Origin of the sequence: Bacillus changyiensis (assembly GCF_027706145.1) — a bacterium.
Lineage (GTDB): Bacteria > Bacillota > Bacilli > Bacillales > Bacillaceae > Bacillus > Bacillus changyiensis.
Genome location: NZ_JAQFWW010000001.1, coordinates 172,298 through 229,968, shown reverse-complemented (window position 1 = coordinate 229,968; position 57,671 = coordinate 172,298). Strand labels below are relative to the sequence as shown.

Below are 57,671 nucleotides of genomic sequence, written 5' to 3'. Positions count from 1 at the left end.
CCATTGATTGAGAGATACAGCGTCCGCCAATTTGTCGGGCAGCATATTCAATGGCTTTTGCAGCATAAATGTCCCCATCCGTAACTAAAATAACCTTTCGTTTTACTGTCATTACGTTTTTATCCTTTCGGTTTAAAGATTAAGGCGATAAGAAAGGCAAACAAAATAGCTGCTGAAATACCGGCAGACGTCAGTTCAAAAATTCCCATACTAATTCCGATTAAACCGTGTTCCTCAGACCTCTGCATTGCTCCGTGTAAAAGAGAATGCCCAAAGCTGACAATCGGTACGGTTGCACCCGCTCCTGCGAAATCAATGAAACGATCGTAAATGTTAAAGCCATCTAAGATTGCCCCTGTCACGACAAAAGTTGACATGACATGGGCCGGCGTTAATTTCAAGACATCCAAGAGGAGTTGTCCAATCACACAAATCAAACCGCCTACAATGAACGCGATCACATATTCCATTTTACGAGTTCACCCCTTCGGCTCGTTCAAATACGACACCATGTGCAATACTAGGAATCGATTCCTTTTGTTGAATTACGGTCGGGTTTAACAGTGCTCCTGTAGCAACAACCAATACCCTATTTAATCTTCCGGCTTTTATTTCTTGAAAAATATGGCCAAATGTAACGACAGCTGCACATGCACAGCCACTTCCACCTGCAAACACTTGCTGATCTGGCGTATAGATGAGCAGCCCACAATCATTGTGCTTTGTTCCGACATTGATTCCGTCTTCTTTTAAAAGGTCTTTGACAATCGGACTTCCGACTCCTGAAAGGTCTCCAGTTAGAATCAAATCATAATCATCAGGAGTACGTCCGAGATCTTGGAGATGTTGCTTAATGGTATCAGCGGCTGCAGGTGCCATTGCTGACCCCATGTCCTGTGAATCTGTAAGCCCCAAGTCGATAACCTTGCCAACTGTCGCACTTGTGATTTTTATTTCACTTGCCTGCTGACTGAGCACCACTGCACCACTTCCTGTAACAGTTGATGTCATGGTGCCTGGTTTTTGCCCGCCATATTCTGTCGGAAAACGAAATTGTCTTTCAGCTGTTGCATTATGGCTGCTTGTTGCTGCAAGCACTCGTTTAGCAAATCCGCCATCTATCAGAGCAGACCCGATAGCTATCGACTCCATTGATGTTGAGCAGGCTCCAAACAAACAAAGAAAAGGAATTTTCAAGTGTCTTGCAACATAGTTGGCCGTGACATTTTGGTTGAGTAAATCACCTGCCAAAAAGATATCAATATCTTCTTTTGTGACATGTTGTTTTGACAAAGCAACCTGGATCGCATCTTCCATTAGCTTACGCTCTGCCATTTCCCAATTGTTCTGTTCACAATGCATGTCATCATAGGTTTTGTCAAACAAGTGCCCCAAAGGTCCTTTTTTTTCCTTAGGTCCAACTGCTGTACCGCTAGAATTGACAAACAGCGGGTTTTGGAACAACCATGTTTGTTTACCTTCTAATTTCATCATGCCTTCCTCCTAAAAAAGCTTATCAAACGCATAGCGGATCATTCCGACAATGTAAGCCGAAACAACACCAAAGACGATCACACTGCCAGCTAGTTTAAACATACTTGATCCAACCCCAAGGACAAACCCTTCACTTTTATGCTCAAGAGCAGCGCTCGCCATACTATTTGCAAATCCTGTAACTGGCACAGCTGAACCAGCACCAGCAAACTGTCCGATCCGATCGTAAACACCAAAACCTGTTAAAAGAGCTGAAATTAAGATCAATGTTGCAACCGTTGGATTTCCAGCTGTTTGTTTATCAAAGTCAAACACGTTCATATAAAAATTTTGAAAGGCTTGGCCAATCGTACAAATAAGCCCTCCCACAAGAAAAGCTTTTAAACAATTCATAAAATACGGCGGTGTAGGTTGATATGTTTTCACCTTTGCTTGATAATTATCTTTTAAGCTTGACATGAGCGTCCTCCTCTAAGAAATATGAACAAAAATGAACCATTGAAATAAAGATCCAATGATTTTTCCAAGTACAATGGCCATTAAAAGAATTAAAACTCTATCTGCCAGACCGATTCGTTTTGCTAAAATCGGCAGGACATTTAACACTTCTGTCAATGCAGCAGCAAGCATGCCAATAAAAACACCTGAAAAAAGACCAATGGGAATAAGCAACCATTTTGAGAGGAAAAATCGGTCTGTGTTTAATGTTTCCCATCCTCCAAAAACGGCTCCTAAAATAACAGCCCATTCATATGCCCGGATATAGGTTTTTGTTTTTGTCAACTGAATCAACCTAGGGATCACTCCTAGTACGGTCAGGAAAGCGACAAAACCAGACCCGACTGCTACCCCTCCTGCTAGACCGAGAAAGCTGATAAAAAGCAACTTAATGGTCATGCAGATCCTTTGTGGTTTCTTTATTTTCATTCATTGCCACGTACTGGTCTAGGTCGAGCTGATATTTAAACAATTCCACTTCCAGCGGGCTTGGTTCTTCATTAAACCGCTTTTTAAATAAGTGGTTAAAAAATAAAATCATTCCCAGACCTAAACCAATGCTATAGGGAACTTGCAAAAGATATGGGTAGTGATCCACTTCACCCGTAATCATTTCATAGAGCCGAATATGTACTTCTCTCATACTGACATCTTCATGAAAATTCATAACCGCTAGGCCAGCACCAATAAACAATAACAGCCAGACCGCGATGAAAAAAACAGGTGATAATCCTTTTTTCGAATAATGAACTTCTACAATCGTTTCTGAACTACCAACCGTTTGAACATCAAGATCTGGAAATGATTGATGAATGATTTCGATGACCTTTATGACATCTAACACCACCATGTTTTGATCTGATGGACTGACTTGGTAGACAAACAACTGTTCAAGCTTTTCTTTGTACTTGCGGTCACCTGCCACCTGTGCAATATTCCCTAGCGTAATATATTCATTTGGATCAGCCTGAAGACGGTGGCGGAGTCTAATAAAAACTTGGCGTTCCATCTCTAGTCACTTCCTATACGATGGTTATAGTTGTAGTATGTAGTTCAGTTCATTTATCATTCCACCAGATGGAAATAACCGTAATTTACCATATGTTTTTTATATAAAAAAAGAAAGCTACCGGACACAATACCGGCAGCTTCTATTGTTCATGATGATCCATTTTACTTTTGATTTGCTGTAAGATTTTTTTCTCAAGCCTTGATACTTGTACCTGTGATATGCTAAGACGTTCGGCTACTTCTGATTGCGTCTTGTCTTTGTAATACCTTAAGTAAACAATCAGTTTTTCCCTTTCATCCAAATCTTTGATCGCTTCTTTTAAAGCAATTTTATCAAACCATTTTTCTTCTGATTGATCTGCAATCTGGTCAAGTAGTGTAATTGGATCTCCATCGTTTTCATAGACTGTTTCATGAATAGATGATGGCGAACGAACGGCTTCTTGAGCCATTACAACTTCTTCTGAACTGATTTCTAAATAGTCAGCGATTTCCTGAACAGTTGGTATTCGACCATTTGACTTTGAAAGCTCATCTTTTGCCTTTCTGATTTTATTGCCTAACTCTTTGAGTGATCGGCTAACTTTGACTGTCCCATCATCTCTAATAAACCGTTGAATTTCACCGATGATCATCGGCACAGCATAAGTCGAAAACCGCACATCATAAGACAAGTCAAATTTATCAACCGATTTCAGTAAACCGATACAACCGATTTGAAAGAGATCATCAGGTTCATAGCCTCTATTCAAAAAGCGCTGAACGACAGACCAAACAAGACGCATGTTTTTTTCTATGAGGAGGTCTCTTGCTCTTTGGTCGCCATTCTGACTATTTTTAATCAATTCTTTGACTTCATGGTCTTTAAGCTGAGTGTTCTGATTTTCCTTTTTAACCTCCACATCCATAACAAATCTCCCTTAATTGCAAAGCGCTTTGCTTTTTGATAAGTGCTTTGTTAAGTGTATTGTGGTCCCCATTTCAGGTGACGAGGTAATCGAGATGCTATCCATAAAATTTTCCATAATGGTAAAGCCCATTCCTGATCTTTCAAGCTCAGGCTTTGTCGTGAATAAAGGTTGACGGGCTTCTTCCAAATCAGTAATACCGATTCCTTCATCACGAATGGTTAAATGGACAAGATGGTCCTCTAATGTAACAGAAATATAGACGTTTCCTCTGCCTGTGTTTTCATATCCGTGTATAATTGCATTGGTAACCGCTTCTGACACAACCGTTTTAATTTCCGTTAACTCATCCATCGTCGGGTCAAGCTGGGCGATAAAAGCAGCAACTGTCACCCTCGCAAATGATTCATTTTGACTGAGTGCTGAAAACTGAATACTCATCTCATTTTTCATGAGGCCACCCCCAGAGTTTCTAAGGCATGCTGTTCTGATTGTTCAAGGCGGATAATCTTAAACAGACCTGACATATCAAATAAACGCTTGACTGACGGAGAAATCGCACAGACGATCATTTCTCCGCCAAGCTGTTTAATTTCCTTATATCTTCCCAAGACAACGCCCAGCCCTGAACTATCCATAAATGATAATTCTCCAAGGTTTAAGACAATGTGGCAAATTTTGTTTTTCTGCAAATGTTCGTTGACTTTTTTTCGCAAAGCTTCTGCTGTATGATGGTCAAGTTCACCTGTCAGCCGAATACAAAGCACAGATTCTTTGACATTGAAATCGATTCCGAGGCTCATCCTCATTCCTCCTTGATTGATATCGGATTATGAGTAGTTTCGATTCGGACTTTCTAAATTCCTTCACGATGACAAAACTAGTGATTGTTCGGCATTATTCATTCCATTTTGTCCAGTCGGAGATTGTCCGTTTAAACAATGTCCATGTGTCTGCCTGATCCATATCGTTTTCAGCAACAAGCGGGCTTTCCTGTAACACTTTCCCGTCTTTTTTCAGAATAAGTGTACCAAGTTCGGTTCCTTTTTTGACTGGAGCATGGATATCGCCCTTTTGCTTGATCTCTTTTTTGACAGATTCAACATTTTCTCCTTTTTTCGTTAAAAGAGAAATCGGTTCTGATGTGACAAGATTGATTTTTTTGTTTTGTCCCTTATTGACTTTCATTGATGAGATGATTTGATTCCGCTTATACATTGGATGTGTTTGATATTGACTAAATGCATAATCAAGCATTTTCGTAATTTGACCATTTCGTTCTTTTGGTGTACTAGCCCCAAACACAACAGCAATAACCCGCATGTTACCTTTTTTCGCAGAAGCTGTTAAACAGTACTTTGCTTCATTTGTGAAGCCTGTTTTTACCCCGTCAACCCCTGGGTAAAATTTAACGAGGCGGTTTGTGTTGACAAGCCAAAACTTTTTGTCTGTGTTTTCTCTTAGATAGCCTTCATATGTTCCGGTAAACTTCGTGATTTTATCATATTTTAAAAGCTCCTTTGCCATGATAGCCATATCATAAGCTGTACTGTAGTGGCCTTTTTCCGGAAGTCCTGTCGTATTTTGAAAAGACGTATCTTTAAGACCTAATTCTGCCGCTTTTTCATTCATTCTTCCCACAAATTCTTCTTCAGAGCCGGCAATATGCTCAGCCATTGCGACAGAAGCATCATTTCCTGAACCAATTGCAATTCCTTTTAACATCTCTTCAACAGTCATTTCTTCACCAGGTTCAAGAAAAATTTGCGAGCCTCCCATTGAAGCTGCGTATTCACTCGTTCTGACTTTATCTTTCATTTTAATCTTACCTTCATCAAGGGCTTCCATAATCAGCAGCATGGTCATGACCTTTGTCATGCTGGCTGGCGGAAGTTTCTCATGACTGTTTTTATCATACATAACTTTTCCTGAGTCCCGTTCGAGCAAAACAGCAGATTTCGCTTCATGAGCAAGCTCAGAAGTGTTCTGTTTCGTTTCTTCTTCAGCAAACGCTGACGGTGCTGTTAGTAGGATGATCATAAAAATCAGCAATTTGGGTAAAAGATGTTTCATCAGCCAGACCTCCATTTCGTAATCCTTTTTATTTTTTCCAATCATAATGGATTTATACGGTTCTATTGGTATAAATTTCATCATCAAAAAAACCAATATATCCATGCTCACTAAGGAGCTAGATATATTGGCTTTCACTTTTAGTTCTTTTATCTAATTTTCGCGACTATCATTGTGACGAGCTGCAAAAAGTCCGATTTCACTTTTTCGGTTACTTCTATCACTTCATCATGTGATAGCGGTTGATTCAAAATCCCTGCAGCCGCATTTGAAATACAAGAAATTCCTAGCACGCGAAGTCCTGCATGTCTAGCAACAATGACTTCAGGGACGGTTGACATACCAACCGCATCTGAACCGATCGTTCTCAGAAAACGAACTTCAGCCGGTGTTTCATATGTCGGGCCTGAAACGGCTGTATACACACCAACTTGTATGTTGATGTTCAATTCTTCAGCTGTTTTTTTGGCCAATTCTCGTAACTCTTTATCATAAGCCACAGACATATCAGGAAATCTGACACCGAGCGTTGAATCATTTGGACCAATCAATGGGTTTGTGCCCATGTGGTTGATATGATCCGAGATAACCATCAAGTCACCCGGCTGGTAGGATTCGTTAACACCACCAGCGGCATTGGTCACGATTAAAGTCGAACCACCAAGTTCTTTCATGACTCGAACAGGAAATGTGACTTTATCGAGTGAATAGCCTTCATAATAATGGAAACGTCCTTGCATTGCAACAACCTGAACATTTTCAAGTGTTCCGATCACAAGCTGACCAGCATGACCTTCCACAGTAGAAACCGGAAATCCCGGAATATCTTCATATTTGATTTGAACAGCATCTTTTATTTCATCGGCAAGCACCCCGAGGCCTGACCCCAATATCAAACCGACTACAGGTTTATGCTTGATCTTACTTTTCACATAATCTGCAGCATTTCTAATCATTTCTTTCACCTGTTTTCCTCCTATTTAAGCAGGCCTAAAAAGCTTTTTCCGTACTTTGGCATGTTCGTTTTAAAATTATCGGCAATGGTAGCGCCGATATCGGCAAATGTATCAGCAAGCGGAAGTTCAGACGGTTGTGTATGTTTTTTGCTGTAAACGAGAAGTGGAACAAATTCCCTTGTGTGGTCTGTCCCATGGTGAATCGGATCATTCCCATGATCAGCCGTGATCATTAATAAATCGTCTTCACGCATTTTTTCGAAAACTTCCGGAAGTCTTGCATCAAATTCTTCGAGTGCTTTTCCGTACCCTTCAGGATCACGACGGTGTCCAAATAGTGCATCAAAATCAACGAGGTTCACAAAGCTGATGCCGGTAAAGTCTTGATCAAATGTTTGAATCAGCTTGTCCATTCCGTCCATATTAGATGTCGTTCTAAGTGCTTCAGTAATCCCTTCACCATCATAAATATCGGAGATTTTACCGATCGCAATCACATCAAAGTGATCATCTTTCATTTCGTTCATCACAGTTCGTTCAAACGGTTTTAAGGCATAGTCATGGCGGTTAGGTGTTCGTTTAAATTGACCTGGTTGTCCGACAAACGGTCTTGCAATGACGCGACCAACCATATACTTTTCATCAAGTGTGAGCTCGCGCGCGATTTCACAAATTTTATAAAGTTCATCAAGTGGCACAATCTCTTCATGAGCAGCAATTTGCAAGACAGAGTCTGCTGATGTATAAACGATAAGCGCCCCTGTTTCCATATGTTCTTTACCTAATTCATCTAAAATCGCTGTTCCAGAAGCAGGCTTGTTCCCGATTACTTTTCTTCCCGATCTCTTTTCCAATTCATTGATCAGTTCATCAGGAAAACCGTCGGGAAACACTTGGAATGGCTTATCTATGTAAAGACCCATAATTTCCCAATGTCCTGTCATCGTATCTTTTCCATTTGAAGCTTCTTGCATTTTTCCATAATAAGCAAGCGGCTTTTCAGCTTTCTGTACTCCTTTAATCTCACGGATATGGCTAAGTCCGAGTTTTGCCATGTTTGGCAGGTTAAGCCCCCCCATATGTTCGGCAATGTGCCCTAATGTATCGGCACCTTTATCATTGAATTTTTCAGCATCCGGCGCTTCGCCGATTCCAACAGAATCCATCACAATTAAAAAAATGCGGTGATATTGATATGCAGGCATTTGATGGCCTCCTTTTTTTCTTGTTTGACATAAAAAAACAAAATCCCGCTATAAAAAGTATAAACCGTTTACATAGATCTTGGCAATACGAAGGAAAATAGTGAGAAACTTCCCGCTATTGAAAAAACCGTGCCTAAGCACGGGGATGATACTTTTTGTAGACATCTTTTAATCTTGTTTTCGTTACATGTGTATAAATTTGTGTCGTTGAGATATCGGCATGTCCAAGCATTTCCTGAACTGCCCGCAAATCCGCTCCATTTTCAAGCAAATGTGTAGCAAATGAATGTCTCAATGTGTGCGGAGTCAATTCTTTTTGAATCCCCGCTTCCAACGCTATTTTCTTTAAGTTCTTCCAAAATCCCTGCCGACTGATCTGTTTGCCATGATGATTTAAAAACAAGGCATTTTCTGTATTTTTCTTCAGGAGTTTCCCCCTCGCCTTTGAAAGATATTCTTCCACAGCATGTGATGCCGCTTCTCCAAGCGGGACAATCCGCTCTTTTCTCCCTTTTCCGAAACAGCGAATAAAGCCCATTGATAAATGGACATCAGATAGCTTTAATTCGATCATCTCACTAACCCGAACCCCTGTCGCATACAATAATTCCAACATCGCCTTATCACGATAGCCGAACGGACTCGTCAGCTTTGGAGTGTTAAGAAGGGTTTCGACCTCTTCTAATGACAACACCTTGGGCAACGTCCGCTCTGTTTTTTGCGATTCAATATGGATGGATGGATCTTGGTTCGCCACTTTTTCCCTCAGCAAAAATTGATGAAAAGCGCGAATGGAAGCAAGATGTCTGACAATTGTTTTCCCTGACTTCCCGGCATCTTGCAAATGTTTTAAAAATTGAATGATATGCAGTCTTGTCACCTGATCTACAGATGACAGATGTTCTATTTCTTCTAAATAGGTAACATAGCTAAGCAAATCCCGTTCATAACTGACCACCGTATTATGGGAAAGTCCCCGTTCCACCACGGCATAGTGGATAAAATCTTTAATATGAACTTTCACACTATCCTACTCCCCGTTCAAATAAAAAAAGATTAACCTGTCAAACCAGCTGCGCTGTTCGTCCTCTTCTAGTGAAGCAACCTTGATTGCAGCTCCATCAGGTTGGTCATACCGATGATAGTTTTCATACTCTGAATTTATCCATATCATAGCATAATAAAACAAGACGGTAAAACCGGTAAACAGCAGAAACACCTTGATCATATCAACAGCTGTTTTCAGTATTTTCATCACGATTTTAGCCCCTTCTTTTCATTCGATTATTAAAACTTATGCCAAATGAGACAAGTTTTATACGCAAGAAGGTTAAAAAACTTGGGCAATGTACAACTGTCAGCCTTTATAAATATAGTCGACAACATTTTTACCTATTAATAAAACGGTCACAAAAATAAATAGGACTTTCACATAGTTGACTCCCTTTTTGATCGCAAAATTGGAGCCGACTAAAGCACCCAAGATCATCGACAATCCCATTGGAATACCGTATGAATAATTGACTGTCCCCAGAAACATAAACATGATCAATGCCGCGATATTACTGCCAAAGTTTAAAAACTTCGCATTTCCTGCAGATTGTAAAAAATCGAACCCTATTATGAGAAAAGCAAACATCATAAACGATCCAGTGCCCGCTCCCAAAAAGCCGTCGTAAAAACCAATTAAACATATGATTGTGGCAAATAGAATATATTTTTTTATTGTAAGTTTTCGATATGTAGATTCAGTTCCCCAGTTTTTCTTAAATATCGTATAGATTGTCACAATGATTAACAGGATGAAAACGAGCGGTTTTAACAATTCAGACGAAATAAAATGGACAGTTAGAGCACCTGCTAAAGAGCCCACAAATACCAAAGGAAATAGTTTGGAAATGACTTGGAAATGAACTTTGCCTGATCTAATAAAAGTAATGGTACTTGTCAAAGCTCCCATTGTACTAGCTAGTTTGTTAGTAGCGATCGCTACTTGGGGTGGAAGCCCAACAAATAATAAGGCTGGAATAGAAATCAACCCGCCTCCTCCTACGACAGAATCAATAAAAGCTGCTAGAAAACCAAAGCACATCAGCAATAAAAGAGTAGATAAATCGATGTACTCCATTTGGAAACCCCCTTTTTACACAACTCATTTTTAGTCACTACACAAATAGTAACTAAAGTTTCTTCACCTGTAAATGTATTTTTTGAACATTCGCATCTTTGATTGGTATGATCCATTCTATTTAAAAATAGTTTCACATTACCAGAGATCGTGTAAGTGGCGAGGTGAGAAACGGAGAAAGTATTTGTTTAAAGGTGGTGAAATAAAACAGTGTTTCAATAGCGAAGAGCAAAGGTGGACACTCTTTTATTCAAAAGGGGTGTCTGTGGATAAACAAAAATCGTGACGCGGGCGATCTGCGAGACCCCGCAGGAGTCTCGCAATTCCCCCTTGACTATGTTGATAAAGGACTTACTTGTTCTGAAAAAAGATATCCCTTTCATTTGATATCCAATTTTCAATATCATCTTTTTCTTTTTTAACTAGCCGATTGACAAGGACATCATGCCAAATATAATTCTCCAACAAATAGATATGTACGGGGTCATCAGTGTAAAATGCTGTTTCCCTTTCTTCAAGAGCAGGGCCGTATATCATTTCCCGTGCATCAATGGACAAAATGAACCACTTGTTCTCGCCAATATTTTCTACATAGTTTGTTTTTCGGTGAGTATCCAGCCCTGAAAGTGGATTTTCCTTTTGAAAAACAATCCCTTTTAAATCACACTCAGTATCTTTTAACTCTTGTTCGAGATTCTCATACATCTTGTCCCATAAAGAAACAACAACTCTTTTTTCTGCCTTTTTTAATAGCGTCCGACAAAAAGCTAGAATATGGCTTTCCCCTTTGAGTGTCATCACCCTGTTGTCTACTACAGGTTCAGTTTTTTCTAAATATTTTAATGTATGGCTTAATGATTGATACGTATGATTCCATCTTGTTTGCAAAGATTCTAAAAATACATCGACTGGTAATGATGAATAGTGAATCCCTTCATTTTTTTCTTCTTTCATCACAATACCTTTTTCTTCAAGCCCTTTTAAAATTTCATATATTCGCGCTCTAGGGATGCCTGATTCTTTACTAACTTGGTAGGCACTTGCCGTCCCTTGGCGAACTAAAGAAAGGTAAGCCTTTGCTTCATATTGGCTAAACCCTAATGATTGAATGGTTTGAACAATATCTTGCATAATACCCTCCTTCCTTTATTGAAGCGTTCTTTTGGCCAGTCGTGTGAGAAGCTGAACAGCAACAGGCAGAACCTCTTCATCAAGATCAAATTTTTCATGGTGATGTGGTGCCTTTAGCGAAGAGCCAATCACCATATAAGTTGCTTGACCACCCATTTTTTGAACACGGTTCATGAAAAATGTAGCATCTTCTCCAGCACCAAACGAGTGATATTTCCTTACATGTTTAATGTCTGCCATTGATTCAGCTTCTTCTTCTACTAATGTCATCATGTCTGAATCACAATGAGCAATCGTTGTTTTACCAATCACTTCAATGCCATACTCTAAATCGTGCATCATGGCACTATGTTCAATGATTTTGCGAACGCGTTGTTCTAATTCTTCATTCACCTCAAGAGAGGTAGAACGAGTCTCCAATTCCATTTCAGCATAAGCGGGAATAATATTGACAGAGTTTCCCCCATGCAGTGTCCCTACATTAATTCGTGTAGCGGCAGTGCTGTAGCGTGGTAATGCTTGAATATTTAAAAGTGCTGTTGCTGCACCTACTAATGCATGCCGACCTTGTTCAGGGGCACACCCTGCATGTGATGGTATACCTTTAAAAAACGCCTTCAATTTTGTTGAAGCAAGAAAATCGACAACACCGGCACTGATCTCCCCTGAAGGAAGCCCCATGCCAAGATGAAAACAGAAGAGACGGTCAACATCATCAACGACTTCTTTTTTCACCATCGCGTATGCTCCACGGCCACCCTCTTCAGCAGGTTGAAAAATCAGTTTTAATGTTCCTGCAAAATTTTTATCTGCCATATTTTCAGCAAATGCTAAGCCAATTGCAGTATGTCCATCATGTCCACAAGCATGCATGACACCTTGGTGGTGTGAACGAAAATGTAACTGTGCAGGAGCATGATCAATCTCATCACTTTCTGGGACAGGCAGAGCATCGATATCAAATCGATAAGCAACTGTCGGTCCTTCAACATGCCCCTGCAAAATACCGACAATCGCTGTTATCCCCCCTTTCATCCTTGAAAGGCCAGCCTGTTCATCTAGATCATTTACAGCGTTTTCATATGTATCTTTTAACACTTGTTCTGAAGGAACGCCAAAACGGACATCAGCTTCCATTGCATCATCACCATATAATACTTGATAGCCTAAAGATTGCAGGATTCCAACAATCTTACTCGCCGTACGGAATTCAGTAAATCCTACCTCTGGATGTCGATGAAAATCACGGCGCAATTCAATAACATTCATCATCTCACCTTTTTTTCTAGTATATTGATCTTTTTATTCTATCATATAAAGCGAAATACGCTTTATATAGCATTGACAAAAACCATAGAAACGCTGATAAACTGTATGCATTGTAGATTTACGTATTTCCCCCATTGATTTGGGAGGGTTATGAAAACCAACACTACAAAGGGACGTAGGAAAAATGAGTAGCAACTTGGAAAAACGTGTTGCTCGTCGTGCTGCATGATAAGTCTAATGAAAAAAACCCTTCTCATAAGAGTTGGGCTTCACTTGTTTTTCAAGATCTATAATAATATACTTGCTACCGAAATTAAATTGTGTCATCAAAATATCTCCAAAAACCGGATTCCTTTTTCCAATAAACAGTCGGTGAACTTTACATTTCAGCACTTGACTTTTTTTCCTTGATAAGATCTGATTCTTGAGCCTTTGCCAGCTGTGTGAACAACAAAATTCCAAGACCTGCGAGAAGTTCAATTAAACCACCTACCGCAATCACCTTACCAGCTCCAAATGTGACTGCTGCATACCCAGAGATAATTGAACCTAGTGGAAAAGCACAACGTCCAATCATCTGTATGACAGCAAATACTTGCGGCTGATCATCTCCATCTACAGATTTTTGAATAATTGTGTATTCTGGAACATTAATTGAACTTAATGCTGCACCGAATGCAAAAGCTGCAAGGAAGACAAGTGGTAAAATTGTAAATAGTCCTGTTGTAAAATAAGCTGTCCCTTCAATCATTCCCGCTATTATAAAGAGGAGTCCGTACCTAGTAATCTTCACCTTAGCAAGAATAAACCCGAGCAAAAAAGCTCCTGTGGTTGTTGTAGCCTTCAAAAGTGAGTGAATAAATGGTGTCCCATTTAAATCTTCTGATATATAGACTGCCGATAGCGCTTCCCAAGGAGCAGCTGCTAAATTCATAAAAAGACAGTAGATAGCTAAAGGAAATAAAATATTATGATGCCTAACTAAAGTGAACCCCCTTTTTAATCTTTCCTTATATGTACCTCTTTTTTTCTCAGTTTCATGTTCAATAGATTGCTGTTTTATTTGATACTTGATATAAAGAACAAAAATGCCAGAGATCATATAAAGTATAAAAGAAACGATCATTATCGGTGCTGGACCGATTAAAGTCAGAAGAAACCCACACAGTGTAACAGTCCCAAGCTTCACAATTTCCGAGGAAGACTGGAGAATCGCATTCGCTTTTTGCATGAACTTTGGATGAACAATTTGTGGAATGAGGGTAATTGATGCAGGATGATATGTTGCTCCTGTTGCTGAATAGATGACCATGAGGCTCATAATAAACCACATAGGTGAGAAGCCGTTAAAATAACTAATTGGAATCGAGAGAACAATCACTGCTCTTGTTAAGTCAGAGAAATACATCCAAAATTTCAAATTACTTCTTTTCATTAGAGGTCCTGTCACCGGTCCCAACAAAGCTTCAGGAAGAAAGGTAACAGCAAGTAATAAAGACGTGCCAATTGCTCCTTTTCCACTAAAAATTAAAAACCACAAAATCGAGTAGAATGCAAAGCTATCAGCCGAGATTTTGATGACCTTAGAAAAAAAGAGAAATGTGAAATTCTTTTTCCAAACACTTAATGGCTCATATAAATTACCCATCATCACAAGTCCTTTCTGTATATAACAATATAAAGATAATATGAATAATTTTAACATAAAGTTAATAAATTGGTTTATTTTTTAAAATCCAATCTAACAACTATTGAAAAGATACATAAATTCAGACCTCGTTGTTTGGCAAGCTATTTAAACAGGATACAAAAAAACCCTTCTCATAAGAGTTGGGCTTCATTTATCATATGGACGATTTAAACGGATCAGAATTGAAAGTGATTGAACACTCAAAATCTCACAGTTAAAAGACACACATATAATATTTGCGCTATTTAAGCTGCTACTCTATCAGCAATCTTATAAGATGAGTTATTGGCTTGAACAGATTGGTAACTGAACAATCCTACTATACCTATTATCACTGTAGCACAAATTAAAAATTTAGTCTTCATGATGAATTATTCCACTCCTTTTTATAAGTCTTCTTGCTTCAACTGAAACACGATAAAATTCTATAGAATCGTGAACTTTTTCTTTTTCTGCCAAGGTTTCTGCAGCAAGAACACTGTATTCTTCCATGTCCGCATACATACCTTTTTCCTTGAAAAACTTAAACGATTTCCGCAATAAGTCCATGTCATAGTCAAAGTACAGCCCTTTAAGTAACTCTAATTTTGCAAAATCATCAAATTTTTCATACTTCCTAGCTAATTCTATACCTTCTAGATATAAATCCAATGCCTTATTTAATTCAGCTTGCTTTATTTTAACATGAGCCAAATTAAATAATGCTTTTAATTCAAAGGGGTTTTTTTCTTCTTTATATACTTTAAGGGCTTTCTGTAGATGATCGCTTGATTTATCAATTTCTTCAAGTTCGTTATAACATATTCCAAGGTTAACGTGTGATGATCCAATTAAATGTCCTGAGCCGAGGTTGTTTGATTCATCAAGGGCGTTATGTAAATTGTCTAAGGCTTTTTCGTGACACATTCGGTCGATTAGATTTCCAGAAAGAATAAATTGACACTGAACTCTACGTTCACCATAACTTTCATGATCGTGATAAATTCTGTATGCATTGTTAGCATAATTCATTGAAAAGAAAGTCTGTTTCATATAATAATAAACTTCTGATGCTTTGTAATAATACTCAGCTTTTTCTAATTCATCGCAACGAAAAGAATTAAGTTGTAGCTCGGCTTTTCTGTAAAAATCTAATGCATGTATTAATTCTCTTTGCCTGAAATAGTACATCCCTGTGAAAAAATGATAATAGTAATCAAGCATACCCTCTAATTTCTTCTTCTTTCTAATCTCTCTAAACTTCTCAAATCGTTCTTCAAGACTCCCTCCAGAACTAGCAGATAAAAAGTCAAACTGGAGTTTATGCCGAAATTCTAACAGCGAGTAATAGATAAGAGCATCCTGATTCTCTTCCATATTATCAAGCAATTGTTTGACTTCCTTTTTGGTTTCCTCGGCTTTTCCTATCCAATTGTTCTTTAGTGAGGTATACCAAAAATTCATTTTTGTTGCGACTAGATCATAAGGAATAACTTCCACTCACTTTCCCCCCCCTTTTTAAATATTTTTTTTGAAAATAATTAGAATATTCTACTTTATCTTAAATATTCTATACAATAATCCGGCCTTCCGCAACCATATATCGTTATATTTATCAAAAACATCCACTTCACAAAGTAAAGCATTATTTTCAATGTTTTAATGATTTTCTTAGAACAGTTCAGTTAAAAGTCTTTGAAACCAGTACTTTTAATTAAAGCAGCCATTCAACGAAAAATAATTTATGAAAACCTTATAGAGCAACTTCAGACACTTAAAAATAGCAAGTCTCGGAGGGCTAGATAACATTAAAGAGTTTTTGGTTGTTGACTGTTGGATCATAATGGCCGTCTGTATTGGATATTTGTGAGCATGGGGGCTTGTCCGAAAAGAGCAAACTGTTAAAGGTTATGATTCAAGATTGCTGCCATATCATCATTTGTTAAACGTAAACAGGGCGATCAAATAGTCAAAAATCGACTTACTAGACACCCCCAATTATACTAGGGTTTTTAAAGCTATTGAATTCTTCATACTTAAGAAAGAACCCTTCAAAAAATGAAAGGGTTCCGGGTCTACTCCGCTTGTTTTTCTTGGCAGTTATGACAAATGCCATGAAAGGTCAGCCTGTGATCTTTAATTTTAAATTTCCAATCTTTTTCAATGATGGCTTCCACATCTTCTAGCAAGTCCTCTTCAATCTCAACAACTGATCCGCAGTCCATACAGACCAGATGGTGATGAAAATGAGCAGCTCCTTCTTTACGAAGATCATATCTTGACACACCATCACCAAAATTGATTTTATCCACTACTTTTAATTCAGTTAATAATTCAAGAGTTCGATATACAGTTGCAAGACCAATCTCAGGAGATTTCTCTTTCACGAGGAGGTATACATCTTCTGCACTTAAATGGTCTTCCTCATTTTCAAGTAGCACCCTTACAGTAGCCTCACGTTGAGGAGTAAGTTTATAACTGGAAGAATGCAATTGTTTTTTTATTCGATCAATCCGGTTTTCCATTAACTTTCCCTCCTACGCCATTACTAGCCTATTATAACAAAACGAACGTAGGAGAAACAACTATAACCATTATAAATTGATAAATAAAATGAGTATCTTTTAATAATGATTTTAATCATTTGAACATGCTCATTAATTTTTCAATTAATAATGGAGAAAGACATGCTTCAAAGAAAGAAGAGATCAGTGCCATGATAAGTATCAAACCAAGCACTATCACATACCTCCCAAACCATTGAACAGGGGCTTCATTGATACCTCGTTTGACAAACAATTGTCTGATTAGTTTTAGAGAAAATGCGATCGCACATGTGCCTACCATCAAATAAGCAGGAATTAACAGGATATTTTGTGGAAGCACGGACACAATCGACAGAAAAAACCCGTTGATTCCCATTTGATTCACTAAAAAACCGACTGTAAAACCAACAACAATTCCTTTTAAAAAAACCATAATAAAAATGATGGGCAACCCGATAATCGAAATTCCAAGAATCCACATCAACCCTAAATACTTCGCATTATGCAGTAAACTTTGCACAAACATCTCCTTAGAACTAGCCGCTTTACCTTCTGAGAGATGTCCAAAAAATTGATTTAAATAATAAAACAAATCTTCTTTTTGACCGATTGTCATACTGTTGACAATGATGGCTCCGAAAATCACACCCATTAAAAATAGCACAGAAACAAATAAATAGATTGACAAATGATCTTTTAAATGCTGAAATACGACTTCTTTTATTGAGGTTTTACGCATGATCTTCCTTCCTCCCAAACGAACTTTTGATTTAATAGAGTGTATGAGAGAAAAGAGAATGACATGACTTTTTTTCAATTCGATCATCTGCTAGAAGTTTACTAAATTGTTTTTATGTAGGATGATAGACAAAAATAAATGTGGAGGGTAAACCGATGAATCCGATTTTACTCGATTTTCCTAATCGTTTTCAAACCGAACGTCTATTGATCAGGGCGCCTGCCGCTGGTGACGGTAGAGCCGTTCACCACGCCATTCAACTCTCTATGCCTGAACTAAAACCGTGGATGCCATTTGCAAGAGAATTACCTGACCGGGATGAAACTGAACTAAATATTAGGAAAGCGCAAGCTGACTTTATTTTAAGAACAGACTTAAGAATGCATATATTTCATAAAGAGACTGGAGCATTTATCGGCAGTACCGGACTTCATCGCATGGACTGGGAAGTGAGGCGGTTTGAAATCGGCTATTGGTGCAGCTCAGCATTTACAGGATACGGATATATGACAGAAGCGCTACTTGGTCTGATCGATTTTGCCAAGGACAAACTTTCTGCTAAAAGACTGGAAATCTTATGTGACGGCAAAAATCAAAAAAGCAGAAAACTTGCTGAACGGCTTGGCTTTCAGCTTGAAGCTGTTTTACAACAGCATGATCTTGCCAATGATCAAAGTGAATACAGGGATACTTGCATGTATTCCAAACTTTTTTAGGAAATCCCCCTTATGATCTGCCCTACGGTGATCATAAGGGGCTGGCTTCTTGAAAAAACACTATTTGATCAAAGCCCTTCACTCACTACTTGATCTTTATTCTTCATACCCTCAATAAAGTTCTTTAATATTCTCTCTTGATGCATATCTAACAGTTGATGAAGATTTTTCTCGGCCAATGTAAGCAAATGTTTCCCCTTGGAAATCTCACCAGCATGATATGACATGATACCTTCACTAACCAAATCGTAAATTTTCATAAATGAAAAATCTATATCTTTTAGTTGTAAAATATCATGAGCGGGAAGTCTACTTTGACAATTCAATTGCATAATACAATAGTAAATATCGAAACTAAAGTTAAGCGGTTGTAGCATGTATTTTAACATTTTAGAGCGTTTGTACATCATTTAAGTAGATTTTCAAATGAGTGACATTCGAAAATCCGCCCCCTTTAATGGTTTTCAGTTTTTACTAACAACCCCCTAAAAACAGTGTATGTGATTAAACAATAATGGGAAGAGTGGATCATCTTATTGAGAAGGATAACTTACATTCTACCAAATGGGGTTTAATTTTGGTTAGCGATTCACAACAAACGAGAATTTTAAGTTTTGTGAAAATAAAAAAATTCATGATGCGTCTATCCCCACTCTATGCGAAAAGAATAGGGATATCATGCAACTTTTATTATAACTGAACCTTCCCATACGTCCCGCCGCCTCCAGCTTTTAACTGCATCTTGCCATTTCTCGCTTTGATCACGAGCTGCGCGGTTTGCGGACGAAGCAACTGAAGGAGTTCCTCTTCCTTCACATGATGAAGAATATTCATTTCGGTTCCGAAGGCTTGTTTCAATTTCTCAATCGTCTTCGGACCAATACCGGGAATCATCTGAAGAGGTACTTGATGGACGTATGGAGGGCGTTTGATTGGACTTACATCTTGATCGCTGAGTTCTTTCAGTCGGATGCTGACTCCTTTGGTGAATTTTTTACTGCCGCATGTCTTGCATTCCGTTTCATCATGCTCTTTAAGGTGTCCGCATTTTTCACATGCGGTTTGATAATATTTGCCTAATTGTGGATTCATTCCGTAATTTACTGTAATCCGTCTTCCTTGGCTGTTTGTTAAGGCAAGCGAGAATTCATAAAAACTTGCATGTTTGAGCTGTAGTTTATTATATTCTCTGCCGATTTTCCCTAAAGAGTGGGCATCCGAATTGGTCAGAAAAGGATACTGATTCAGTTCAGAGATATGTGATGCCATCGAGGTGTCACTTGAGAGACCAAGTTCGACTGCATCGATCAACCGCTCATCAAAAACCTCTGTCAACGATGACTTAACGCCTTTTCCGTACAAACTTTTATGTGGTGTAAAAATATGAGCGGGAATGAATAAACCGCCAAGCTTTTTCACTTCCTGCTGAAGGTTGATACCTGTCTCATAGATACGTTGTGAGCTGAGATGGATGTTTGTCACTCGTTTTGAGAGCCAGGTAGAAAATTGTTTCATTTTGGCGATCGTCGGCATAAACGCCAGTACGTGTATAGGACCACGGCACTTGTCATCATAGATTTCGATTTCTGCTCCGCATAACAGGACGGTGTCTTTGTATTGAATTCCACCGTCCTCAAGCTCCCGATAACGTCCTAAGGAAACCCCTTTTTCAATTTCAGCTAGCACCTCTGGCGAATGGCAATCGATAATTCCAATTAACCCCATTCCTTTATGTTCGCTTGCTTCAATTAAAACCTCAGCGAGTGTTAATGATTGAGCTGCAGTGATTTTGACAGGTTTGCCTGATTCGGTTCGCCCGATATGGATATGCATATCTGCGAATATGTTTTTCATGACTTCGCTTCAAGGGCTTTTTGCATCTGCAAATATAAAATGGCATAAGCCGTCTTTGCATCATAGATTTCTTGGCTTTCTACCAGCTTCTGCGCTTCCTGAAGCGGCACCTCCATCACTTCAACAAATTCATCTTCATCAAGGTCTCGTTTTTCTTCAAGCGGGGTTAATCCTTGAGCTAAATATAGATGTATCAATTCATCAGCAAACCCTGGAGATGTGTAGAAAGCCGTGATTTTCTTTAGATCTTGAGCCGTGTAGCCCGTTTCTTCTTCAAGTTCTCGAAGTGCTGTATATTCTGGTTTCTCTCCTTTTTCAAGCTTACCCGCCGGAATTTCAACAATCGTCCGTTCTAGCGGCTTTCTATACTGCTTAACTAAGATGATGTTGTTTTCATCTGTTAAAGCCAACACTGCTACAGCCCCAGGATGCTTCACAATTTCCCGTTTGCTCGTTTTGCCGTTTGGCAGTTTGACATCTTCAATATAAAGATCGATCACTTTTCCTGAAAAAAGTTTTTCTTTTTGGATGGTTTGCTCCTCTAAATGTTTCAATTTCATCATCTCCTAAGTTCTGTTGCTCTACTCAACCCATCCATTTTATCATACAACATGAAAGTCTGCTGTTTGCTAGCAGTGTCAATTAGTTGAAAACCTCGTTCCTTTGTATTAAGTTCAATATAAATGAGAAACGAGGAGTGAGGCGATGAAAAAACGAATGCTTGGTCATTCTGATTTGGAAGTTAGTGAAGTTGGTCTTGGCTGTATGTCTCTCGGCACAGACAAACAGCAGGCCTTAGCTATTTTAGATGAAGCATTAGAGTTAGGCATTAATTATTTGGATACTGCCGATTTATACGATTTTGGACGCAACGAAGAAATGGTTGGTGAAGCCATCAAAACAAGACGAAAAGACATTATCCTGGCGACAAAAGTGGGAAATCGCTGGGAGGAAGGCAAACCGGGCTGGTATTGGGATCCTTCAAAAACATACATAAAAGAAGCGGTCAAACAAAGCTTAAGACGTCTACAAACCGATTATATTGACCTTTATCAGCTTCACGGTGGAACAATTGCAGACAACATCGATGAAACAATTGAAGCATTTGAAGAATTAAAACAGGAAGGTATCATTCGCTATTACGGTATTTCCTCGATTCGCCCAAATGTTATAAAAGAATTTGTCAAAAAATCGAGTATCATCACGGTGATGATGCAATACAGTTTATTGGATAGACGTCCTGAGGAATGGCTCTCATTTCTGGCAGAACACAAAGTCAGTCTGATCGCAAGGGGACCGCTAGCAAAAGGTCTTCTCACAGAGAAACCTGTGTCCAAAAGCGGTTATTTAGCTTATTCCAATGAAGAACTCCTCAAAGTGAAAACAGACATTAAAAAAACAGCGCTTGATTTAACCATGACTGAAATGGCCTTGAAATATATTCTTGCCCAACCCGGAGTTGGTGCGGTGATTCCAGGAGCAAGCAATCTCACACAGCTTCGGGAAAACACGATGGCTGTCGGCGGACGCCAATTGACAGATCAAGAAATGAAAGCATTGCGGTTTTATACAAAACGTAACGTGTATACCGTTCACCGTAGCTAAAAAAGAAAGCACCGTCTTCTTGGAGGCGGTGCTTTCTCATTTATATTGCTTCCAATCGAGTCTGCTTTCATTGAGCAGTTCTTCAAAGCTTTTGTTTTTTTCTTGTTCTTTTCTTTGCTTGACGAGGCGCTCTTTTTCACGTTTTTTTCGTTGATCGTCTTCCGCTTTCAATTCGCTTTTCATTTGCTTCAGCTTATCTTTTAAATCATCTGCGAGTACATTTTTTAGCTGCTGTTTCTCCTCAGACTGTTTTTTCTTCTTCATTAAGATTCCCTCCGTTCTTTAATTGATGATAGTTTATCAAGAAAAACTGAATTCAGGCAAACCATTACTCTTCTGATCTTTTTCATCGTTTATATGCTAAAATAATGATAGAAGCTTTTACAGAAAGGGAGAAAAATCAGAGATGTTTATTGGGCTTGCTGTACTTGGAGCATTTTTACTCCTTCTCTTTTTAGGAGGAATTTATTTTACGAATCAAATGATGTACATAAAAACGAGGTCAAATCAATTTATTATTGAACGGGAAACGGCAGCCGGACATTATGATCAGGCAGCATTTGATGCTTTACCGAAAGAGGACATTACCCTTCAATCTCCTTACGGCTATGACATTAAGGGGTATTATGTCCATCCACACCAAACGAAAAACACGGTCATTATTTGTCATGGGGTCACAATGAATTTACTAAATTCAGTCAAATATATGAATCTGTTTTTAGAACTTGGTTGGAATGCAGTCATATATGATCATAGAAGACATGGAACAAGCGGTGGAAAAACAACGAGTTATGGCTACTACGAGAAAAACGATTTAGAAACCGTTGTGAAATGGTTGAGGAAAAAGACTGGAGAGCAAGCTCTGATCGGGATTCACGGTGAATCTATGGGCGCGGTGACAACCCTTCTTTACGCAGGAATGCCAAGTGATGGCGCAGATTTTTATATTGCTGACTGTCCGTTTGCTACATTTGAGGATCAGCTCATTCACCGTCTAAAAGAGGATTTTCACCTTCCAAAAACATTTCTTTTGCCGCTTGCAAATACTTTTTTGAAGTGGCGGGATGGTTACTCTATTCATGATGTCTCACCTTTATCTGTCACGGAACAAATCCATAAGCCGGTTCTTTTCATTCACAGTCAATTTGACGACTATATCCCGGTCAAATCCAGTGAACAACTTTATGAGAAAAAAAGCGGGCTGAAAAAACTGTATATCGCTGAAAAAGGTGCGCATGCCATGAGCTATACAGAAAACCGTGAGACTTATAAACAAACTGTGCGGGACTTTCTCAGGGACATCAAAGAACAGTATAAAGAAAGCGAACGAGCTTAAACATCGTTCGCTTTTTTCTTACAAAATATCTGTAATATCATTCATGTTTTCACTAATAAAAACAATCGCTGCCTCGATCGTATTAAATTCCTTTGTTTCAAAAGTCATTTCATCCTGAAGAAGCCATACATCCTTTTGGAGTGATTCCGTTCCCCCAATTGACCAATGAAGGAGACTGTACGGATGATTTTGATGTAAAAACGATACCCATGTTTTGTTTTGAGCCGTTTGTTGTAAAGATTTCATCATTTGTTTCAAAAAGAACGCCACCCTATTTTACTAAAATACTCATTCGCGAAGAAAGTATCTGTGCCGGACTTTTCAACATTAAAGCCCCAACCTTCTTATCATAATCGATTGTCATCATTTCATCAAAGAAAACTTTTTGTGATGACTGAATATAAACGGGGATCCCGTTTGTCTCCAGCAGTTCACATTCTCCAAACAATTCCTCCATCAGCCAAATGGTTGGAACACCGCTGACAGCGCACCCGCAACCTTCGGTATCATAACGCAACTGGATTTGTTTATCGGGATAGGTTTCTGTTGTTTGGCGAATGACCTGTTTTGCTTGTTCTGTGATCGTAAGTTGCATCATATCATCCTTCATTTGTTTTTTGGACATTGTATCACATGATATACCGGTCATGCATTGTTCCTGTTTTCCACCACCTGAATGAAAGTGAAAACAGCTTATTATTTTAATATACCAATACGAAAACAGTATAAAAGAACTAGCACTTTATAACTAATTTGGTTTTGTTGGCGTTTTCAAAAAAACTAATCATTCCCTTATTATATAAGGAATTTTCAAGCTAAAAGGATAAAAAGAGATCATTGATCATTCTATTTTTTTGGGCAGAAAAATAGATAAATTTACACTTCGTTTTTATATATCCCTTCTATAGAATAATCGCGTAAGTTAATTTTTATGATTAGGAGGAAAGTTATGAAGAAATTTTTAGGAGTTTTATTGATTTGCCTGATGTCAATTACATCAGTGTTTTCCTTTCAGCCTACAAAAGCTGAGGCTGCTGAGCATAACCCCGTTGTCATGGTCCATGGTATTGGCGGTGCCAGCTATAATTTTATGAATATAAAATCATATTTACAATCCCAAGGGTGGCCGAATCATCAGCTTTATGCGATCGATTTCTTTGACAAGACCGGAAACAATATCAATAACGGCCCTAAACTATCACAATTCGTAAAAAATGTATTGAAAGAAACAGGTGCAAATAAAGTAGATATTGTTGCCCACAGTATGGGTGGTGCGAACACTCTTTATTATATTAAAAATTTAGATGGCGGCAATAAGATCGAGAATGTCGTGACTCTTGGAGGCGCCAATGGTTTGGTCACAAACACAGCTCCATCAGGTACTGATCCAAATCAAAAAATCTCGTACACTTCGATTTACAGCACAGGTGATTTTATTGTATTCAATAACCTGTCTCACTTGAATGGTGCCAACAACATCAAAATCTCTGGAGTCAGTCATGTCGGCCTTCTGTTTAATAGCAAAGTGAACACCTTGATTAAAGATGGTCTTCATTAAGGTTAACAAGCCCTCTTCAAGGACTGGTCTTTAAATCTATCAGCGCATATACTTTTTAGATGATTATTTCGTAAGGTTCTCAAATGATGTTCGAGAACCTTACGAAAATAGAATAAAATACCCAGTTGTTTATATACAGGTCAAATTTGTTCATTACTTTGTCAAAAACTCCCCTAACCGTTACTGGTAAGGGATAATCTGATTAAACAACCAAAAAAGCGCCTCGCTTTCCATACTGGTTTTCGAGCAAAAAAGTAGATCATTTTACACTTCGCTTTCACATGTTTTTTTTATAGAATGATCGCGTGATTATTTTTAGGAGGAGAGTCATGAACCGTCAAAAGTATTTAGCCATTTTACTCATTTGCTTGATGTCTATCGTATCCGCATTTTCCTTTCAACCATCAAAAGCTAAAGCTGCTGAGCATAACCCCGTTGTCATGGTACATGGGATAGGCGGTGCCAGCTATAATTTTGCAAGTATTAAAGCGTATTTGCAGTCGCAAGGATGGTCAAGCAATCAGTTTTATGCGATTGACTTTTTAGATAAGACGGGAAATAGTTTCACGAATGGACCTGCATTATCGTTATACGTTAAAAGTGTATTGAGAAAAACAGGAGCAAAAAAGGTAGATATTGTCGCTCACAGTGCGGGCGGAGCCAACACTCTTTATTATATTAAATATTTAGATGGCAGAGATAAAGTAGGAAATGTTGTAACACTTGGAGGCGCCAATCGTTTAGTCACAAGCACAGTACCAAATCAAAAGATCTTGTACACTTCCATTTACAGTACTGGCGATTTAATTGTTTCCAACTTTTTATCTCACTTGAATGGTGCTAAGAACATCAAATTATGGGGGATTGGTCATATCGGCCTTTTATATAACAATCATGTCAACACATTGATTAAAGACAGCCTTACCGGCAACAGGTACTAGGTTTTCAAACCTTAAAGAGGACAAGCCCTCTTTAAGGTTTTTTTAAAGAGCCTGTCTTTATCACAATCATAAAAAGGACTCTAAATAAACGCTTGTTTGTTCGTTCATTCAGTGTCCATATCCTCCATTATTCCACTATAATTTCAAAAACCCTTTGCTCAAGATTATACTTAGCATCTTGAAAGGAAAATTTATAATCATCTGTTTCGGCATCAGGTGAAAGCCAGGCTCCATATTTTCTGATGGTCTGAACAATATTTTCAATTTCAGCCGGAGTGAAGTCTCCTATATCGGTGCCTTCGGTTTCAGCAGTGTGGCGTATTTTTACGGTAATCAGCATCACTTATAACTCCTTTCACTTGCTGTTTGAACACATCTTATTAACAGCATATTTCTTTTTGTGCTTAATCGTGTCTTTACTCTTAGTTTCAGATTATTCGGGTTTTCTTTTTTAAAGACCTAATTTATTGGAAAAGCCGAGAGCGCTCATGAAAAAGAACTTTCCAAATCACACTTTTAAAAATTTCTGTTTACAAACCAGGAAATATTTCATAAGATAGTGAAAGTAAATCGTAATCATTACTTTTTGGAGGTTTTTTGATCATGTTATACATAGCAAAACGATTCACCATCCTCATTGTTTTTCTTTTGTTCCTTTCTGCCTGTTCTTCTTTTAACAATGGATCAGTGCGTGAAAATGATAAAAAACTTAACTTTCTTTTCAATATCCCAAGCCAGACTCTTGATCCCCATTTAGATGTTAATTACACGTCTGTTCGTGCAGGTATTGGTGAAACACTTGTAAGAATTACTTCTAACCTGACCATCGAGCCTTGGCTTGCAAAGGATTGGAAAAGTACAGACGGACAAACATGGGTGTTTTCAATCAGAGATGATTTGACCTTTCAAAACGGCAATAAAGTAGATGCTAAAGCCGTTAAAGCATCTTTAGAAAGAGCAATTCACGACAGTAAAGCCATAAAAAATGCATTAAAGGTAAAAGAAATAAAAGCCAAAGGACAAAGGTTGACAATTAAGACAACAGAACCTTTTCCAGAATTCCCTTCTGAACTGGTCCATCCAAACACAGCCATCATCGATGTCAGTGAAATGAATTTCTCACAAAAACCAATTGGAACAGGACCTTTTCAAGTCACTTCATTTGAACCAGGTCATAAAATTGAGCTTGAACGCTATGAAGATTATTGGAATGGGAAACCGAAGCTGAAGCATGCGACCTTCTCGTTCAATGAAGATGCAAACGCACGTGTGTTGGCTTTACAATCAAAAGACGCAGACATCATTTACAGACCGAATGTTGAAAACATTGAACATATTAAGAAAGACCCGGCAATTGTTGTCGACTCAGTTCCAAGTCTGCGTGTTCATCAACTGCTCTACAACATGAAGAAAAGCAATTTATCCGAAATTCATCTTCGCCAAGCACTTGATGCTTTACTAAATCGGAAAGAAATTGCAGAAAATATGATGGCCGGGCAGGCTCAGCCGGCTATAGGACCATTCCTTAAACAGTTCCCGTTTTCTTCCAAACACATACAGAAACCGAGTGGATTAGAAGCGGCAAAAGATGAACTAAAGAAAGCAGGCTATCAATTTAAAGATGGCAAAGCTGTTAAAAACGGCAAAGCTTTATCTTTGACTCTTCTTACCTATCAGTCACGTCCGGAACTGCCTTTAATTGCCCAAGTCTTTGAGGCAAACGCAAAACAACTTGGGATATCTATCAAGATTCAACAAGTGGAGAATATTGACGAATATTTGTCTGAAAACAAGGATTGGGATTTGGCCACATATAGTGCAATGACTGCACCTAGAGGTGATGCCGGCTATTTTCTGAACACGGCTTATATGCCAGGTGGTGCTCTAAACTACAGCGGGGTACACCAGCAACCATTGATCAAGTGGATTGAGGAATTTAACCAAACCGTTGATAAAGATAAGCGAAATCACCTTGCCAAAAAAGCGGCTGATTTTATTCAAAAAGAGACATTAAACTCTTTTATTGTTACTCCGCAAAATATCACGGCATATAGAGATCATGTTTTAAACTGGGAAACGAGCAAAAGCGAGTATTATATGTTGACTAAAGATTTGGACGTGAAAACAGAATGAAGCACATGACGAAGCGACTGTTTGAGCTGATCTTGTTCTTATTTTTACTCTCTTTTATCAGCTTTATTTTTATGAAGGCGGCCCCCGGTGATCCAGTCAAGCAAATGCTTCGTGTTGATGATATCGCTGTAACAAATGATCAAATCGAGGAATTCAAAGAAGAAATTGGATTCAACAAACCTGTTCATCTCCAATACTTGGACTGGCTAAAGCGATTTTTCCAGTTTGATTTCGGTCATTCCTATACTACCCATAAGCCTGTCATTGCTGAGCTTAGTCGCACATTCCCGGAGACATTGCTGTTAAGTATGACATCACTTATTGTCATGCTCTTGATCTCTGTGCCAATCGGGACGCTTTCCGCCCTATATCAGGGTCATTGGGTCGATCATATCGGCCGAATATTCGCGTTAATCGGCGCTTCGATCCCTAGTTTTTGGCTCGGGTTGATTTTCATTGATCTCTTTTCTGTCAGATTGAATTGGTTGCCTTCAATGGGATCAGGTACAGTTTGGCATTTGATTCTTCCCTCTCTGACACTGGGCATTGCCATGTCTGGCGTCTACGTCCGCTTTGTGCGGTCAAGCCTAATTGAGAGTTTGGGTCAAGATTTCATTAGATCAGCTAGAGCCCGCGGGATTAGTGAATTTAAAATCTTTTGGTTTCATGCGTTTCGACACAGCCTTATTCCTGTTATTACAATATTCGGTGTCAGTTTAGGGAGTTTACTTGGAGGAACAGTCATTATTGAAGTCCTTTTTGCCTATCCTGGTATCGGTAAACTTGTTGTTGATGCGATTATTCAGCGAGATTACCCAATTATTCAAGGTTATATTCTTTTGATGGGGGTCACCGTCGTTATCATTAATTTATTGATCGATCTATCTTATCAATTCCTCAACCCTGAGATTCGTTTAAAGGAGGCTGAACGAAAATGAAAAAATCGGTTAATCAAGTGTTGAGCAAACCTCTGCTAATCGTTTTTTTGTTGATACTTTTTCTAGCGCTATTAGCAGGCCCACTATTTGTTCCATTTGATCCGCTTCATACAGATATGACAAATCGATTGCAGCCGGTAAGCTTTCAGCACTTGCTTGGTACCGATCATTTGGGGAGAGATATCTTTTCGCGTCTACTGACTGGAGCGAGAGCAACAGTCGGTACAGCCTTTATTGCAATTTTCATCTCTATCTGTCTAGGTGTCCCTATCGGATTGATCTCCGGATTTTTTGGCGGGAAGCTAGATCGAATCACCATGAGATTGATTGATGCCGTTATGGCTTTTCCTGACTATATTGTCGCTATTGTTTTAAGCGGGTTGCTTGGCCCTGGTCTGATGAATTTAATTTTGGCAGTCGTCACTGTCAAATGGGTTAGCTATGCAAGGCTTGTCAGAAGTACCGTATTTTCTGAAAAACAACGAGATTACATTGCTTTAGCCAAGTTGGCAGGGCTCAAACCACTATCAATTTTAAAAAAACATCTTACTCCTCATGTACTTGGACATGTCTCAGTCCTTATGACACTTGATATTGGGAAAACGGTGTTAATGATTGCAGCTCTTTCTTATATCGGATTAGGTGCCCAGCCCCCTCACCCAGAATGGGGAGCGATGCTAAATGAAGGGAGAACTTATTTCTTAAATGCTCCCCTCCTAATGATCGTTCCTGGCCTTGCGATTATGCTTATTGTCTTCATTTCAAACTTATATGGCGATCTTTTAAGAGACCGATTTGACGTCAAAAACAAGAAAGGAGTTTCATAATGCCGATTTTGTCTGTTCAACACTTATCAATCAGACATCAGCAAAAAGACATTGTTAAAAATGTCTCCTTCTCAATTGATAAAGGAGAATGGTTTGCCTGCCTCGGTGAAAGCGGGAGTGGTAAAAGCCTGACTGCTTCTGCCATCGTCAGACTGCTCCCTAGTCATATCACTGTTTCTTCTGGAAATGTTGTATTTGGAGAGCAAAATCTGTTACAACTCACCCGCAAAGAAATCCAAATGATTCGCGGTAAAGAAATCGCCTGCATTTTCCAAGACTATCAAGGGACATTTACTCCTTTCATACGGATTGGTAAACAAATTGATGAGATGGTGAAAACCCACACGGATTGGTCTTACAAAGAGCGAAAAGATAAAATTCTTAGCTCTTTTAAAGAAATAGACCTACCGGAAACACGGGTGTATGAAAGCTATCCTTTTCAATTGAGCGGCGGACAATTACAAAGAGCCGCTATCGCTCAAGCATTGGTGCTCAAGCCAAAACTCATTATTGCTGATGAGCCGACGACAGCTTTGGACAGCATAACCGCTGCCAATGTTTTAAAACAGCTGGAATCGTTACGTGCCAAAACAAACTGTGCTGTCTTTTTCATCACACATGATTTACGCCTTGTTAAGAGATATGCTGATCGGGCCTCAGTCATGCTGAATGGAGAAATTGTGGAAAGCGGATCAGCCAAAAGCTTAATCAAGCATCCGAAACATGATGTTACAAAACGGTTATTTTCAGCCATTCCATCGCTTAAAAATCCCGCTGAAACAGGAGTGGTTTCATGAATCAACAAAAAGAGACCATCCTGATGGTCAACAACCTTACAAAACATTATGCTTGCGGTCATAAAGCAGTTGATAATGTCTCTTTTTCTATTCGAAAAGGCGAGTGTCTTGGGGTGTCTGGAGAGAGCGGTAGTGGCAAAAGCACACTGGCCCGTTGCCTTTTATTGCTCGAAACAATTGACCAGGGCGAGATTCAGCTTCATCATCAACAGATCAACAGGCTAAACAATCAAGAAGCTCGGTTGCACTGGCGGAAGCTTCAAGCTGTTTTTCAAAATCCCGCTGCAGCATTAAATCCAAAATTAAAGATCATTGATTCTTTAATGGAACCTTTAGATTTTTCTAAAAAAGCAGGGCAAGATGATGGGCAAAATCGAATCCGTATGGCTGAACGCCTTTTGGTTATGGTTGGCCTCTCATCTCACCTTCTTGATCGCTATCCACATGAACTAAGCGGCGGACAGCAGCAACGTGTACTGATCGCGCGGGCTATTAGTACCAAACCCGCTGTCATCATATTTGATGAACCAACGGCAAGCCTTGATGTGATTAGTCAGGCAAACATTTTGAATCTCTTAAAAGATTTGCAGGATAACTTGGGGATGTCATACTTATTTATTTCTCATGATCTTGCCGCTGTTCATTTTCTGAGTCACCGTATCATGGTGATGAAAGACGGCCGGATTGCAGATCATTTTGAAAAAGAAGAGCTGTTTTCTGAAAAAAGACAACCTTATACAAAAAAACTGCTTCACGTGTTTGATTCATAGGGAGGGGGTTTTTAATGACTCACAAACACTATCTTGCGCTTGCTGTTCCGCTGATCATTTCAACGATTACGACACCTTTATTGGGAGCGGTTGATACAGCGGTCGCTGGACAGCTTTCTTCCTCTGCTTACATGAGCGGGGTTGCAGTGGGAACGATGATTTTTAATACGATGTATTGGCTGTTTGGTTTTTTGCGTGTCAGTACATCGGGGTTTGCCGCTCAATCACTTGGCGCACAAAACAAAATGGAGAGCGTTTTGGCACTAGCCCGACCTATTTGTATCGCACTGTTTGCTGGCATATTATTCATCACACTGCAAAAACCGTTTGAAGATTTTTCACTTATGCTGATTCAGCCTGATCAGCATACGGCAGAATTTGCATCCCAATATTTTTCCGTACGAATTTGGGGTGCGCCTTTCGCTTTAGTCAGCTATTGCATTCTTGGGTGGTTGATGGGGATGTCTCTGATCAAAATGACTTTGTTTCTACAAGTTTCGATGAACATATTAAATATTGTGCTTGATATCTTTTTTGTTCAAGTGATGCATATGGAAGTATTCGGAATCGCAGCAGCTACCGTGATTTCTGAAGTATATGGCTGTTTAATCGGCTGCTGGCTTGTGAAAACAAATGCTGCTATGGTAGTAAAACTTCCGTCTCTCAAACTGTTATTTCACCCTAAGCCATTTAAAAAAATAATAGCGGTTAACCGGGATTTATTGATCAGAACATTATGCTTGCTGACGGTTTTCAACTTGTTTACTGCAAAAGGTGCCGCTTTTGGTTCTGACATTTTGGCCGCTAACGCTATATTGCTTCAGATTCATTTTATCATGGCTTACATCTTTGACGGATTTGCCAATGCGTCAAGTATTTTTACCGGAAAAGCCATTGGGAAAATGGATCAGTCGCTTTATTCTCGAACGTTTTCTTTATCTATTCAGTGGTCATTTATTTCTTCAACCATTCTGACCGTCTGTTATTTTTTCTTCAAAGAGGAAATGATTCCTTTATTCACAACGCTTGAAACTGTCTTAGAAACTGCAAAAATATATGATGTGTGGATGATCTTATTCCCTGTGACTGCTAGCTTCGGATTGATTCTTTATGGAATTTTTACTGGTGCAACCGAAATCGTTCCTGTCAGAAATACGATGATATTAGCTGTTCTTGTTTTTTTCGCTGCTTTTTTCACCCTTGTACCCATTTTCGGAAACCATGGGTTATGGATGTCCTTTATTTTATTTAGTCTAAGTCGTTCCGTGCTTTTATGGCTGGCTATGCCTCGCTTGACTGAACAGGTTTTCGGACGGCATGAGCTGGCACATGGAATTGTGAAGTCCACGGCTAAGTAAGAACCTGGCTGATAAAGCTGGCCCTTTGGAATACCCACAGCCTTAATATTCACAAAATCATATTTTCCCGTTCTGTCTCAAAAAAACAAGTGGCTTTTTCATACGAGGGACTGAAGGATATTGCATGGTTTTTTCAATAAAAAAAGCAAGAAACGTTCAAAAACTTACAAGGCCAATCATGATATTGACCTTTTTAAGATACATAAATTGGTAAATTAATTCGTCCTGATGATTGAAGCTTGTTTACATTCGAAGAACTTTTTTTAACTCATGTCGGTACAGTTGTATTGAAAGTGAAGACTCTAAAATTGTATCAATATTAGGCTCCTCACTGATATTTTAGCCCATTTGTTCCAAGCTAGTTCACGTCTTGATCCTCTGCTCACTTTTCATATATAGAAAAAAGAGTCCGCCAAAACGTCAGAAAAACTGACTTTTTGGACAGACTCGTTTAAATGATCATTTCTTTAATTGGTTGATGAAATCATGCAAATGATCTAAAGTACTGATATTTTGGTTGCATTTTTCACTATCATAGCAAATGTAGTTGCCTCTGTCTGTGTAGGTTTCTTTGCCACTTTTCACCCTGGACATGAATAATCCGACTTCATCAATTTTATGACATAGCGAACAGATGCCTTTTTTATGACTATGTCTAATGGTTCCATGTATCCCCATCAACTTTCCGTCAACATCCACAATCATGTATTTTCTCCCTGAGCCTATATCGTTCCAGCCCAAATAGGAATACTCAGTCAACTCGATATTGTCAAGCGCCGGCATCTTTAATTTTTTCACTTTTGAGAACAGTTTTTTGACAGTTTTTGCCGTTACTTGTTGAAATGGAATGACGTACAGTTTCAATCGGGACAAAAATTGTTCAGCTTCCACGCTTTCTTTTATGTCAACCATCCTGCTCAATAAAGCTCTCTGCTCGCTTGTTAGGTCAGGAAATAAATCCAACACTTTAGCTAAAGCACTAGATTTTAAAGCCTCGAGAACTGCTGTGTCCTTTACACTCGCATGTCCGAGAACAAGGCTTTGCGTTTGAAATTTAATAAATTGATATTGATCGTTTCTGATAAAAACGTCCATATTTTTTGCCAGCTCCTTATTTTTGTGATTTTGAAATAAGGTGCAAAGCCATATTGAGATCAGAAACGATACTATACATTAGGCGATTCGTTTAAAACTTGACCTCATGCAAAGTATCGCCTGCCTAAGATCATAGGCTTTGCATGAGACGTTGCAATCCCTGGCAAATAAATATCATTTACCATGGCCATATCACCTCCGAACCATTATGATCATTATAAAATAGGTCTGAATCATATTCAATGTCCACCATATCATCTAACTTTAAAATAAAAGTTTCAGACGTGTCACTTAAGATTCGCAATTCCCTTTGCAACACATCAACATAATGAATGCACCCGATCAATTTTTTCAATTCACCTTTCTGAAAATAAGTAAATTGCAGCGGCCTGTTGTTTTCCATCGCTTCACAAATCACTTCATCAAATTCTTGATATTTTTGTTCATCCAATACTGGTTTTTCCACTTTATCAAGGCTTTCCTGATATTCTCTAAGTAATTTCACATGTTCTGGCAACATCATGGACACCCATTTGATTGTGCCTCTGTCTCTCAGCATCCTTCATTGCCTCCTTTCTATGCCTGATGTCCGCCGACAAGTTTTGAACGTAGCCGAGCAGTCCCGGCATTTGTATAAGAAACCGCGTGCAATAGTGCTGTTGAGCCATACCGGTCTCTAATGTTATCCATCACATACCCGAGTGTTCGCTTTTTTTCTTGGTCTGGTCGAAAAAGATCAAGTTGTCTATTCGTATCATCCTGAACATTTGATAGAGAGATGGAAATTTTCCGAACCGTTTTTCCTTCATAAAAGCGTTCAAACAAGGCAAGGCATGTATGATAAAGATCTAATGTGACATTTGAAGGGTTTTCCATTGTTTTGGAACGATGAAATCCCCCTCCAAGTTCATCGCGACTGTATTCTATTCCCAGACTGATGGTCCGTCCTGCATGATGATGATCCCGCGCCCTTTTGGCGACTTCTTCACACATTTCAAGAATGACAGCCTTCACTTCAGCAGGATCCGGATAATCACGAAGCAAAATCTGACTTTTTCCATAGCTGATCTGTCCCGCCATAATCGGTGCTCCAATTGCTGATAGGTCAATGCCCCAAGCGTGGTAATAAAGCTGGTTTCCCATGAGACCAAATTTTTTTTCAAGGCGTTTGAGGTCGTATTGCGCCAACTGACCAACTGTAAAAATGCCCATCCGATTTAATGTTCTTTCCAATCTAGAGCCGATCCCCCACATTCTTCGGAGCGGGGATAATGGCCAAAGTTTCTTCTTTACATCTTGATAATTCCAAACTGCAATCCCTCTGTCTGCTTTTTTTGCTTCAATATCAAGACACAGCTTCGCCATCAACATATTAGGACCAATCCCAACGGTACAAGGCAGGCCAAACTCCCTTTCCATGTCATCTTGAATGTTGGCGGCAATGATTTGCGCATCCCCCCACATATTTTCAACACCATCGACTTGAATGAAGCTTTCATCAACACTGTACGTATGAATGGCATGATGGGGTACATAACGACCAAACAGCCGGGTCAGCTCTTTTGACACACGGATAAAGACAGCCATCCTTGGATTAACGAGCTGGATGCGCGGATCATCGGGAAGCTGAAACAACCTTGTCCCCGTCTGAATGCCAAATTCCTTTTTAAGAGCTGGAGAAGCGGCTAAAACAATACTTCCCTGCCGCTCTGTATTCCCAACAACCGCCAAGAAACAGGTCATCGGATCAAGCCCAAGCAAAACTGCAGCACAGCTTGCATAAAAACTCCGCATATCAACACATAAAATCGACCGCACCGGATATTGACTGTAATCTATCATCTTCTCCTCCACAAAAAGAACTGATGTTCGTTCACTAGTGTATGATTACTATACTCCGAATATACGTTCGATTTCTAGGTGTAAATTTATCCATGGAAAATCTCCCTAAAAGGATTAAAAAACACCTTCTATTGAAAGAAGGTGACATGGTATAATATCCTAAATCAGAACGTAGTCTCTTTAAGCTAAAAGGAGCAAACAAATGAACGAGAAACTAATTGAAAAAATGCTGGGACAAACTCTACGTCAATACGGTCGACATGTTGAAATCGATCCGATCACTCCCCATGAAAAACAACTGCTGAAACAGGCATTAACAGAAAAGCGGCTCAAGGAGCCTGCCGAGGATCTGCATGCCCATATTGAAGATGTGATCTATGATTATGTTACAAATCAAGGATTGTTTTCATAATAGAAGCACATTACCTCACTAACACAAATGTTGAAAGTGGTGCAACATTAATGTGACTTCCTTTTATACTACCTATGGTTTTCGTTCCGGCATGTTGACCATCGACTAACAGTTTCCATGCTGCATTTACAGGTAACGGAATCACCTTAGACTGCTTATTTGCGTTGTGAATCACAACAATTTCGTTTGCTTTGTCTCGATTTGCTTTTGCATTTAAAGTATATGCTACTACATTAGCGGGCGCATCGAGAAATTGTAGATTTCGCTGAATCGCTTTTGCATTTGTCATTCGAAATGATGAATATTTTTTTCGAAGAGCAATCAGACCTTTCAGATAGTCCACCTCACGACTGAAAGTAGCTCGGCGCTTCCAATCTAATTGATTAACTGAATCTGGCGATCGATAGCTGTTATGATCACCGCCTTTCGTTCTCATAAACTCTTGCCCCGCATGAATAAATTGAATTCCCTGTGATGTTAAAACAATTGATGAAGCAAGCTTGTGCATTTGTTTTCTTACTTGTTCTGAATCATTCGGATTTGTTAATTGAAGTTTATCCCACAGTGTATGATTATCATGTGCTTCAACATATGTGACGACCTGATCCGGATCTTTATATGTTGCAATCGAGTGATCATAATTCATTCCAGCAGCGATGCTTTGTTGGATCAGCTTTTCCTGTCCCTGCTTTCCGTTGACAAATCCATTGTCATCATCTAAAAATACGCTTCCCTTGAGACCATCTCGAATTCGGTCATTAAAATGAGCAATCCGTTTCATATCTTGGGCATTTTTCTGATTGGCTTTTTGTTCTGGTGCTAGCTCAGTTGCTAAATCCCAGCCTTCTCCTAATATGAGAATGGAACGGTCAATGTGATTCAGCTTTTTTCTTACTTGATTCATCGTCTTTGTGTCGTGAATGCCCATCAGGTCAAAGCGAAATCCGTCGATATGGTACTCTTTTGCCCAATACGTTACAGAATCAACGATGAACTTTCGAACCATGTTTCGTTCAGAAGCCGTATCATTTCCAACACCAGTTCCGTTTGATAAGCTTCCATCTTCTTTGTAACGGAAAAAGTAGCCTGGCACTAATTGATCAAAACTGTGTTCACTGACTGCGTACACATGGTTATAGACAACATCCATGACAATACGAAGTTGGTGGTCGTGAAGGGTTTGAACCATTTGTTTTAACTCCTTAATTCTTGTTTTCGGTTCATAAGGATTTGTAGAATAAGACCCTTCTGGAACATTATAGTTTTGTGGATCATATCCCCAGTTAAACTGTGGTTCATTTAGTTTAGTTTCATCAACTGTACGGTAATCATAGATAGGCAGAAATTGAATGTGGGTAACACCTAAATCTTTTATATGGCTTAACCCTGTTTTTACCCCCTTTGGACCTTTCGTATTCCATTCTGTTACACCTAGGAATTTCCCTTGATGTTTAATACCGCTTTCTTTTTGAGAGGATAAATCCCGAACGTGGAGCTCATAAATAATCGAATCTTCTGGATTTTTTAACTTCGGCCTATGTTTCGTCCATCTTTGAGGATTTGTTTTCGCTAAATCAACGACAACCCCCCGCTGTCCATTTACCGTTGTTGCTCGTACATATGGATCAACAGCTTCATTCCATTGATCTCCAATTTTCACTTTATACGTGTAAATTTGCTCATCATGATCCCCTTTTAATACAGCTTTCCATGTCCCTTTTTTACTTCTTTTCATCGGTATTTCTTTTGTAGCCGGCCCATTCCATGATCGATAAAGAACTAGTTTCGCCTCGCTTGCTGTCGGAGCCCAGACACGGAACTTAGTTTTTGCTTTACTGTACGTATTTCCTAAATCATGGCCTTTATAATAAAATTTTTGATCAAATTCTTTCGTACGGATGATCTGACCGTGAGCTACTATAGCAGACCCATACCCTGTTTTCTTTACTTTGTACGTTTTCGCCACATCAAGAGGCTGTTTCGTGATGACTTTAACTTTACTCGTAAAAGCGCTTTCATTTTGTTGATAGGGAATCACTTTGGCAATTTGAACCCCGTCAATGTTGATGTGTCGGAAGTCTTTTTCGCAATCAAACGGTACGTTTGTTTCTAATGTAATTTGTTGAAATGTATCCATTGACGCTTTTGTAATTTTTCGAGTCGTGTCTGCATCACCTTCTTCATCATAAACCTGGGGCTTTCCTTGAACGATCCATATTTCTACACTGCCATCTTTCTTCATGTTTGTGATGAAACGATCCCCTCCATCTCGTTCTGCCCATTCATTTTTAGCGGTCGATTTTCGGATGATAAAACCGATTTTTTCAAAAAGGTCACCATTTTCGTTGCTGATTGTATAAGTTGCTCGCTTGCCAAAATCAGTTGTTTCAGTAAATTCAACTTGTTTTCCTTTGTTTCCTTTTCCAGGCCACGTCCAAATGTTCCAGCCTTGATAATCTCCATTGTAGCGATGATAATTGATCGTAACATTGACTTTCCCATACTTCGGAACATCACGATATTCTCCATCAGGAGGTGATGTATACGTCTGTTTATCTCCCCCTTTAACCCATACTTCTCCTTCCCCATTCACAATTTGAATGAAACGATCTCCTCCATCCTTTTCCCATGACTCTGTACGGACAATAAAGCCTACTTTATCATAATTTCCAGGTAACTCAATTTCCGCTACTTTTCCAAAATGATCTTCATCCGTAAACGTGTAAGCCTTCCCCTCTCCTCCTTCAGGAAAAACCCACAATCCCCACTCCTTTGAATCGTTTACAGCAGGCTGATAATGGATGATAACCTTTGTCATCTCTGGTTCAGAAGCTGCAAACGATTGCATAAACGGACTAAAAAACGTGCTTTCTAATAACAATAGAGCAGTTAGCACCATAAAACAACGAGATTTCAATCGAAACCCTCCCTTAAAATAGTCAGTGTACAACTTCCACTATAACTATATTTGTAAGCGTTAACATAAGGAATTTTTACTATTTTGTGTCAATATATAAAGAACCAACTTTATCTACTTATATTAAAAAATGTCTATTCATGACCAGTTGTTTCCTGTATGATAGTATCGTAAATATATCATGGTCGGGAGAGTCCATCATGAAACCAAACTGGAAAGATATACATCCGCTTAGCTGGACTATTATTATCGGAACAGTATTCGGGCGGATGGGAACGACAATGAGCATTCCTTTTTTAGCGATTTATTTAACACAGGTCAAAGGCGCTTCTGCCGCTTTTGCGGGAGCTGTAATTGCGACAAGCTCGCTGATCGGGCTTGCAGCAAGTTTTTATGGAGGATACTTATCAGATCGATTTGGACGGAAAGCGATGATGCAGCTGTCGATTTTTGTCTGGGTACTGGTGTTTGTAGGTTTTGCACTTGCTGATCATGTCTGGACTTTCTTTTTGATGAACGCCCTCAACGGATTGTGCCGGGCCCTTTTTGAACCAACTTCAAGAGCGCTGCTGTCAGATGTATCCAAACCTGAGACGCGACTTTTTGTGTACAACCTCAGATATACAGCGATCAATCTTGGTGTTGTCTTTGGTCCACTGTTAGGGCTCTACCTTGGTTCTTCAAAAACGACATTACCATTTTTGATTGCAGCTATCACTTACCTTATGTATGGGATCATGCTTTTGATTCAATTTAAAAAACATGACATCCCGAAGCCTGATAACAACAAGTGTATTCAAGTGCAAGATGCCTTCAAAGTGACAAAATCAGACCGCGTCTTTTTGATTACATTGATTGGTACAACTCTTTTTGTGTTCGGCTATTCCCATTTCTCCTCAACGCTTGCTCAGTACATGGCGGCAAGTCCCTTCATTGAAGATGGGACAAAACTATTCGGGATCATACTAACATTAAATGCGGTTGTCGTGTTAACTATTCAGTATCCGATCGTACATATTGCCAAACGGTTTTCTCCCCTTTTATCATTGATTATAGGAGATATTTTAATCAGTATCAGTCTGTTTAGCCTGTCATTTTTCCATCATCTATTATCGATTATCATCATTGTTGTATTGTTTACAATCGGGGAAGTTTTGTTGTTTTCGATGATGGATGTATTGGTTGACCAAATTGCGCGTCCTGAACTAAAAGGGACTTACTTTGGAGCGATAGGTTTCAACCAGCTAGGAAATGTCATCGGTCCATGGATAGGTGGAATGCTGCTGGATGCTTTTGGAGTAGATAAACCGTTTATCACCTTTTCAGTCTTGGCTCTTATCACCATTTGCGGAGTGCCTTTCTTATTTACAGCCTTCCATAAAATTAGAGTAGCGGAAACTGCAAAAGTCATCACCCATTCAGAAAAAACATTATAAAATCGGGGAAATTGCTTGCCTTCCACGAGCTCCTGCAGGATCTCGTCTGGCTTGCTGTTCCCGCAGGGGTAGGGGTCTCGCAATTCCCCTTCGTCCATGTTGATAAAGAATCATCATTTTCGGGTAGCTCCGTTGTTTCAATAACATGGTGCTACAAGTTCAACTTTGATACGGTCCGGATCTTCAGCATATCATGCATAATGTTCACTCCCGCCAGCAAACGGGTGTCTGTCTTCATACAAAATCTTGTAACCTTGTTTGCGGAGTTGCTCTGTGATGTCATCGACTTGCGCTCTTGATGACGCACGAAAAGCGATGTGATTTAAACCAACCCGACAGCGATGGTAACCCGCCTCCAAAAACCTCTTTTCCGCCTGAACTATGACAAGGTAAGCATCATTTGCTTTCCAACTGATTCCGTTTCTCCAATCCTGATAAACCTGATAGCCAAGTTCACCGAGAAACCATTCCCAAAACCGCTTTGATCTGTCTAAATCGGAAACATACAATTCAATATGGTGAATCACTGTTTTTTCTCCCCCTTTATACCCGTCTGACTAGAATCTCTTCAACTTTGTGGCCGGCTCCTTTTTTCAAAATTAAATCTGAACGAAATTTAGTAGGCAAAATATTTTCATACAGGTTCGGACGATTCACCGTCTCCCAAACAGATCTCGCCATCTCATCAGCTTCAGCCTCTGTCAGATCTTTAAATTGATGGAAATATGAACTCGGGTCTTGAAAGGCCGTCTTCCTGAGAATGCGGAAACGCTCGAGATACCATTTCACGATCAACTCTTCATCTGCATCTACATAAATAGAAAAATCAAAAAAGTCGGAGACGAAAACACGCGGCTTTGTCCGGTCATCTTCAATCGTTGGTGTTTGCAAGACATTCACACCTTCAATCAACACAATATCAGCTTGCTCAATCGTTTCATAAACACCTTCAAGTCTGTCATACGTTAAATGAGAATAGACTGGTGCTTTGACCATTTCCTTACCTGATTTTAAATCGTTTAAAAACTTAAGCAATGCCTTGACATCATAACTTTCAGGAAACCCCTTTCTCGACATCATCCGCTTTTCTTTAAGAACTGCATTGGGATACAGAAAGCCATCAGTTGTGATGAGACTGACTTTCAACCGCTCCCCTAAGCGAGATAGTACGGCCTGAAGGATCCGGGCTGTCGTACTTTTCCCGACTGCTACGCTTCCGGCTATCCCGATGATAAACGGAATATTGGTTGTTTGAGAATGGTTTAAAAAACCGTTTACCTCTTGATTCCGCTGATATTGGAAAGTCCTGTAGAGATGAAGAAGCCGTGCCAGTGGAATGTAAATCGTTTCAACCTCTTCCAGAGACAGATCATCATTTAAACCTTCAAACTGTTTGGTTTCCTCTTCTGTTATCGCAACTGATAGCTGCCCGCTTAATCTCGCCCAGGTAACACGAGTATGATGAGTATATAACGTTTGCAAATTGATCTCCTGGTTCTTCATATGCCACACCTTCCCTCTGATCTAGTCATTGGATTTCCAATGAAGAGCAGCTTGTTCAAGCTGTTTAACAAACTTATCTTTTCCATCTATGTAAGCTTCGACATCATAAGGAAACTACTTTGCAAGTCGTGCTTTTAAACATCGGTATTTTTCAGCTAGCTCAGGATGTGCTCGCAAATAATCCTTAACCGCGATATGTCGATCAATCTCTTCATGATGATCAAATTGAAACATATGGACATGATGGGTCCGATGATTCCCGCCTTTCCGGTCATACCGCCTTCCTGGAATCCCCGCTTCGCCAAGAGGTTCATAACCGAGCTGAATCATTCACTTACTCATTGGGCTTCGCTTCACATTCCTTGAAGATGGGGGTTTTCTCGCCTATTTTTGATAAAATTCCATTTTTCATGAGATTCTAACTAACGATGATCACCTGAATGTCATCCATCGTTTCACCCGTTTTCGTTTACATTTTAGTAGATAGTATAGAAAATAGGGGCTGCTTTTAGCCCCTCAGTATTTGCTTGATCATATGGAGTACATGTTCTTGTTGAGGGTGGATATAAAAATGATTCCCTGGAAAATCGTAATATTCAAAACGGCCAATAGTATGACTTTTCCATTCGAGAATATCGTTTGAATCCATCTCATCGTCTATTCCGTTTAAAATGGTAATATCACAGTCAATTTTGATATCTCTTTCATTATATAAATATGTTTCAACCATTTTAAAATCGCTTTTCAACACTGGTAGAAACAGTGCAAACAGCTCTTCATGATTAATCAGTTCTTCTGGTGTTCCGCCAAGATCTTTTATTTTTTTCTTAAAGAGAGGATCTGGCAAAGTATGCAGTATTTCTTTCCTTTTTATTCGATGAGGGGCCTTAAAGCCAGAAAAAAAGATATGCAACGGTTTTTTCAGATTGGCTTCACAGATTTTATAATACAGCTCATATGCTAAAAGGCTGCCCATACTGTGGCCAAAAATAGCATAGTCCATGTTTTTCATGTTGCTCTGGACTTGTTCAAAAATATCTTGAACCGCTTCTTCTAAGTTTTCATAGAATGCTTCATGATATCTTGCCCCTCTTCCTTTTAGCTTGATTGGATAAATCTCAATATTGGAATCTAAATGATTTTTCCATGGATAAAATATGGCTTCAGATCCCCCTGCATATGGAAGGCAAAACATAATCATTGGTCTGATTCACCTCATAAATCTTGTTATTTTTTATAAAAAGCACTTCGTCCAATTCTTTCAACTAATGAAGGAAACACTTGATAAAGTTTACTAACCCCGTTCATCCAGGCAGGAAGGTTGATTTCGCGTTTATTTGTCATCATGATCGAAACAATCTTCTGAGCGACTTGATCAGGATCGAGCATCCATTTACCGACACTTTTCACATATTCACCATTTTGATCAGCCAATTTGAAAAAATCGGTTTTAATCGGGCCGGGGTTAACAGTCGTTACCTTTACACCTGTTTCGACAAGCTCCATTCTTAGACTGTTTGAATAGCCGAGAACCGCATGTTTTGTCGCTGCGTAAAGGCTTGACTTCGGTGTCGAGATTTTACCAGCTTGTGAAGCGATATTAATGATATGCCCGCTCTTTTTCGCTATCATATCCGGCAATACTGCTCTCGTCCAGGTGATCAGACCAAAGACGTTTACTTCAAACATCGATTTCATATCTTCTATAGACGTTTCAAGCGCTAGTTCAAAAAGGCCAAAACCAGCATTGTTCACAAGGATATCAACCGGGCCAACTGTTTGAAAAACCGTATCAATTTCTTCTGTCTGACTCATATCAAAAACAATGATGCGACATTCCACATGACATTCAGCCAAAATTTTTTGTTTGACTGCTTCTAATCGGTCTTTTCTACGCCCTGTGAGAATAACATCTGCTCCTTCTTTGGCAGAAAAATAAGCGATTCGTTCACCTAATCCACCAGAAGCTCCAGTAATCAAGATTTTTTTATGTTGTAGTCTTTTGGCCATATTCTATCCCTACCTTGAATGATAATAATAAATTCCATTGATTTCTTCACTGATGATGCGGTTACACGCTTGCAAATAATCGAGTTGACCGACTGTTTCAGACATAGTCAAAAACAATTCTTTTTCGTAGACCGTTGGAAATAGCTTCTGACAGATGGCAAATGCAGTATGAGGTTTTTCCGAAAGTATGCTATAGACCTCTTCAGCTCTGTTTTGCTGTTTTTCTAGCCGTCTTGTGATGAGTTCTTGAATACCCGTAATCTGTACGCCATGACCTGGAAAAATGATCTTAAGAGGTAGCTCTGAAAGACGGTTGATTGACGCAAGATAATCCAAAAGTGGCAAAGGACGCTTTTCCCCTTGTTGGGGCACTTCTAACAAAGGATTTGATGAAGATGTTTTTAACAGCAAATCTCCACCGATCATCCTTTCACTTTTCTCGTGATAAAGAACAATATGAGATGTAGCATGTCCAGGTGTTTCAAGCACAGTCCATCCTTCAAGGCCGTCAATCTGATTATTTTCCTTAACTGTTTGCGTTAAAGAACGTCGACAAGAAAGCCGGTAAGACCGCTCTACTGTACGACTTGATATCATATGGTGAGGTACTCCAATCTGCCCAAATAAATATGTAAAAAAAGCAGATTGTTTTTCAATAAAGTCTGGGTTCTGACTGATATATGGTTCATTATACATATGCCCAATGATCTTGACACTATTAGGAAATTCGTCCAATAATCCAACATGGTCAGCGTGATGGTGTGTCAATACAACTTGATCAATATCGGCTAAAGTCAGCCGATGCTCAGCAAGACTGTTCTTTAACATAGCGGAGGCTGCTTCTGTTTTTGGACCGACATCTATTAAAGTCAGTGCCTCTCCTTTCACTAAGTAAATGTTGACATCGCCAATGGCAAATGGTGTCGGTATTGAAATAGGAATGATCTTTTCATGTTTGAACATTTTTTTCTCCTTTTGATGAAAAATGATGTTGATCATATTTTACCTTTTTCTCCCGCGCCATTTCCACCTAAGAGCCTCTTGTTCAAAGCCCCACAATCTATCATAAGATCATTGAAAGTGCGTGCGATAGTTAAACGATCTTAATGGTGCAAACATTAAACATATCATTACGCAGACTAGCCTTGAAAAAACTCCATTATCTGTCTGACTTTAATGGGATACTGTAAGGTAGTTGAATTTTTGTTATGTAATCTTCAATTTGTTTTACTGACGGCTTTTCTGAACCATACCTATCCATAAATAGTGAGGGCACTGAATTGAATTCGATATCCTTTTTGTAGAAACAATGACTTACCTTTTTATAAATAACATAGGTTGATTGACGTTCCAAATCTTTATCACAACAGAAAGGCGGTTGTTTTTCACGAACAAGATACTTTCCATTTTCGTTTGATATAGCCTCTACAACATCAACACTATTCCACCATATATATATAACAATTGGAGCGAAAACAATTAGTAACAAGTAAGGAAACTTTCGTTTTAATAGTTGAGAAATAAAAAATGGAATCAGTAATGAAACGATCATCATAACAGTTAAATCAAGGTTTATTCCGCTTACTATGTAGAGTCCGGCGGCTCTCACGATTAAGTACACAAAAGATACAAAAATTGTCACTATTAATGTAGAAATCGTACGTCATTTATTGTAAAAGATCAAATAAAATGAGTAGTTATTAACCCAGTTCAATTGATAAATGTAATTTTCCGTTCGTTCCATGTTCATCCGTTAAACGAACGAATGATATTGACTTTTATTAGTCTCCCGTAGCATAATGAGATTTAATACTGTGAAGAGGAATAGTAAAAAATCTAAGCATTCCCTCAATGCGAAACCTTTTCGTCCTTTAAGCAGGAAGAAAGGTTTTTTTGTTTGATAGAAGGAGGAACTGATGTGAAACGAATTGTATTTATCGGAGCTGGTTCAATGGCAGAATCGATGATAAAGGGACTTATCAAAAGCGGCACACTAACACCTAAGCAGATTACGGCCACAAATAAGTCCAATAAAGCTCGCTTGAAGGAACTTCACGATGCATATGAAATCAACACGGAACAGGATACAGGTCAAGCAGTGGCTCAATCTGATACAATCGTGCTTGCCGTAAAACCTAAAGATGCGGCAGAAAGCATCGCTAATATCCAGCCTTATCTGCATAAAGATCAGCTTATTATATCGATTCTTGCTGGTATTTCGATTGATACCATTCAACACTTTACTCGCAAAAAACAGCCAATTGTCAGGGCGATGCCGAATACATCAGCTTCCATCCAAAAATCTGCGACAGCCTTTACGGCTGGTCCCTATGTTACAGAAGAGCAAATTGATGAAGTCACCAAACTCTTTCACACGATCGGCAGTGTGACAATGGTTGAAGAAACAGCACTTGATGCAGTTACAGCAGTGGCTGGAAGCGGCCCAGCTTTTGTCTATCGATTTGTCGAAGCTCTAGAAAAATCAGCTCAGGAACTTGGGCTTGATGAATTAACAGCCAAACAGTTGATCATCGATATGATCATTGGAGCGGCGCAAATGCTTGAAAGCGGAAAAGAGCCTGCTTTATTGCGAAAAGAGATCACTAGTCCCGGAGGTACAACAGAAGCCGGAATCCGTGTCTTACATGAGCTTCAATTTGAAAAAACAGTCATAACTTGTGTGAAGGAAGCGGCAAAGCGTTCAGCGGAAATGAGAGAACAGTTGACCGCTAAATAACAAAAAGTTTACGGTGAACATGAAGCTCTCCGTAAACTTTTTTTCTTATGCTAACAATCTGTGGATCGCAAACTCGAGCAAATGAGGTAATGTGCCAAAAGAATAAGGTAAATGAAGACGTTCCGTCCATTTATGCGGATCTTTTCCGAAAGGCCCAATATTGATGACTGGAACAAATAATGTGTTTTCCTGGTCTGTTGGAAGAGAATAGCCCCGACTAAAAAGTGGCATGTTAGCTGTATATTCATCAAGCGATTGTTTACTAAGTTGGAAGTAACTCAAATCAGAAAGACCTGGGAAGTACTGAACTTCATTGAACTCAATTCCATATTGGTGTCTTGCAAATTCCCCTAAATGATCGATCGTCTTCTTAATCAATGGATCTCCTTTTGAAGAGACAGCTGGATAAAATGGCGGACTATAAAATAGCACAATCATCGGTGCATCATCTTTGCAAAGTGAAACGAGTTCAGCAACGATCTTCGTTGAAAAATCGCGATCGCCAAGCTCTCCTCTGTTAGCAATGGCAAAATTGACAATCCGCTCTACCTCAGCCTTTCCCACCTTTTCTTGCGCTCTGTCCCATAGTTCTTCAAAAGCCAATACACGAATATGCCGTTTAATTGGAGTAAAGTTGCCAAACCGCTGATAATCAACGGTTTTTTCTTCAACAATGGTTTGAACATGAATGGCTGCTTGTTTTGCGGTATTTAACAGCATCTGATGCAGTTCATCCGCTGATCGTTTCATTGTCAGCACATTAAATAATGATACTGCCATATGTGGAGTCTGAACAGAGTATTTTTCCTTCAGATCCTTTTGCATAAGGTTAACTGGAGGAGGCGTCATTTCTCCATCAACAGCTTCACAATAATCGGCATTTAATTCAAGTAGTCGGTTCATTTCGGATACCATTAAATTTGCATTCAAACCTGAAAAAGGCTCACCTGCATGGGTCTCAATCCCTTTACAGAAAAAGCCTGGAAGTACTTTGCCAATACTCCCTGAATAAACATACTGCCCAGGATCTCCAGGATATTTTTCAAACATCGGCTCACCATTCAAACAGGCTGTAAATGTAAGATCATATTCTTCTTCTAAACCTTTTAAGACAGGAACCGCTTCAATCATCCCTTGTGAATTGACTTCTTCATCAGGTACAGTGATCAAGAGAAGATTCCCATCAAACTCTCCATTCATTGCTCGCTCAAGCATGGAAAACTGGACAGTAAGACCGGCTTTCATATCCATGCTGCCTCTACCAAACAACCACTCCCCACTTTCTAAATCTTGTTTTGCTCGTTCAGGTAGCAACTCTTTTTTTTCCAGCAATGAATTCATCAACTCTAAAGGTTTGCAGGCCATCCGTTTAAATTCTCCATAGTCTGATGTATCGACAACATCAAAGTGGCTTAGCAATAACACAGTATTTTTTTTCGCTGGTTTTTTCACAAGAGCCGTCAAGAAATATCGACCATCTTTCATTGGATGGAGTTTCAAATGATCAGGGTGATGTTGAAAGTACGAACGCTCTTTTAATAAATGATACATATATTCTGCGAGCGCTACTTCTTCAGTCGTACCTGATACACTTTCATGTTGAATGAGAGAAATTAACAACTGTTTCAATTCTTCCTTCGTCTGCCATTTCATTTTGTAATCCCTCTTTTTCTGTAAATTTATAGGAGAATTAATATAGTCAGCCTTATTGTACTGCAGTTTCTTTCATTTGAATATCACTTGAGCAGTTTATATGACGAGTTTTTTCAATATTGATATAATCAACTAGAAAACTTACGGGAGGCGAAATAAATTGACTGAGCGAAAACTGTTTACACCGTTGGACATAAAAGGAGTCACACTAAAAAATCGAATTGTGATGTCACCGATGTGTATGTATTCTTCCCATGATAAGGATGGCAAGATACAGCCATTTCATTTTACACATTATTTATCACGTGCCATTGGTCAAGTCGGACTCATTATGATTGAAGCTACCGCTGTCACACCAGAGGGACGAATTTCTGATCAAGATTTAGGGATCTGGCATGATGAACATGTTAAAGGTTTGTCTATGTTAACATCACAAATTCAATCATATGGCAGCCAAACAGCAATCCAACTGGCTCATGCCGGGAGAAAAGCTGAAGTAGATGGTAAGATCTTCGGGCCTTCTGCGATTCCTTTTGATAAAAACGCCAGAACCCCTATCGAAATGACGAAAAAAGATATTAAAGAAACGGTTCAAGCATTTCAAACAGGTGCTGAAAGAGCGAAAGCAGCCGGATTTGATATCATTGAAATTCATGGAGCACACGGATATTTAATCAACGAATTTTTATCTCCGCTTTCTAATCAGCGTGAAGATGAGTATGGTGGATCAGCAGAAAACCGCTACCGGTTGCTTCGAGAAGTGATAGATTCTGTAAAACAAGTATGGGATGGCCCTTTATTTGTAAGGGTTTCAGCTTCTGATTATAAGAAAAACGGACTCAATGTTTCCGATTATGTCGTCTTTAGCACATGGATGAAAGAACAAGGTGTCGATCTAATCGATGTCAGTTCAGGTGCTGTCGTACCAGCAGACATGAAGATCTTCCCAGGATACCAGGTCGATTTTTCCGATACGATCCGCGCCCAAGCAAGAATTCAAACAGGTGCTGTCGGACTGATTACAAATGGTTTACAGGCGGAAGAAATCCTTCAAAATGGCCGAGCTGACCTCATCTTTGTTGGAAGAGAATTGTTAAGAGACCCGTATTGGCCAAAAACAGCGGCGAAACAATTGAATACAGAAATCGAAGGACCTACTCAATATAGCAGAGCATGGTATTAAAATGAAGCCAGTGAAGAAAATTCTCCACTGGCTTTTTGTCAAAAAAATTTCCCTCTTTAGAAACGATCAACCTTGTTCATGCGTCATTCGTAATAGAACAACATTTATAAAGAGAGGATGACCTCCATGAATCAAGGTTTAACAGAGCAGACCTATACAGTTGACGGTTGTACATTTTATACAAAGCATCGGAAAGGGAAAAAAAACGCTACTATTATTTTTGAAGCAGGTTATGCTACTTCCTCAGAAACATGGGAGCCCATTTTACATGATATAGATGAAGATCTCGGTCTTTTTGTTTATGACCGTGCAGGTCTAGGAAACAGCCAAACCAGCAACAAAATAAGAACGGCTGACCAAATGGTGAAAGATTTAAAAGCGCTTCTCCATGTAGGAAAAGTAAAACCGCCCTATATTATTGTTGCTCATTCCTTCGGTGCAATTATCGCAAGACTATTTGCTAGCCTTTACAGCGATGATATTATCGGTCTCGTTCTGCTTGATCCAGCTTGTGAAGAACAGGAAGAAAAAGTGTTGCCGCACTTGCCAAAAGAAGCACAGGAAGACTATTTCAAACAGTTCTCCCTTGAAACTTCCCACAAGCTATTTCAACAAAGTCTGTACATGTTAAAACAGAAGCAAAAACACTTAGGTTCAACTCCATTACTGATCATCTCATCCGGAAATCAAAAGGCGAATTTGAGAAAAGCTCATCAAGAATGGCTAAAACTTCACAACAGACTGCTGTCTCTTTCACACCAAAGCGGCTGGATAGAAGCGAAAAACAGCTCACATATGATTCACTTTGATGAACCACATATTGTACAGCTTGCCATTTTTGATGTCTGGTATGCGGCACAGCAGCATCACTATATTTATCAAACCGCGAACTAAAAACCAGCAGTCTAAAAAGACTGCTGGTTTCTTCGTTTTTCTACTTTGTTTCACGATGAAGGGTATATTTTTTCAAACGTGGAGAATACTTTTTCAATTCAAGACGATCTGGAGTTGTCCGCTTATTTTTTGTCGTAATATAGTTGCGGTCTCCTGTTTCAGTACATGCCAGTGTGATATTTACTCTCATGCTATCCCTCCTTCAAAACGTAATAATTACGTTTTATTATACAAAATCTCCTGAACAAAAGTCAATTGTTAAAAGCTATGCTTCAAGAGTGCTGACATATTAGCATTTGTTAGACGTGAACAGGGCGTCCAAATCATCAAAATCGACTTACTGGACAGCCCCGCCACATGATCATGATCTTCGTTTGACTTCAAATTCATAAAAATCAAAGGCAACCGTACTGTTTGCAAAGACCTCTTTTGCTTCATTTACTAATTCAGTTGCAATGTCACCTTGATACCTTGCACTAATATGGGTTAAGATGAGGTTTTTGGCTCCGGCTTGTTTTGCTGTTTCAGCTGCTTGTTCTGTCGTACTGTGAAAATAGTCACCTGCAAACTCCCGATCACCTTTAGCGAATGTTGCTTCATGGACGAGAACATCAGCATCCACTGCCAGCTCTCTTACACTCTTACACTGTTTCGTATCTCCGGAAATGGCGATGATCCGCCCTTTTTTGGGAGGTCCAATAAAATCTGAACCTTTGATGACACGCCCATCATCCAATGTTACGACTTCACCGTTCTTTAATTTTTGATAAACTGGTCCAGGAGAAATCCCAATTTCTTTCAATTTATCAGCTTCGAGTGCTCCAGGTATATCTTTTTCTTTGATCCGATAACCAAAGGCTGGAATCCCGTGTTCAACACTTTTGGCTGTCACGATAAACTGATCATCTTCAAAAACTGTGCCTTCTTCAATCTCTTCAATGATTAAAGGATAGGTTAGATGTGTTCCTGTTGTCTCAAGCACTGTTTCAAGATACTTTTTAATTCCTTTTGGCCCATAAATCGTCAAACAGTTCTCCCCACCTTGAAAAGAACGACTGCTAATCAACCCTGGTAGACCATAAATATGATCACCATGTAGATGGGTGATAAAAATCTTGTCAATTTTTCTCGGCTTAATAGATGTATGTAAAATTTGATGTTGTGTAGCTTCTCCGCAATCAAACAGCCAAACAGACCGTCTTTCTTCTAAAAGTTTTAGTGCAACAGATGTGACATTCCTTGTTTTTGCTGGAATGCCTGCCCCCGTTCCTAAAAATAATAATTCCAAGTATCTCCCTCCTGTAACATAAACTACCCCTTATTAAGATACATGAAGTCTGAAAAAAAAGAAATACAAGCCTGATCCTTCATTTTTTTTAATCTCAAATGTTTGCTTTAAAGAACTATTAGCTTTAAAATGAAGGAAATATACTTATGCTTCGAATAAAGTGAGGTACGTCTAGTTGAGAAAAGAACAAATTGAACCAAAAGCAGTAATTGTTATTTTTGGCGCAACAGGTGATTTAGCAAAACGGAAACTTTACCCATCCATCCATAGACTATTCGAAAATGGTCAAATTGGCGATGACTTTGCTGTTGTCGGGGTGGGAAGAAGACCATGGACAAATGAGGATCTTCGCGATACTGTACAAAATTCAATTGCAAAGTTTGAATATAAGAAGGATGTAAAAGAATTCACATCTCACTTTTACTACCACCCATTTGATGTTACCTGCTCAGATTCGTATCGTGATTTAAATGAACTCATCGAGCAGCTTGAAAGTACATATCAAATTCCGAATAACCGGATGTTTTATTTGGCAATGGCTCCCGAGTTTTTTGGAACAATTGCTAAGTTTTTAAAATCAGAAGGTGTCACTTCGACAAATGGCTGGTCAAGACTTGTCATTGAAAAACCGTTCGGTCATGATTTAGCAAGTGCAAAAGCATTGAACCAAGAGATTCGCGAAGCCTTTACTGAAGATCAAATTTATCGGATTGACCACTACTTAGGAAAACAAATGGTCCAAAATATTGAGGTCATTCGCTTTGCCAATGCGATTTTTGAACCGCTTTGGACAAACCGATACATCTCAAACATCCAAATCACATCAAGTGAAGATTTAGGTGTTGAAGACCGTGCAAGATACTATGAAAAATCAGGGGCGCTCAGGGATATGGTTCAAAACCATATTCTCCAAATGGTGGCATTGCTTGCGATGGAACCACCAATTAAACTGAACACTGAGGAAATCCGAAGTGAAAAAGTAAAAGTGCTTAGAGCGCTTCGCCCTATTCAAACAGATCAGATTGAACAATTTTTTGTTCGCGGCCAATACGATGCCGGAATGATCGATGAACATCAAGTGAAAGCCTATCGAGATGAACAAAATGTTGCGGAAGATTCCAATACTGAAACATTTGTCGCTGGAAAGCTACTGATTGATAACTTCCGCTGGGCTGGAGTTCCATTCTATATTCGAACAGGAAAACGAATGAAGAAAAAATCAACACAAATTGTTGTTCAATTTAAGGATATTCCAATGAACTTATACTATGGAAATGGCGAGACCATGCATCCTAATTTATTGGTGATCCATATCCAACCTGATGAAGGGATCACACTTCATTTAAACGCAAGAAAACTTGGCGGTAGTACATTTGCTGAGCCGATCAAACTTGATTACTGTCATAACTGTGAAGATGGCATCAATACACCAGAGGCTTACGAAAAATTAATTCTCGACTGTTTACATGGAGATGCGACAAACTTTGCCCACTGGGATGAAGTTGCCCTTTCTTGGAACTTTGTTGATGTGATCTCGCAATACTGGGAAAACAATAAAACATTGTCACCAAACTATAAAGCTGGATCTATGGGGCCGAAAGCTTCTGACGAACTTCTTGGCAGAGACGGGTTTCATTGGTGGCCAATCTAACGAACATACAGAAATCAGCCTTCAAAGATTCAGTTCTTTGAAGGCTGTTGTTCTTTAAGCATTTAAAGTCGTTAAGGGACGGTTTTTATCTCGCTTCCAAATCAACTGAAGAATAAAGAGAAGCACAAACAGACCAAGCCCAATCAGATCCGTATACCCCTCAGGATAAATCAGCAACAAGCCACTAAGAAGTGCCAATATTCGTTCAAACCACAACACTTTTCTCATCCAGAATCCGATCATTCCCGCTCCGATGGCAATCATGCCTGACAATGCCGTAAAGATCACCCAGATGATTTCATACCACTGAGCATTGATCATTAATAACTCTGGAGATAAAACGAAAATATATGGGATGATAAAAGCGGCAATAGCAAGCTTAGCAGAATTGATCCCCGTTCTGATCGGCTCTCCCCCTGCCACTCCTGCAGCCGCAAAAGCAGCCAATGCCACAGGCGGTGTAATATCGGCAACGATCCCGAAATAAAAAACAAACAAGTGAGCTGACAAATCAGGAACATTCAATAACATAAGAGCTGGTGCAGCAATCGTCGATGTGATGACATAATTTGCTGTTGTCGGCGAACCCATACCAAGGATTAAAGCTGCGATCATCGTCAAAAAAAGCGATGGTAATAATGCGCCTCCAGCCAAGTCTAACAGCCCATTGGCCAGTTTGAGACCCAGGCCTGTCTTTGTGACTACTCCAACGATAATTCCAGCAGCAGCTGTTGCAGCCGCAACTGAAAGCGCCATTCTCGCCCCGTCCGTCAGCGCCATTACGATTTCTTTCAGACCCATTCCTGAGCCTCTGTTAAAAAAACCGACAATCACCGCTAGAACAATCGAATATAGAGCAGCATGCATGACAGTAATCCCGGACATTAACAAAATGACGACTGACACAATAGGAATCAAAAGATAAATCTTTTTAAACACTTCAATCCGGTTTGGCATCTCTTCTTTTGTTAACCCACGCAAACCGACCCGTTTCGCTTCAAAATGTGTCATAATCCAAACGCCTGTGAAATAAAGAATGGCCGGAATCGCTGCCGCTTTTGCGATATCCCAATATGTGATTCCACCGATAAATTCCACCATTAAAAAAGCGGCAGCACCCATAATTGGCGGCATCAGCTGACCACCGGTCGATGCAGACGCTTCAACCGCACCGGCAAATTCCTTTTTATATCCCAACTTCTTCATCATTGGAATTGTAAAAGACCCTGATGTGACAACATTAGCAACAGAACTACCGCTAATTGTTCCCTGAAGCGCGCTCGAGAATATTGCCACTTTAGCAGGACCACCCGTACTTCTCCCGGCAATGGCAACAGCAAGATCATTAAAATATTGACCGACACCGGTTTTCACGAGGAAAGCGCCGAATAAGATAAATAAAAAAATGAACGTCGAAGAAACAGCAAGCGGTGTTCCCAAGATTCCTTCAGTTGTAAAATACATGGTCTGAACGAGCCTTTCCAGCGTTAATCCATTATGCGACAAAAATCCTGGTAAATATGAACCGTAAAGGCCATAGAGAAGAAACAAACCGGCGATGATCATAATTGGTAAACCAACAGCCCTTCTTGTCGCTTCAAGTACTAAGAAAATCGCCAGCAACCCGACATAAAAATCAGTTGTTGTAATCAAACCAATCCCAGTGACAATTGTTTTATAATTGATAACCCAATAAACACCGACACCCGCACCTAAAATAGCTAGTAAGCCATCATACCAAGCGATTTTAAATTTGCCTGTCTGACGAATGTTTTTTCTCGCTGGAAATAATAAAAAGATGAGACCGAGGGCAAATCCTAAATGAACGGACCTTTGAATTTGAGCTGGAAAAACGCCAAAAATGGCTGTATATAATTGAAACAATGAAAAGCCAAGGAGACCGAAAAAGGCAACAATCCCGGCTAATCCTGCCAGTTTTCTCGTCCCTGCCTCAGGATCGTATTTTTCCAAAAGTTTTTGTTGTTCCGTTTCAGAAAGCGACCTTTCACGTTCCTTTTGGTCAGCCATTGATCTTCACTCCTTTCAACTGTTGTACCTTATTCAAATGTTGAACAGACATCCTTACCCATGAGCCTGGACGAATAAAGCGTTTTAATTGATATACCTTGCCAACGTATCCGATTCGATGATTTGCCCTCACCCTTCCGATCCGCATGTCGATGAACGGAAAGGTTCGCTTCATATTGGAAATCGTATATATGCCATCCTTTATCACAAGCTTTTCTCCAGGTTCGGCATTGGCAGGCATTCCGACAGCTGGATCATGATAGGTCAAAGCAATCTGTTTTAGCTTCTGTTGTTTACAAACATACGTTTCTATCACTTTTGTTTTATGGATCGAATGCGTATAAATGATCTCAAACGATTGCTCCTCCTGAAGAGGAAGATATGCCACGATCTCACCGCTATCTTCTTTCGTAAATACAACGGACTTTTGAGATGGAATCAGACATAAGAAAAGCAGTGTCAAAATCGCAACTAAAAAACACACCATGATGATTAATCTATATTTCTTCATTTTTTGGTATCCCCTGACGAACAGAAAAAACGATAGACTGAGGTCAGTGCTACAGTCTATCCATTCGTCGTTTTAAGATTTTTCAATTCCTTTTTCTTTATAATATTTGGCTGCTCCAGGATGAATATCGATACTTCCTAACCCTTCAAGTGCTGTTTTAGCTTTAATAAACTTGCCTTTTGCATGATTGATTTTCCCTGCCTCAAACAACGCTTTTGTCATTTTATAAACGGTCTTTTCATCCAGTTTATCAGACGCAACAAGCATCGCTTTAACAGCCACTGTGCTGACATCCTCTTTGATCCCGTAAGTGCCGCTTTTTATCGTATCAGACGCATAGAATGGATATTGATCCATCAATTTTTTCTGTTTATCTTTTTCAATATTTAAAATTTTAATATCATTTTGGGCAGATAGTCCTTCAACAGCACCTGTTGGGGTTCCTGCTGTAATAAAGGCAGCATCAATGGCACCGGACTGAATACCATCAGTTGATTCTTCAAATGAAAGATTTTGTGGTTTGATATCTTCGAATGACAGTCCATAAACCTCCAAAATTTGCTTTGCATTGATATTAACCCCTGATCCAGCTGCACCGACAGAAACGGTTTTACCTTTTAAATCTTCAATCGAATTGATCCCACTTTTTTCTGTTGTCACAACCTGTACAGTTTCAGGATATAAGGCGGCGATCGCTTTAATCCCATCGATTTTATCTTTAAACATCTCTTTTCCTTCTATTGCATAAGTTGCAATATCGGTTTGAGAAAATGCAACTTCAGCTTCTCCTTTTTGCAGAGTCGCCATATTTTCAGCGGAAGCTCCAGTTGTTTGAGTTGTAAATTTGTCACCTGTTGCTTCTTCCCAAAGCTTTGCAAACTGACCACCAAGAGGATAATATGTACCACCAGTTCCACCTGTAAGCAGGCTGTAACTACCAGAACCTTTGGCGTCTTTACCATCCTTTGATGCCTGATTGCCTCCGCAGGCTGCCATCCCCATGACAAGACCAAGCATCATGACAATCATCATTTTGCCTTTCCATTTATTCATTCATTTACCCCCCCATTGTTGTACAAAATAACAATTCTATCCTACCATAAAATATGTCTGATTTGTCAATAAATTCTCTCATTTCCAACTGTTTAGTCAATCATATGTAAGACTCTCTATTTGTATGCGCTTTCTTAATAGCGAAACGAGAAAGACAATATGAAAACCAGTGGACATGATGTTCTCCACTGGCTTCATTTTTAAAATAAATTGCTACTTTCGAATATGAACACTGGAAAACTCGAACTTGTCATAACGGTGTCTAGCAAACGAATATTCAAAAGGTTCGCCAGTGTTTAAAAAAGCGATCTGTTCAACTTCAAGCACTGGATCATCATCTGCACACTCCAAATATTTTTGATCCAAATCTGACGACTTAGCCGCTCTGATCTTTCGGTGTGAACCCGCAATTTTGAGGTTTAAGGTTTCGGTAATATGCCGATAGATTGAATCGTGCAAAACATCTTCAGTCAATTCCGAAATGAGATTAGAAGGCATATACGTTTCTTCAATAACATATGGTTCATCCTCAACTTTTCGCAGTCGGATAATATGATATACTGGAACGCGCTTTTCGATTGATAATTGTTTTGCTACTTGGTCTGTCGGAAATTCAACATCAAACTTGATGATGTTACTTTCAATCTGTTTGCCGACAAGGAGCTTTGTAAGCCCCAGATTTTCCTTGTCTGTTACACTAACGGGAATATTTTGTATAGAAGACTTCACAATGAAAGTGCCATGTCCCCGTTTACGATACAGCATGCCTTCGGAAACAAGAATATCGAGCGCCCTTTTCATCGTCATTCTGCTGCAAGAAAATTCTTTTGCAAGAGAAAGTTCATCGGGGATTGGTTGATCTGCCGAATAGTATTTTTCTCGTATCCTTTTTCTTATTTCATTTGAAATAAATTCATATTTTCTCATTATTTTAACCACCAATACTAAGGATCTTCTTTCATTACAAACGGCTTTATTATTATTATAATCGGTTTCCA

Annotated in this window: 63 protein-coding genes (1 of these 63 cut by a window edge); 17 read left to right on the top strand and 46 right to left on the bottom strand. The window is 39.3% G+C overall.

Going from position 1 to position 57,671, the window contains the following annotated elements; all coding sequences use genetic code 11:
* The 21 genes from PDT38_RS01270 to spoIIM all read right to left on the bottom strand — a co-directional run.
* On the bottom strand, window positions 1–112 hold the 5' portion of the coding sequence (locus PDT38_RS01270) for a stage V sporulation protein AE (RefSeq protein ID WP_270798437.1). Its footprint begins 458 nt before the window's first position; only the first 112 of its 570 coding nucleotides appear in the window; it begins with the start codon at window positions 110–112; its stop codon lies off the left edge, out of view.
* 7 nt (window positions 113–119) lie between these two features.
* Window positions 120–470, bottom strand: coding sequence for a stage V sporulation protein AE (gene spoVAE / locus PDT38_RS01265; RefSeq protein ID WP_270798434.1), 351 nt, complete (start codon window positions 468–470; stop codon window positions 120–122).
* A gap of 1 nt (window position 471) precedes the next feature.
* Entirely contained in the window at window positions 472–1,491 is a 1,020-nt protein-coding gene (gene spoVAD / locus PDT38_RS01260) for a stage V sporulation protein AD (protein ID WP_270798432.1), read from the bottom strand.
* A gap of 12 nt (window positions 1,492–1,503) precedes the next feature.
* The gene (gene spoVAC / locus PDT38_RS01255) at window positions 1,504–1,953 is read right to left on the bottom strand and encodes a stage V sporulation protein AC (RefSeq protein WP_270798429.1); all 450 of its coding nucleotides are present in this window, start codon (window positions 1,951–1,953) and stop codon (window positions 1,504–1,506) included.
* 12 nt (window positions 1,954–1,965) lie between these two features.
* Complete coding sequence (locus PDT38_RS01250; RefSeq protein WP_270798428.1) at window positions 1,966–2,391, bottom strand: stage V sporulation protein AB; 426 nt, start codon at window positions 2,389–2,391, stop codon at window positions 1,966–1,968.
* Complete coding sequence (locus tag PDT38_RS01245) at window positions 2,381–3,001, bottom strand: stage V sporulation protein AA (protein ID WP_270798426.1); 621 nt, start codon at window positions 2,999–3,001, stop codon at window positions 2,381–2,383. Before PDT38_RS01245 ends, PDT38_RS01250 begins: the two co-directional genes overlap by 11 nt.
* Window positions 3,002–3,143: 142 nt before the next feature.
* Window positions 3,144–3,911, bottom strand: a complete 768-nt coding sequence (sigF, locus tag PDT38_RS01240; protein WP_270798425.1) for an RNA polymerase sporulation sigma factor SigF — start codon at window positions 3,909–3,911, stop codon at window positions 3,144–3,146.
* Window positions 3,912–3,923: 12 nt separating this feature from the next.
* Complete coding sequence (gene spoIIAB, locus PDT38_RS01235; protein ID WP_270798422.1) at window positions 3,924–4,364, bottom strand: anti-sigma F factor; 441 nt, start codon at window positions 4,362–4,364, stop codon at window positions 3,924–3,926.
* Window positions 4,361–4,714, bottom strand: coding sequence for an anti-sigma F factor antagonist (gene spoIIAA, locus PDT38_RS01230; protein ID WP_270798421.1), 354 nt, complete (start codon window positions 4,712–4,714; stop codon window positions 4,361–4,363). Before spoIIAA ends, spoIIAB begins: the two co-directional genes overlap by 4 nt.
* A gap of 94 nt (window positions 4,715–4,808) precedes the next feature.
* Window positions 4,809–5,984 carry a D-alanyl-D-alanine carboxypeptidase family protein gene (locus PDT38_RS01225; protein ID WP_270798420.1) on the bottom strand — a complete coding sequence of 392 codons (1,176 nt, stop codon included), beginning with the start codon at window positions 5,982–5,984 and terminating at the stop codon, window positions 4,809–4,811.
* 149 nt (window positions 5,985–6,133) lie between these two features.
* Window positions 6,134–6,940, bottom strand: a complete 807-nt coding sequence (locus tag PDT38_RS01220; protein ID WP_270800084.1) for a purine-nucleoside phosphorylase — start codon at window positions 6,938–6,940, stop codon at window positions 6,134–6,136.
* Between the two features lie 20 nt (window positions 6,941–6,960).
* Window positions 6,961–8,145: a phosphopentomutase gene (gene deoB, locus PDT38_RS01215; RefSeq protein WP_270798418.1), complete on the bottom strand. Its 1,185-nt coding sequence runs from the start codon at window positions 8,143–8,145 to the stop codon at window positions 6,961–6,963.
* A 133-nt stretch (window positions 8,146–8,278) separates the two neighbouring features.
* Complete coding sequence (gene xerD, locus PDT38_RS01210; protein ID WP_270798417.1) at window positions 8,279–9,169, bottom strand: site-specific tyrosine recombinase XerD; 891 nt, start codon at window positions 9,167–9,169, stop codon at window positions 8,279–8,281.
* A 6-nt stretch (window positions 9,170–9,175) separates the two neighbouring features.
* Complete coding sequence (locus tag PDT38_RS01205) at window positions 9,176–9,403, bottom strand: YqzK family protein (protein ID WP_270798414.1); 228 nt, start codon at window positions 9,401–9,403, stop codon at window positions 9,176–9,178.
* Window positions 9,404–9,502: 99 nt separating this feature from the next.
* Window positions 9,503–10,273 (bottom strand): TSUP family transporter, encoded by a 771-nt coding sequence (locus PDT38_RS01200; protein ID WP_270798413.1) that lies wholly within the window; start codon window positions 10,271–10,273, stop codon window positions 9,503–9,505.
* Between the two features lie 351 nt (window positions 10,274–10,624).
* The gene (locus tag PDT38_RS01195; protein WP_270798411.1) at window positions 10,625–11,404 is read right to left on the bottom strand and encodes a TrmB family transcriptional regulator; all 780 of its coding nucleotides are present in this window, start codon (window positions 11,402–11,404) and stop codon (window positions 10,625–10,627) included.
* Window positions 11,405–11,419: 15 nt separating this feature from the next.
* Window positions 11,420–12,676: an amidohydrolase gene (locus PDT38_RS01190; RefSeq protein WP_270798409.1), complete on the bottom strand. Its 1,257-nt coding sequence runs from the start codon at window positions 12,674–12,676 to the stop codon at window positions 11,420–11,422.
* A 376-nt stretch (window positions 12,677–13,052) separates the two neighbouring features.
* Window positions 13,053–14,321, bottom strand: a complete 1,269-nt coding sequence (locus PDT38_RS01185) for an MFS transporter (protein ID WP_270800083.1) — start codon at window positions 14,319–14,321, stop codon at window positions 13,053–13,055.
* A 396-nt stretch (window positions 14,322–14,717) separates the two neighbouring features.
* Window positions 14,718–15,842 (bottom strand): Rap family tetratricopeptide repeat protein, encoded by a 1,125-nt coding sequence (locus PDT38_RS01180; protein ID WP_270798407.1) that lies wholly within the window; start codon window positions 15,840–15,842, stop codon window positions 14,718–14,720.
* 575 nt (window positions 15,843–16,417) lie between these two features.
* Complete coding sequence (gene fur, locus PDT38_RS01175) at window positions 16,418–16,867, bottom strand: ferric iron uptake transcriptional regulator (RefSeq protein ID WP_270798404.1); 450 nt, start codon at window positions 16,865–16,867, stop codon at window positions 16,418–16,420.
* A gap of 115 nt (window positions 16,868–16,982) precedes the next feature.
* Entirely contained in the window at window positions 16,983–17,627 is a 645-nt protein-coding gene (spoIIM, locus tag PDT38_RS01170) for a stage II sporulation protein M (protein WP_270798402.1), read from the bottom strand.
* A gap of 155 nt (window positions 17,628–17,782) precedes the next feature.
* Between spoIIM and PDT38_RS01165 the strand changes: the two genes are divergently transcribed.
* A complete protein-coding gene (locus PDT38_RS01165) occupies window positions 17,783–18,343 on the top strand; it encodes a GNAT family N-acetyltransferase (RefSeq protein ID WP_270798399.1) in 561 nt (186 codons plus the stop codon).
* A gap of 68 nt (window positions 18,344–18,411) precedes the next feature.
* Here the strand turns inward: PDT38_RS01165 and PDT38_RS01160 are convergent, their stop codons facing one another.
* From PDT38_RS01160 to PDT38_RS01150, 3 genes are all read right to left on the bottom strand, one after another.
* On the bottom strand, window positions 18,412–18,753 hold the full coding sequence (locus PDT38_RS01160; RefSeq protein WP_270798397.1) for a hypothetical protein: 342 nt from the start codon (window positions 18,751–18,753) through the stop codon (window positions 18,412–18,414).
* 280 nt (window positions 18,754–19,033) lie between these two features.
* Window positions 19,034–20,197, bottom strand: a complete 1,164-nt coding sequence (locus PDT38_RS01155) for a TIGR00375 family protein (protein ID WP_270798394.1) — start codon at window positions 20,195–20,197, stop codon at window positions 19,034–19,036.
* Window positions 20,194–20,751 carry an NUDIX domain-containing protein gene (locus tag PDT38_RS01150; RefSeq protein ID WP_270798391.1) on the bottom strand — a complete coding sequence of 186 codons (558 nt, stop codon included), beginning with the start codon at window positions 20,749–20,751 and terminating at the stop codon, window positions 20,194–20,196. The genes PDT38_RS01155 and PDT38_RS01150 overlap by 4 nt, the downstream gene beginning before the upstream one ends.
* A 151-nt stretch (window positions 20,752–20,902) precedes the next feature.
* Between PDT38_RS01150 and PDT38_RS01145 the strand changes: the two genes are divergently transcribed.
* Window positions 20,903–21,802, top strand: a complete 900-nt coding sequence (locus PDT38_RS01145; protein ID WP_270798389.1) for an aldo/keto reductase — start codon at window positions 20,903–20,905, stop codon at window positions 21,800–21,802.
* 36 nt (window positions 21,803–21,838) lie between these two features.
* On the opposite strand, the gene PDT38_RS01140 is transcribed toward PDT38_RS01145, so the two are convergent.
* Window positions 21,839–22,066, bottom strand: coding sequence for a YqkE family protein (locus PDT38_RS01140; protein ID WP_270798387.1), 228 nt, complete (start codon window positions 22,064–22,066; stop codon window positions 21,839–21,841).
* 142 nt (window positions 22,067–22,208) lie between these two features.
* Between PDT38_RS01140 and PDT38_RS01135 the strand changes: the two genes are divergently transcribed.
* A complete protein-coding gene (locus PDT38_RS01135) occupies window positions 22,209–23,138 on the top strand; it encodes an alpha/beta hydrolase (RefSeq protein WP_270798385.1) in 930 nt (309 codons plus the stop codon).
* An 18-nt stretch (window positions 23,139–23,156) separates the two neighbouring features.
* On the opposite strand, the gene PDT38_RS01130 is transcribed toward PDT38_RS01135, so the two are convergent.
* Entirely contained in the window at window positions 23,157–23,387 is a 231-nt protein-coding gene (locus PDT38_RS01130; protein WP_394356230.1) for a DUF2552 family protein, read from the bottom strand.
* 22 nt (window positions 23,388–23,409) lie between these two features.
* Window positions 23,410–23,733, bottom strand: a complete 324-nt coding sequence (locus PDT38_RS01125; RefSeq protein WP_270798383.1) for an iron-sulfur cluster biosynthesis family protein — start codon at window positions 23,731–23,733, stop codon at window positions 23,410–23,412.
* 336 nt (window positions 23,734–24,069) lie between these two features.
* Between PDT38_RS01125 and PDT38_RS01120 the strand changes: the two genes are divergently transcribed.
* Together PDT38_RS01120 and PDT38_RS01115 are read left to right on the top strand one after the other, a co-directional pair.
* On the top strand, window positions 24,070–24,696 hold the full coding sequence (locus tag PDT38_RS01120; RefSeq protein ID WP_449374904.1) for an esterase/lipase family protein: 627 nt from the start codon (window positions 24,070–24,072) through the stop codon (window positions 24,694–24,696).
* A gap of 329 nt (window positions 24,697–25,025) precedes the next feature.
* On the top strand, window positions 25,026–25,637 hold the full coding sequence (locus tag PDT38_RS01115) for an esterase/lipase family protein (RefSeq protein ID WP_270798380.1): 612 nt from the start codon (window positions 25,026–25,028) through the stop codon (window positions 25,635–25,637).
* Between the two features lie 127 nt (window positions 25,638–25,764).
* Here PDT38_RS01115 and PDT38_RS01110 read toward each other — a convergent pair whose 3' ends face one another.
* Entirely contained in the window at window positions 25,765–25,977 is a 213-nt protein-coding gene (locus tag PDT38_RS01110) for a hypothetical protein (RefSeq protein ID WP_172295975.1), read from the bottom strand.
* Window positions 25,978–26,240: 263 nt separating this feature from the next.
* Here PDT38_RS01110 and nikA point away from each other — a divergent pair, with 263 nt between their 5' ends.
* Genes nikA through PDT38_RS01080 form a run of 6 tightly spaced genes read left to right on the top strand, consistent with a single transcriptional unit; the run spans window position 26,241 to window position 32,460 of the window.
* On the top strand, window positions 26,241–27,770 hold the full coding sequence (gene nikA, locus PDT38_RS01105; protein ID WP_270798378.1) for a nickel ABC transporter substrate-binding protein: 1,530 nt from the start codon (window positions 26,241–26,243) through the stop codon (window positions 27,768–27,770).
* On the top strand, window positions 27,767–28,708 hold the full coding sequence (nikB, locus tag PDT38_RS01100) for a nickel ABC transporter permease (RefSeq protein ID WP_270798376.1): 942 nt from the start codon (window positions 27,767–27,769) through the stop codon (window positions 28,706–28,708). The genes nikA and nikB overlap by 4 nt, the downstream gene beginning before the upstream one ends.
* Window positions 28,705–29,535 carry a nickel transporter permease gene (gene nikC, locus PDT38_RS01095; protein ID WP_270798374.1) on the top strand — a complete coding sequence of 277 codons (831 nt, stop codon included), beginning with the start codon at window positions 28,705–28,707 and terminating at the stop codon, window positions 29,533–29,535. The genes nikB and nikC overlap by 4 nt, the downstream gene beginning before the upstream one ends.
* Complete coding sequence (locus tag PDT38_RS01090; protein WP_270798372.1) at window positions 29,535–30,332, top strand: ABC transporter ATP-binding protein; 798 nt, start codon at window positions 29,535–29,537, stop codon at window positions 30,330–30,332. The genes nikC and PDT38_RS01090 overlap by 1 nt, the downstream gene beginning before the upstream one ends.
* The gene (locus tag PDT38_RS01085) at window positions 30,329–31,102 is read left to right on the top strand and encodes an ABC transporter ATP-binding protein (RefSeq protein ID WP_270798371.1); all 774 of its coding nucleotides are present in this window, start codon (window positions 30,329–30,331) and stop codon (window positions 31,100–31,102) included. The genes PDT38_RS01090 and PDT38_RS01085 overlap by 4 nt, the downstream gene beginning before the upstream one ends.
* A 14-nt stretch (window positions 31,103–31,116) precedes the next feature.
* Window positions 31,117–32,460: an MATE family efflux transporter gene (locus PDT38_RS01080; protein WP_270798370.1), complete on the top strand. Its 1,344-nt coding sequence runs from the start codon at window positions 31,117–31,119 to the stop codon at window positions 32,458–32,460.
* A gap of 459 nt (window positions 32,461–32,919) precedes the next feature.
* On the opposite strand, the gene PDT38_RS01075 is transcribed toward PDT38_RS01080, so the two are convergent.
* The 3 genes from PDT38_RS01075 to PDT38_RS01065 all read right to left on the bottom strand — a co-directional run bounded on the left by PDT38_RS01075 (window position 32,920) and on the right by PDT38_RS01065 (window position 35,397).
* Window positions 32,920–33,555: a FusB/FusC family EF-G-binding protein gene (locus tag PDT38_RS01075; RefSeq protein WP_270798369.1), complete on the bottom strand. Its 636-nt coding sequence runs from the start codon at window positions 33,553–33,555 to the stop codon at window positions 32,920–32,922.
* 178 nt (window positions 33,556–33,733) lie between these two features.
* A complete protein-coding gene (locus PDT38_RS01070; RefSeq protein ID WP_270798366.1) occupies window positions 33,734–34,114 on the bottom strand; it encodes a YolD-like family protein in 381 nt (126 codons plus the stop codon).
* Between the two features lie 17 nt (window positions 34,115–34,131).
* Window positions 34,132–35,397 (bottom strand): Y-family DNA polymerase, encoded by a 1,266-nt coding sequence (locus PDT38_RS01065; RefSeq protein ID WP_270798365.1) that lies wholly within the window; start codon window positions 35,395–35,397, stop codon window positions 34,132–34,134.
* A gap of 202 nt (window positions 35,398–35,599) precedes the next feature.
* Here PDT38_RS01065 and PDT38_RS01060 point away from each other — a divergent pair, with 202 nt between their 5' ends.
* The gene (locus PDT38_RS01060) at window positions 35,600–35,809 is read left to right on the top strand and encodes a YqzH family protein (protein ID WP_270798363.1); all 210 of its coding nucleotides are present in this window, start codon (window positions 35,600–35,602) and stop codon (window positions 35,807–35,809) included.
* Between the two features lie 10 nt (window positions 35,810–35,819).
* Here PDT38_RS01060 and pulA read toward each other — a convergent pair whose 3' ends face one another.
* Complete coding sequence (gene pulA, locus PDT38_RS01055) at window positions 35,820–38,708, bottom strand: type I pullulanase (RefSeq protein ID WP_317134945.1); 2,889 nt, start codon at window positions 38,706–38,708, stop codon at window positions 35,820–35,822.
* A 218-nt stretch (window positions 38,709–38,926) separates the two neighbouring features.
* Between pulA and PDT38_RS01050 the strand changes: the two genes are divergently transcribed.
* Window positions 38,927–40,162 carry an MDR family MFS transporter gene (locus tag PDT38_RS01050; RefSeq protein WP_270798362.1) on the top strand — a complete coding sequence of 412 codons (1,236 nt, stop codon included), beginning with the start codon at window positions 38,927–38,929 and terminating at the stop codon, window positions 40,160–40,162.
* Window positions 40,163–40,353: 191 nt separating this feature from the next.
* On the opposite strand, the gene PDT38_RS01045 is transcribed toward PDT38_RS01050, so the two are convergent.
* From PDT38_RS01045 to PDT38_RS01015, 7 genes are all read right to left on the bottom strand, one after another.
* Complete coding sequence (locus PDT38_RS01045; RefSeq protein ID WP_270800081.1) at window positions 40,354–40,686, bottom strand: VOC family protein; 333 nt, start codon at window positions 40,684–40,686, stop codon at window positions 40,354–40,356.
* A gap of 19 nt (window positions 40,687–40,705) precedes the next feature.
* Window positions 40,706–41,665 carry a type I pantothenate kinase gene (gene coaA, locus PDT38_RS01040; protein WP_270798360.1) on the bottom strand — a complete coding sequence of 320 codons (960 nt, stop codon included), beginning with the start codon at window positions 41,663–41,665 and terminating at the stop codon, window positions 40,706–40,708.
* A gap of 114 nt (window positions 41,666–41,779) precedes the next feature.
* Window positions 41,780–41,995, bottom strand: a complete 216-nt coding sequence (locus tag PDT38_RS01035) for a GrpB family protein (RefSeq protein WP_270798358.1) — start codon at window positions 41,993–41,995, stop codon at window positions 41,780–41,782.
* 178 nt (window positions 41,996–42,173) lie between these two features.
* Window positions 42,174–42,866 (bottom strand): thioesterase II family protein, encoded by a 693-nt coding sequence (locus PDT38_RS01030; protein WP_270798357.1) that lies wholly within the window; start codon window positions 42,864–42,866, stop codon window positions 42,174–42,176.
* A 26-nt stretch (window positions 42,867–42,892) separates the two neighbouring features.
* Complete coding sequence (locus PDT38_RS01025) at window positions 42,893–43,675, bottom strand: SDR family NAD(P)-dependent oxidoreductase (protein WP_270798356.1); 783 nt, start codon at window positions 43,673–43,675, stop codon at window positions 42,893–42,895.
* A gap of 9 nt (window positions 43,676–43,684) precedes the next feature.
* Entirely contained in the window at window positions 43,685–44,674 is a 990-nt protein-coding gene (locus tag PDT38_RS01020; RefSeq protein WP_394356207.1) for an MBL fold metallo-hydrolase, read from the bottom strand.
* A gap of 160 nt (window positions 44,675–44,834) precedes the next feature.
* Window positions 44,835–45,284 (bottom strand): hypothetical protein, encoded by a 450-nt coding sequence (locus tag PDT38_RS01015; RefSeq protein ID WP_270798354.1) that lies wholly within the window; start codon window positions 45,282–45,284, stop codon window positions 44,835–44,837.
* A gap of 309 nt (window positions 45,285–45,593) precedes the next feature.
* Here PDT38_RS01015 and proC point away from each other — a divergent pair, with 309 nt between their 5' ends.
* Window positions 45,594–46,412 (top strand): pyrroline-5-carboxylate reductase, encoded by an 819-nt coding sequence (proC, locus tag PDT38_RS01010; RefSeq protein WP_270798353.1) that lies wholly within the window; start codon window positions 45,594–45,596, stop codon window positions 46,410–46,412.
* 45 nt (window positions 46,413–46,457) lie between these two features.
* Here the strand turns inward: proC and PDT38_RS01005 are convergent, their stop codons facing one another.
* On the bottom strand, window positions 46,458–48,065 hold the full coding sequence (locus PDT38_RS01005) for a M20/M25/M40 family metallo-hydrolase (RefSeq protein WP_270798352.1): 1,608 nt from the start codon (window positions 48,063–48,065) through the stop codon (window positions 46,458–46,460).
* A gap of 160 nt (window positions 48,066–48,225) precedes the next feature.
* Here PDT38_RS01005 and namA point away from each other — a divergent pair, with 160 nt between their 5' ends.
* Window positions 48,226–49,248, top strand: coding sequence for an NADPH dehydrogenase NamA (gene namA / locus PDT38_RS01000; protein WP_270798350.1), 1,023 nt, complete (start codon window positions 48,226–48,228; stop codon window positions 49,246–49,248).
* A gap of 126 nt (window positions 49,249–49,374) precedes the next feature.
* Complete coding sequence (locus PDT38_RS00995; RefSeq protein WP_270798349.1) at window positions 49,375–50,142, top strand: alpha/beta fold hydrolase; 768 nt, start codon at window positions 49,375–49,377, stop codon at window positions 50,140–50,142.
* A gap of 40 nt (window positions 50,143–50,182) precedes the next feature.
* Here the strand turns inward: PDT38_RS00995 and rpmG are convergent, their stop codons facing one another.
* Together rpmG and rnz are read right to left on the bottom strand one after the other, a co-directional pair.
* Entirely contained in the window at window positions 50,183–50,332 is a 150-nt protein-coding gene (gene rpmG / locus PDT38_RS00990; RefSeq protein ID WP_172296021.1) for a 50S ribosomal protein L33, read from the bottom strand.
* 171 nt (window positions 50,333–50,503) lie between these two features.
* Window positions 50,504–51,430 (bottom strand): ribonuclease Z, encoded by a 927-nt coding sequence (gene rnz / locus PDT38_RS00985; protein WP_270798346.1) that lies wholly within the window; start codon window positions 51,428–51,430, stop codon window positions 50,504–50,506.
* 175 nt (window positions 51,431–51,605) lie between these two features.
* Here rnz and zwf point away from each other — a divergent pair, with 175 nt between their 5' ends.
* Window positions 51,606–53,081, top strand: coding sequence for a glucose-6-phosphate dehydrogenase (gene zwf, locus PDT38_RS00980; protein WP_270798344.1), 1,476 nt, complete (start codon window positions 51,606–51,608; stop codon window positions 53,079–53,081).
* A 54-nt stretch (window positions 53,082–53,135) separates the two neighbouring features.
* Here the strand turns inward: zwf and PDT38_RS00975 are convergent, their stop codons facing one another.
* From PDT38_RS00975 to PDT38_RS00960, 4 genes are all read right to left on the bottom strand, one after another.
* Window positions 53,136–55,109 carry a TRAP transporter permease gene (locus tag PDT38_RS00975; RefSeq protein WP_270798342.1) on the bottom strand — a complete coding sequence of 658 codons (1,974 nt, stop codon included), beginning with the start codon at window positions 55,107–55,109 and terminating at the stop codon, window positions 53,136–53,138.
* Window positions 55,102–55,620, bottom strand: coding sequence for a DUF1850 domain-containing protein (locus tag PDT38_RS00970; RefSeq protein WP_270798340.1), 519 nt, complete (start codon window positions 55,618–55,620; stop codon window positions 55,102–55,104). The genes PDT38_RS00975 and PDT38_RS00970 overlap by 8 nt, the downstream gene beginning before the upstream one ends.
* A gap of 72 nt (window positions 55,621–55,692) precedes the next feature.
* On the bottom strand, window positions 55,693–56,673 hold the full coding sequence (locus PDT38_RS00965; RefSeq protein ID WP_270798339.1) for a TAXI family TRAP transporter solute-binding subunit: 981 nt from the start codon (window positions 56,671–56,673) through the stop codon (window positions 55,693–55,695).
* A gap of 213 nt (window positions 56,674–56,886) precedes the next feature.
* Window positions 56,887–57,600 carry a GntR family transcriptional regulator gene (locus PDT38_RS00960; RefSeq protein WP_270798338.1) on the bottom strand — a complete coding sequence of 238 codons (714 nt, stop codon included), beginning with the start codon at window positions 57,598–57,600 and terminating at the stop codon, window positions 56,887–56,889.
* Window positions 57,601–57,671 lie beyond the last annotated feature (71 nt).

Bases quoted from the DNA above. Each gene is read 5' to 3' on its own strand.
- spoVAE (WP_270798434.1), bottom strand. From the start codon at position 470: ATGGAATATGTGATCGCGTTCATTGTAGGCGGTTTGATTTGTGTGATT.
- spoVAD (WP_270798432.1), bottom strand. From the start codon at position 1,491: ATGAAATTAGAAGGTAAACAAACATGGTTGTTCCAAAACCCGCTGTTT.
- spoVAC (WP_270798429.1), bottom strand. From the start codon at position 1,953: ATGTCAAGCTTAAAAGATAATTATCAAGCAAAGGTGAAAACATATCAA.
- PDT38_RS01250 (WP_270798428.1), bottom strand. From the start codon at position 2,391: ATGACCATTAAGTTGCTTTTTATCAGCTTTCTCGGTCTAGCAGGAGGG.
- PDT38_RS01245 (WP_270798426.1), bottom strand. From the start codon at position 3,001: ATGGAACGCCAAGTTTTTATTAGACTCCGCCACCGTCTTCAGGCTGAT.
- sigF (WP_270798425.1), bottom strand. From the start codon at position 3,911: ATGGATGTGGAGGTTAAAAAGGAAAATCAGAACACTCAGCTTAAAGAC.
- spoIIAB (WP_270798422.1), bottom strand. From the start codon at position 4,364: ATGAAAAATGAGATGAGTATTCAGTTTTCAGCACTCAGTCAAAATGAA.
- spoIIAA (WP_270798421.1), bottom strand. From the start codon at position 4,714: ATGAGCCTCGGAATCGATTTCAATGTCAAAGAATCTGTGCTTTGTATT.
- PDT38_RS01225 (WP_270798420.1), bottom strand. From the start codon at position 5,984: ATGAAACATCTTTTACCCAAATTGCTGATTTTTATGATCATCCTACTA.
- PDT38_RS01220 (WP_270800084.1), bottom strand. From the start codon at position 6,940: ATGATTAGAAATGCTGCAGATTATGTGAAAAGTAAGATCAAGCATAAA.
- deoB (WP_270798418.1), bottom strand. From the start codon at position 8,145: ATGCCTGCATATCAATATCACCGCATTTTTTTAATTGTGATGGATTCT.
- PDT38_RS01200 (WP_270798413.1), bottom strand. From the start codon at position 10,273: ATGGAGTACATCGATTTATCTACTCTTTTATTGCTGATGTGCTTTGGT.
- PDT38_RS01195 (WP_270798411.1), bottom strand. From the start codon at position 11,404: ATGCAAGATATTGTTCAAACCATTCAATCATTAGGGTTTAGCCAATAT.
- PDT38_RS01190 (WP_270798409.1), bottom strand. From the start codon at position 12,676: ATGATGAATGTTATTGAATTGCGCCGTGATTTTCATCGACATCCAGAG.
- PDT38_RS01185 (WP_270800083.1), bottom strand. From the start codon at position 14,321: ATGGGTAATTTATATGAGCCATTAAGTGTTTGGAAAAAGAATTTCACA.
- fur (WP_270798404.1), bottom strand. From the start codon at position 16,867: ATGGAAAACCGGATTGATCGAATAAAAAAACAATTGCATTCTTCCAGT.
- spoIIM (WP_270798402.1), bottom strand. From the start codon at position 17,627: ATGCGTAAAACCTCAATAAAAGAAGTCGTATTTCAGCATTTAAAAGAT.
- PDT38_RS01165 (WP_270798399.1), top strand. From the start codon at position 17,783: ATGAATCCGATTTTACTCGATTTTCCTAATCGTTTTCAAACCGAACGT.
- PDT38_RS01160 (WP_270798397.1), bottom strand. From the start codon at position 18,753: ATGATGTACAAACGCTCTAAAATGTTAAAATACATGCTACAACCGCTT.
- PDT38_RS01155 (WP_270798394.1), bottom strand. From the start codon at position 20,197: ATGAAAAACATATTCGCAGATATGCATATCCATATCGGGCGAACCGAA.
- PDT38_RS01145 (WP_270798389.1), top strand. From the start codon at position 20,903: ATGAAAAAACGAATGCTTGGTCATTCTGATTTGGAAGTTAGTGAAGTT.
- PDT38_RS01140 (WP_270798387.1), bottom strand. From the start codon at position 22,066: ATGAAGAAGAAAAAACAGTCTGAGGAGAAACAGCAGCTAAAAAATGTA.
- PDT38_RS01135 (WP_270798385.1), top strand. From the start codon at position 22,209: ATGTTTATTGGGCTTGCTGTACTTGGAGCATTTTTACTCCTTCTCTTT.
- PDT38_RS01130 (WP_394356230.1), bottom strand. From the start codon at position 23,387: ATGATGAAATCTTTACAACAAACGGCTCAAAACAAAACATGGGTATCG.
- PDT38_RS01125 (WP_270798383.1), bottom strand. From the start codon at position 23,733: ATGCAACTTACGATCACAGAACAAGCAAAACAGGTCATTCGCCAAACA.
- PDT38_RS01120 (WP_449374904.1), top strand. From the start codon at position 24,070: ATGATTAGGAGGAAAGTTATGAAGAAATTTTTAGGAGTTTTATTGATT.
- PDT38_RS01115 (WP_270798380.1), top strand. From the start codon at position 25,026: ATGAACCGTCAAAAGTATTTAGCCATTTTACTCATTTGCTTGATGTCT.
- PDT38_RS01110 (WP_172295975.1), bottom strand. From the start codon at position 25,977: ATGCTGATTACCGTAAAAATACGCCACACTGCTGAAACCGAAGGCACC.
- nikA (WP_270798378.1), top strand. From the start codon at position 26,241: ATGTTATACATAGCAAAACGATTCACCATCCTCATTGTTTTTCTTTTG.
- nikB (WP_270798376.1), top strand. From the start codon at position 27,767: ATGAAGCACATGACGAAGCGACTGTTTGAGCTGATCTTGTTCTTATTT.
- nikC (WP_270798374.1), top strand. From the start codon at position 28,705: ATGAAAAAATCGGTTAATCAAGTGTTGAGCAAACCTCTGCTAATCGTT.
- PDT38_RS01090 (WP_270798372.1), top strand. From the start codon at position 29,535: ATGCCGATTTTGTCTGTTCAACACTTATCAATCAGACATCAGCAAAAA.
- PDT38_RS01085 (WP_270798371.1), top strand. From the start codon at position 30,329: ATGAATCAACAAAAAGAGACCATCCTGATGGTCAACAACCTTACAAAA.
- PDT38_RS01080 (WP_270798370.1), top strand. From the start codon at position 31,117: ATGACTCACAAACACTATCTTGCGCTTGCTGTTCCGCTGATCATTTCA.
- PDT38_RS01075 (WP_270798369.1), bottom strand. From the start codon at position 33,555: ATGGACGTTTTTATCAGAAACGATCAATATCAATTTATTAAATTTCAA.
- PDT38_RS01070 (WP_270798366.1), bottom strand. From the start codon at position 34,114: ATGCTGAGAGACAGAGGCACAATCAAATGGGTGTCCATGATGTTGCCA.
- PDT38_RS01065 (WP_270798365.1), bottom strand. From the start codon at position 35,397: ATGATAGATTACAGTCAATATCCGGTGCGGTCGATTTTATGTGTTGAT.
- PDT38_RS01060 (WP_270798363.1), top strand. From the start codon at position 35,600: ATGAACGAGAAACTAATTGAAAAAATGCTGGGACAAACTCTACGTCAA.
- pulA (WP_317134945.1), bottom strand. From the start codon at position 38,708: ATGGTGCTAACTGCTCTATTGTTATTAGAAAGCACGTTTTTTAGTCCG.
- PDT38_RS01050 (WP_270798362.1), top strand. From the start codon at position 38,927: ATGAAACCAAACTGGAAAGATATACATCCGCTTAGCTGGACTATTATT.
- coaA (WP_270798360.1), bottom strand. From the start codon at position 41,665: ATGAAGAACCAGGAGATCAATTTGCAAACGTTATATACTCATCATACT.
- PDT38_RS01035 (WP_270798358.1), bottom strand. From the start codon at position 41,995: ATGATTCAGCTCGGTTATGAACCTCTTGGCGAAGCGGGGATTCCAGGA.
- PDT38_RS01030 (WP_270798357.1), bottom strand. From the start codon at position 42,866: ATGATTATGTTTTGCCTTCCATATGCAGGGGGATCTGAAGCCATATTT.
- PDT38_RS01025 (WP_270798356.1), bottom strand. From the start codon at position 43,675: ATGGCCAAAAGACTACAACATAAAAAAATCTTGATTACTGGAGCTTCT.
- PDT38_RS01020 (WP_394356207.1), bottom strand. From the start codon at position 44,674: ATGATCAACATCATTTTTCATCAAAAGGAGAAAAAAATGTTCAAACAT.
- PDT38_RS01005 (WP_270798352.1), bottom strand. From the start codon at position 48,065: ATGAAATGGCAGACGAAGGAAGAATTGAAACAGTTGTTAATTTCTCTC.
- PDT38_RS00995 (WP_270798349.1), top strand. From the start codon at position 49,375: ATGAATCAAGGTTTAACAGAGCAGACCTATACAGTTGACGGTTGTACA.
- rpmG (WP_172296021.1), bottom strand. From the start codon at position 50,332: ATGAGAGTAAATATCACACTGGCATGTACTGAAACAGGAGACCGCAAC.
- PDT38_RS00975 (WP_270798342.1), bottom strand. From the start codon at position 55,109: ATGGCTGACCAAAAGGAACGTGAAAGGTCGCTTTCTGAAACGGAACAA.
- PDT38_RS00970 (WP_270798340.1), bottom strand. From the start codon at position 55,620: ATGAAGAAATATAGATTAATCATCATGGTGTGTTTTTTAGTTGCGATT.
- PDT38_RS00965 (WP_270798339.1), bottom strand. From the start codon at position 56,673: ATGAATAAATGGAAAGGCAAAATGATGATTGTCATGATGCTTGGTCTT.
- PDT38_RS00960 (WP_270798338.1), bottom strand. From the start codon at position 57,600: ATGAGAAAATATGAATTTATTTCAAATGAAATAAGAAAAAGGATACGA.